We start from the raw sequence: 56,212 nt of genomic DNA, 5'->3' as shown, positions 1-56,212 counted from the left end.
GTCATCATTGCAGGGTCCAGCTATCCATACGCAGTTTGATACGCTGGTCACCTTCGGTCAGCTCCAGATTAGCGGGCAGAGAGGGCGTGACTTTCGTGTCGTAGTCGCCGATAGCGACGTGCCACTGCTGGCCGTTGCGGCTGTAGCTCAGGCTTTTCAGCTGGTAGCTATTATTGAGCTGATAATCGGTGGCATCGCCCGGCAGACCCATCATCCACTGCCGCAGGTTGGCCAGCGGAATATCCATGCCGGTGAGCTGCGAAATCATTTTCTCAGCATCGTTGCTGGTGTAGCGCTTGCCCTTGTTGTCAACAATCTGCACCACGGAGCCCTGCGCATCCAGCTGCAGTTCGGTGCTGCCCAGCGGGTTGGTCAGCAGCAGACGATAGCGGTCAGGGGCGGTCTGCTGCCAGTTGAAGCGGGCGTAGACCTTCTGTTTATCGGACAGATAAGCAAAGGCGCCGCGCGTCTGATAATGGCTGATACCGGCTACCTGCTGCTGGTGCTGTTGCCACTGCGGTGCGGTGGTAGCGGGCCCTGCGCCCTGCTGCGGTTTGTTGATGCTGCAGGCCGCCAGCAGAACGCTGGCAAGGGGTAAAAGGCGCAACAGTTTGCGCGTGGGCAATGGCATCACGTGGTCATCTCCTCAGACACGTTTTTAATTCGTAACCGATAACGCTAACTGCCCGCCTGAGAACCGTCAATGCCGGCCAGCGGAAAATTGCGCACGATCAGTTTAATCTTATCACTGTCATAGTCTTTGTATGGCTTTCCATGATCTGCCGCATCTTGTAGAATGCGCTTCACAAAACCAGACAATCAATGGGACTTCCCAGCCGCAATCACATGACGCTCCTGGCACTCGGAATCAATCACAAAACTGCTCCTGTCGCTCTGCGTGAACGCGTGTCGTTTACGCCGGACACGCTTGACCAGGCGCTGAACAGCCTGCTGTCGCAGCCAATGGTACAGAGCGGGGTGGTACTCTCGACCTGTAACCGCACCGAACTCTACCTCAGTGTAGAGCAGCAGGCGGATTTGCAGGAGAAGCTGGTGCGCTGGCTATGTGATTATCATAATTTGCCGGAAGCGGACGTACGCAACAGCCTTTACTGGCACCAGGATAACGCTGCGGTCAGCCATCTGATGCGCGTAGCCAGCGGCCTCGATTCGCTGGTACTGGGTGAGCCGCAAATCCTCGGTCAGGTGAAAAAGGCGCATGCCGACTCCTCACGCGACCGGGCGCTGACCAGCGAGCTGGAGCGTATGTTCCAGAAAACCTTCTCCGTGGCCAAGCGCGTGCGGACCGAAACCGAAATCGGCGCCAGCGCGGTCTCTGTTGCGTTTGCCGCCTGCTCGCTGGCGCGGCAGATATTTGAGTCGCTCAGCACCGTTAATGTGCTGCTGGTCGGGGCGGGCGAAACCATTGAGCTGGTCGCACGCCATTTGCGCGAGCACAGCGTAAAAAAACTGATGATCGCGAACCGCACCCGCGAACGTGCTCAGCTGCTGGCTGACGAGGTGGGTGCCGAGGTGATCAACCTCGCTGAGATTGAAACCCGTCTTTCTGAAGCTGATATCATTATCTCCTCTACCGCCAGCCAGCTGCCAATTATTGGTAAAGGCATGGTGGAGCGTGCGCTGAAAGCGCGACGTAATCAGCCGATGCTGCTGGTGGATATCGCCGTACCGCGCGACGTTGAGCCTGAAGTGGGCAAGCTGCCCAACGCCTACCTCTACAGCGTCGACGATCTGCAGGCGATCATTGAGCAGAATATGGCGCAGCGTAAAGCGGCAGCCCTGCAGGCGGAAAGCATTGTCGTGCAGGAGAGCGGAGAGTTTATGGCGTGGCTGCGCGCGCAAAGCGCCGGCGAATCGATCCGTGAATACCGCATGCAGGCAGAGCAGGTGCGCGCTGAACTGCAGGAGCGCGCGATGGCTGCGCTGCGGCAGGGAGCAGACGCAGAAAAAGTGCTGCAGGAGCTGGCACATAAACTCACCAACCGCCTGATCCATGCGCCAACCAAATCACTTCAGCAGGCCGCCCGCGATGGCGATGGCGAACGCCTGCAGATCTTACGCGACAGCCTCGGTTTAGAGTAATCTCCGCTGTCACGACCTATCACCGGGATACCTACAATTAGATGAAAAGCTCGATTATTGCCAAGCTGGAAGCGTTACAGGAACGCCATGAAGAAGTGGAAGCGTTACTGGGCGATGCCGGCGTGATTGGCAATCAGGAACGTTTCCGCGCGCTGTCACGCGAATATGCCCAGCTGAGCGATGTGACCCGCTGCTTCCGCAACTGGCAGCAGGTGCAGGATGATGTGGATACCGCTGAAATGCTGCTTGAGGACCCGGAAATGCGCGAAATGGCGCAGGACGAACTCAGAGTGGCGCGCGACAAACGCGAGGTGCTTGAGCAGCAGCTGCAGGTGCTGCTGCTGCCGAAAGATCCGGATGACGAACGCCCCTGCTTTATTGAAGTGCGTGCCGGAACCGGCGGCGACGAAGCGGCGATTTTTGCCGGCGATCTGTTCCGGATGTACAGCCGTTACGCTGAAGGGCGGCGCTGGCAGGTAGAGATCATGAGCGCCAATGAAGGCGAGCATGGCGGCTATAAAGAGGTGATCGCGCGGGTGACGGGCGAGGGCGCTTACGGGCGGATGAAGTTTGAGTCGGGTGGTCATCGCGTTCAGCGCGTGCCGGAAACTGAATCGCAGGGGCGTATCCACACCTCGGCCTGTACCGTGGCCGTTATGCCGGAGCTGCCGGAAGCGGAACTGCCGGACATTAATCCGTCCGATCTGAAAATCGATACCTTCCGCTCCTCAGGCGCGGGCGGACAGCACGTCAACACCACCGACTCGGCTATCCGCATCACCCACCTGCCTACCGGCATTGTGGTTGAGTGTCAGGATGAGCGTTCACAGCATAAAAACAAAGCCAAAGCGCTGGCGGTGCTGGGTGCGCGTATTCACGCGGCTGAGATGGCAAAACGCCATGCGGCTGAGGCATCAACCCGGCGCAACCTGCTTGGCAGCGGCGATCGCTCCGACCGTATCCGCACCTATAATTTCCCGCAGGGACGCGTGACCGATCACCGCATTAACCTCACGCTTTACCGGCTGGATGAAACCATGGAAGGCAAGCTGGATACGCTGATCGAGCCGATCGTTCAGGAGTATCAGGCCGATCAGCTCGCCGCGCTGGCCGGACAGGATTGATGGAGATCCGCCGCTGGCGTCAGCTGGCTATGACGGCGCTGAGCGGAGGCGAAAGTCCGAAGCGGGACGCCGAGATCCTGCTCAGCTTTGTGACCGGCAAAACGCGCAGCTGGCTGCTGGCCTTTGATGAGCACCCGCTGAGCGACGCACAGCTGGCACAGCTGGAGCAGCTGCTGGCGCGCCGTCAGCGGGGTGAACCGATCGCTCACCTGACGGGCGAGCGGGAGTTCTGGTCGCTGCCGCTGCGCGTCAGTGACGCCACGCTGATCCCGCGTCCGGATACTGAAGTGCTGGTGGAACAGGCGCTGCTGCGTCTGCCTGCGGGACCCTGTCACGTGCTTGATCTGGGCACCGGCACCGGTGCTATTGCGCTGGCGCTCGCCAGTGAACGACCTGACGCGCAGATCACCGGCTGCGATCGCATTCCCGCTGCCGTTGCGCTGGCGCAGGAGAATGCGGCACGGCTGGGTCTCACCAACGCCCGCTTTCAGCTCAGCCACTGGTTTGACAGCCTGCCTGCGACCCGTTATCACCTCATCGCCAGCAACCCACCTTATATCGACATGGACGATGCGCATCTGCTGCAGGGCGACGTGCGTTTTGAGCCGCGCAGCGCGCTGGTAGCCGATGACGCCGGACTGGCTGATATTCGTTTTATCATTCACAGCGCCCCGGCGTGGCTGCAGCCGCAGGGCTGGCTGCTGCTGGAACACGGCTGGCAGCAGGATGCCGCCGTGCGCACCCTGATGCTTGAGCAGGGCTATCAGCAGGTTACCACTCTCAACGACTACGGCGGCAATCCGCGCGTGACGCTTGGGCAATATGCATAAAGGGGCACTGGATGGCCAGCTGGTATCCGCAGATTAAGCAGTTTCATATTTTTATCGTGATAGTCAGCGTCAGCCTGTTTCTGCTGCGCTTTTACTGGCTGACGACCGCTTCAGGCTTGCTGCAGCAGCGCTGGGTGCGGATTGTGCCGCACCTGTGCGACACGTTTTTACTGCTGAGCGGCGCGCTGCTGGTGATAATTACTCACTTTTATCCTTTCACACCACAAGGAAGCTGGCTGACGGAGAAGCTGTTAGCGGTTATTATCTACGTCGCCTTGGGTTTTGTGGCACTGAGTCGTCGTCCGCGGAAGCTGAGCACGCGCTGGATCGCCTGCCTGCTTGCGCTGGTTGCTCTGCTGTTTGCAGGCAAACTGGCGATGACCAAAATGCCGATTTTGGGGATAGTATGACCTCATCAGTAGAATTTGATTTTAATGAATCACCGTTAAGTGAAGCGGTCATCGGCGCAACCTGCGCTATCCGCGACGATTTTTCCGCGCCTTCGGTTCAGCAGCAGCTGTCAAAACTGGTGGAAGAAGCGCGCGATTATATCAGCAGCGCCACAGATGCCGATCTGCGGCTGGAAAAGCTGCTGGAGCTGTTCTATCGCGAATGGGGCTTTGGCGGCGCCAGCGGTGTCTACAACCTGTCAGATGCACTCTGGATTGATAAAGTGCTGAAAAGCCGTCAGGGCACGGCGGTGTCGCTCGGCGTGATACTGCTGCATATCGCCGAGCAGCTGGAGCTGCCGCTGATGCCGGTGATTTTTCCGACTCAGCTGATTCTGCGCGCAGACTGGCTGGATGGCGAAATGTGGCTGATCAATCCGTTTAACGGTGAAACGCTCGATACCCATACGCTTGAGGTCTGGCTGAAGGGCAATATCAGCCCCACGGCCAAACTCTATACCGACGATCTGGATGAAGCCAAAACGCTCAGCGTAATGCGGAAAATGCTCGACACGCTGAAAGCGGCGCTGATGGAAGAGAAGCAGATGGAGCTGGCGCTGAATGTCAGTAAAGTACTGCTGGAGATCGATCCTGACGACCCCTATGAAATCCGCGATCGCGGTCTCATCTACGCCCAGCTGGAGTGCGAGCATATTGCGCTCACTGACTTAACCTATTTTGTTGAGCAGTGCCCGGAAGATCCGGTGAGTGAAATGATTAAAGTACAGATCCACGCAATCGAACAGAAACAGGTCACGCTACACTAAGCGTTGCCGGCATAAGGAAAGGTCATGACAGAGAAAGTAGTTAAAATTGGCGATATCGATGTCGCAAACGATCTGCCGTTTGTGCTGTTTGGCGGCATGAACGTACTGGAATCACGCGAGCTGGCGATGCGCATCTGTGAGCACTACGTGACGGTTACCGACAAGCTGGGTATCCCTTACGTTTTCAAAGCCTCTTTTGACAAGGCAAACCGCTCCTCGATTAAATCGTATCGCGGTCCGGGTCTGGACGAGGGGATGAAGATTTTTCAGGAGCTGAAGCAGACGTTTGGCGTGAAAATCATCACCGACGTCCATGAATCCTGGCAGGCGCAGCCGGTTGCCGATGTGGTTGATGTTATTCAGCTGCCAGCGTTTCTGGCACGCCAGACGGACCTGGTAGAGGCGATGGCAAAAACCGGCGCGGTAATTAACGTTAAAAAACCGCAGTTTGTCAGCCCGGGCCAGATGGGTAATATCGTGGATAAGTTTGCGGAAGGCGGTAACGATAAAGTTATCCTGTGCGATCGCGGCAGCAACTTCGGTTATGACAACCTGGTTGTGGATATGCTGGGCTTTAACGTGATGAAGAAAGTCACCAACAACAGCCCGGTCATTTTCGACGTGACGCATGCGCTGCAGACGCGCGATCCGTTTGGTGCCGCATCGGGCGGTCGCCGTGCTCAGGTTGCCGAGCTGGCGCGTGCCGGTATGGCCGTGGGTATTGCCGGCCTCTTCATCGAAGCGCATCCGGAGCCAAACAGTGCAAAATGCGACGGTCCTTCCGCGCTGCCGCTGGATAAGCTGGAGCCGTTCCTGGCTCAGATGAAAGCGATTGACGATCTGGTCAAGAGCTTCCCGGCGCTGGACACCAGCAGCTGACAGCCTCTGGCAAATAAAAAGGCACCCGTAAGGGTGCCTTTTTTGTTTTCGCGGTGTATCCGGTCAGAGCATTATTGTCAGCAGATAACCGGCGAACAGCGCCAGATGTGCCGCACCGTTAAGCACATTCGTTCGGCCGGTTGAAAACGAAATATGGCACAGGATCAGAACGGCGATGAGCATGACCATATGCGGTGGCTCCAGGCCAAAAATCAGCGTCTGACCCGTCAGCGTGGCGATGATACTGACCGCGGGCACGGTAAGTGAGATTGTCGCCAGCACGGAGCCGAAAAACAGGTTCATGGCGCGCTGCACCTGGTTGGTCAGTACCGCCCGGATGGCACCCAGCCCTTCCGGTGAAAGGATCAGCAGCGCGACGAGGAAGCCGGTAAACTGTTCCGGAGCGTTAAGCTCTGTGAGCAGCAGCTCAAGCGGGTTAGCGTTCATTTTAGTCACGCTGATAACCGCAATCAGATGGACGATCAGCCAGATTGTATGCCACAGCGAGCTGTGTGCTGAAGGCTTACCGTGATGCGGATCGTCCCCCTCATCCTCATGCTCATAGACAAACAGGCTCTGGTGCGTTTTGGTTTGAATCAGCAGGAAAACGCCATACATCGCCGCAGAGATAGCCGCGATAATCAGCGCCTGTGCGGTGGTGAAATTGCCGCCCGGCAGGGCGTTCGGGAATACCAGTACCAGAATGGCAAGCGGGAAGATGGCAATCATATACTGTTTGACGCCGGCCAGATTGACGTACTGAGTAGCGAATTTTCTGCCTCCCAGCAGCAGCGCGCAGCCTACCAGCCCGGATGTGACGATCATAATGATGGAATAGAGTGTGTCGCGCATCAGTGCCGGTGCGGCGTCGCCCGTTGCCATCAGCGCAGAGATCAGGCTTACCTCCAGAATCACCACGGAGAGGCTGAGGATCAGCGAGCCGTAAGGTTCGCCCAGCCGGTGAGCCAGCACGTCAGCATGGCGCACAACGCTGAAAGCGCTGCTCAGAATAGCCACCAGTGCCAGCAGGTTGATACCGATAACCGGCAGAAGCGCTGTCTGATCGCCAAAAAAGGTCAGCACCGTCAGCGCAGCAACGGGAAGAATCAGCGAAAACTCGCTGTGTCGTGTTTTCTCATGTCCAGGCATTCACCATCCCCATTAGCAAAATGTTTAAAAACCGGCGTCATTGCCTGTTAACTATACGCATTAATTACACTGGCGCAGTGTAGCTTTTCATCACTCGCTGAACAGTTTTTTTACGCGACTTTACTTTTTGCACTTTATTGCTCCTGGTGGCTTAAACAGGAAGTTATTTTCATATTTATATTTCAATTCAGCTAAATATAAACTGCGGTTAAGCAGACAGAGCACAGAAAATGTTGTTTAACGGCTGCAATGACAGGCTTTTTTTTGCCTTATGCAGGTCACTTCAGCTATGAGCGGCAAAAGACAGCATTTGCATTTTAGCTAAGCTGTTCCAGACTTTAAGTGATACCTGATACCGGAGGAGCTATGCCTTATTCATCAACCAGCGAACTGCCGGACAGCGTGCGTCATGTGCTGCCGGCTCATGCACAAACCATTTACCAGAACGCGTTTAACAGCGCCTGGGATCAGTACAAGGATAAAGAGGATCGGCGGGGCGACGCATCACGGGAAGAGGTCGCACACAAGGTCGCCTGGGCGGCAGTAAAGCATGACTACGTGAAAGGTGACGACGACAAGTGGCATCCGAAAAAGTAGTTGCTGCTGCGGGCCTGAAGAGCCCGCATCATCCCCGGTTTTAATCCTCTCATTATTTTTTCCCGCCCGCCGATACTCTGAAACAGTTCTTTATGTGAAAAGCGTCAGGACAATCTTGAAACCGCAGCAATGAATGCATTACTGTTTCTGACTGTGCCGACGCGCGTCGTTTTCGGGATACCGGTTCGGGATCCAGGCGTGCGGGATGCCAGGGCAGTAGAGGAGATCGCAGTGTTAACCCGGGAATTCTTACTTAAAGCCGATTGCAAAACATCCTTTGGTGATATCGATGAAGCACTGCTGTGGAGCTGTGAAAAGCGCGCCGCTTCGCTTTCTGCCACGCTCGCCTGTCGGCCCGATCAAAGTCCGGTGTGGATCTTTGGTTATGGTTCGCTGATGTGGAACCCGGTGTTTGACGCGGAGGAGGTGGCTTCGGGGCGCCTGGAAGGGTGGCATCGTGCGTTCTGCCTGCGGCTCACCGCCGGACGGGGCACCGAGGCCGCACCCGGACGCATGCTGGCGCTGAAAGAGGGCGGCAGCACCAGCGGCCTGGCCTTTCGTCTGCCGGAGGCGCGCCTGCATGAAGAACTGGAGCTGCTCTGGAAGCGCGAGATGATCACCGGCTGCTATCTGCCCACCTGGTGTGAGCTGCAGCTGGAGGATGGACGCTGCGTTACCGCGCTGGTGTTCATCATGGATCCGCGTCATCCGCTATATGAGGATGACTCCTGCCGCAGTACCATTGCACCCCTGATTGCGCAGGCGAGCGGGCCGCTCGGAACCAATGCGCAGTATCTTTTCTCGCTTGAGCAGGAGCTGGTCAGACGCGGCATGCAGGAAGCCGCGCTGACGCGTCTTGCCGCTGAGGTAAGAGCGCTGCAGCAGCGCAGCGCACCTCAGGCTTAATTACCGGGGTTAATGAGCCAGGTACCAGGCTGCTTAATCGTCAGGGCCTGGCTGCGCACCTGGTCGCCATGCCGCACCTCAAGACGATAGCTGCCGGCAGCGAGATTGAGTGACGCAAAACCGCTGCTGGCGGCTTTCACATCCTGCACTTCACCATTCAGCACGACGCTTTCGCCTGAATGCAGCTGCAGATAGATCGTGGCAATGGCAGGCGTACTGGCCGCCGCCGCCGGTACCTTCGTTGCTGCCGGCGCAGCGGCTTCCGGCGCGGCTGCGACCGGCGGCGTCTCACTGTGACGCACCGTCTGCCACACGACCAGACCCACAGCCAGCAGCGCCACAGCAGCCAGCGCCACTATACCCGGCGAGACGCGCCGGCCTGCTGCACTGCCAGCGATCGGCTCAGCGGCGGCGGCGGGATTCACCGCCACCAGCGGAGGTTCCGGTTCAGCGGCGGTCTCCGGCAGCCCGGCGGGCAGGGCAACAACCGGCAGCGGCGTGCTGAGCGCTTCGGCATCGCTCACCGGCAGATCGATAAGTTGCGCAAAGGCGTCGATGGTCTGCGGACGATCCTGAGGCTTCATCGCCAGCGCACAGTCGATGGCGTGCAGCAGCGGCAGGGAATAGCCTTCAGGCCGGGTGACGGCAAGCGGCTGGTAATTATCCTCAATGCAGCGCACTACGCTGACCGGCGGCGCATGGCCGGTAATCAGCGTGTGTAATACCGCCCCCAGCGCGTAGATATCGGTCCACGGACCCTGTTCAACCTCACCCTCTTCGCTATATTGCTCGATCGGCGCAAAGCCCGGCTTCAGCATGATTTCAGTTTCATCTGACAGATTGCCGATCTCTTTACGCGCTGAACCAAAATCGAGCAGTACCGGCAGCTGGTTATCCTGAATCTGAATATTATCCAGCGAGATGTCGCGATGCAGATAGCCGGCAGTATGAATGGTGTTGATGGCACCAAACAGCGGCGGAAGCAGGCGACGGATCCAGGCTTCATCAACGGCGTCAGACTGGCTCGCCTGCCACGCTTTCAGCGTCATACCGCTATAGAACAGCGTGCCCATATAGGCGGTGCCGTTCTCTTCCCAGAAGCGCAGCACGTGCAGCAGCCCCGGATGATTAAAGCGTGCCAGCAGGCGTGCTTCCTGAATAAAGCTGTTGCGGCCCGCGTTGAACAGTTTCTGAAAGCGCTCACCACGCAGTTCAAGCGACATGTCGGCAGCGCGCACGGCCAGCGACTGCGGCATATACTCCTTGATGGCGATAAACCGTTCCAGCTGGTGATCCCAGGCGCGGTAGACGATGCCAAAGCCGCCCCCGCCCACGACGTCCCTGATTTCAAACTCGTTAAACCGGTAGCCCGCAGGCAGGGCATTAGGGATATGATTTTCGTTTGCCGACATAGTGAGTTCTCTGAACACATCCTGTAGTGCCTGTTGCCGCGGGGCAGCAGGCAGCGATCGCTGATTAATTAATGTTACGCCAGGCACCGATAGCCGGATCGGCGAGATCCGCATGCAGGGTGTCAATCAGTAACACTGTCACTTTTTGCTGTGGCATAAACTGCGGCGACCAGATGCCGCGTAAACGATCGACCTGCGCTTTCACCGTGCTGCTGTCACTGCCAGCTTTTTTATCCATCTGAATCAGCAGGATACCGCCAAAGCGCCAGACATGCTCCCGCGCATCAAACGGCAACACCAGCCAGCTCCCGGCAGCGTCCGGCCGGGTCACAATCATTCGCTGTTTATTGACCGCGACAATCTCCAGCGGTTTGCTGCCGGTCGCGAGGCTGGCGACCGGATACCCCTGATAAAAGGTCACCGGCAGCGTTGCAGGTTCACCTTTACTCAGCAGCGTTATGCTGGCTGCGCCTTCCAGCCAGCCTTCCGTTGAGCAGCGCTGCGCCGGCGCATCAGGAATAAACAGCGAAGCACCTTTGTCGTCCCACCAGGTGCGGAAATGACAGCCGCCCGGCAGCGCAAAGTGCTGCAGCGGCGTGTTGTCCGCCGGACGGGAGAGATCCAGCGGTGCGGCGGTGGTGGCGCTGGCGCTGGCGGTTGCATCATTCAGGATAATCGGGCGCCAGTTCTGCAGTTTTGCTGCGCTGCCGTTAGCCAGCACGCTGCCTTCTTTGGTCATCATCTGCCACGGCAGCTCGTCAAGGCTGCCGCACTGGTTCGCCAGCAGCGTGCCTACCCGGGGCAGGAAGCTGGTGAGAATGCGCGTGTCGCTGCTTTTACCGGAGACAATACGTAACGGCAGCGTCTCTTTGCACCAGTCGTCGGGCGCTTTACTGGCAACGTTGTCGATCCAGACCTCGAGCGCCAGGCTGGGCGAATAGACCACCCGATAATCTTCTGCCTGTGCATTCTGGGCCAGCAGCAGGGCGGCAATGCCCGACAACCACACTTTCATAGGGATCCTTGCAAATCAATAGTGAGGCGGCACAAAGCGCGCCGCATCAGCCTGAGAATAGAGCAGCGTGGCATCCTGCGGTTCGCCAATCCAGATTGCCAGCGCGCTCAGGTTGTCCCGCTTGTCGCTGCGATTGACCGCCTGTTCCATCAGCGTCAGCCACTCTTCACAGGCGTTAACCATGCGTAACGCCTGTTCCATCTCCTGCGTGGTCAGGTTAAGCCAGAAGCCATCCGTGCAGACCAGAAACGCATCGCCGTCCTGGAGGTCAATCGCGCTGCTGAAGGTCACCGGGCGTACCGGCTCAGTGCCGAGGGCATTATAAAGTAAATTACTGTTAATGCCGGAATTTTCATAGCCTGCCTCTTGCAGATGTTGGGTCAGACTATGGTCCCGGGTTACCTCACATAGCGTACCATGACGAAAGTGATAAACCCGGCTATCACCGGCGTGCGCCCACCATGCACGCTGTTTTTCACGGTCAATAAACAGAGCCGCGAGCGTGGTGCTCATGCGGGAAAATTTCGGATTCTTCCCCTGCTCAGCCGCCAGCGTTTGCTGACAAAGAGTGATAGCCGCCTGGGTAGTGGCAGGCGTAAAGCTGCGGCTGTTTTGCACCGCGCTGAGGAGCGTATCGCGCACCAGCTGCGCTGCATAGTCGCCACCGGGTAATCCGGCTACGCCATCACACACCAGAAAGCAGGCGCGCTCGTCGTCGAGTTGCGCACCAGTGCGATCCTGATTTTCGTCACGCCGGCCCTGCTGACAGCGGCTGGCAAACATCATTTTCATGTCTCATCCGTCCGCGTCTGTGAATCTTTATACTGATTAACTTCCATGTCATACGCGTTGAGAAACGCTTCGCCAAACAGCGTATGGAAGTCATCTTCAATCTCGCCGGCAGTGCGCTGATAGTGTCGCGTAAAGGCGTCCCACAGGGCGGCCTTGCGCCCGCTGCTGAAGGCGATTTTAGGCAGAGCGCCATCCTCGCGCGCGCGATCTTCCAGCCGCTGCGGATTAAACGATTGCAACATGGCAGCAATGATCGCCCGGATACCGGCAATCATGCCCAGCTGATGCGCCTGCAAATCTACCAGCGCATCGCGCACTGCGGCTTCAGGCGGCATAAAACCCGGCATCTGGCTCTGATACATCTGCATCAGCACGGTTTTGCCGGAAGGCAGGATCTTAAACGGATTATTGGCTTCGTTCAGAATCATGGTCATATCCGCTTTCACGCCGCGCTTAAGAATTGAACGCGAGGAGAGCAGGGCAACGGTTCCCTGAGAAAACAGGCTGAGCATACGACCGGTAACGCGCATCTGCTCTTCACCGAGCGATGTCTGATGACCATTATTGAGTCCCATTCCCTCCAGCAGAGCGGCGATAAGCTTCTCCTCGCCGGCTTCTGCAGGCAGGCGGGTTTGCGGTGCGCTGTCTCGGGCGGGATCGATGGCCAGCCGCGGATCGGGCCGCCGCTCCTGACGTACCGGAGCAGGGGGTTCCGGCATCAGCTCAGCACTCAGGACGGCCTCCTGCTGCATGCCAAGTGGATCGCTGGCGTCCTCGCTAAAAAACGACAGCGGATCGTCCTGTAGCGCAGGCTGATGCGCAGGATCGGTAATTTCCAGCATATATTGACCAATCTGCAGCCGATCGCCATGCTGCAGCAGGGCCTGGGCACCCCGCTGCACCACCTGACCATTGAGCTCAATCGCCGTCACGCTGCCCTGTGCGGTCAGACGGCATTCCCCTTCGGCAGAGAGATGGACAAGCGCCTGCAGGCGTGAGATGGCGCGCGTCTCATCAGGCAGGATCAGATCGTTATCCTGACTGCGGCCAATGGTGCCGCCAGGCGGCATAAAGGTGACGCTTCTGGCGGGCACATCCGTATCGCACTGCACAAAGGTAAATTGCATGAGTCATCCCGTTAACAAGGCAAACGTGCCGGCTTATTCAAACATGGGTGGATAGAGGCCATTACGTCCCGGCTGCGCACCCGCCGCCGGGTTAAATAACAGTGAAAAAAGCTCTGCGGTCAGCGGGCCGCTGTGTTTATGGGTGGCGTGGGCAAAGCCGTCACTGCGATTGCTCCACCAGTAGCTGATATGCTGCTGCGGTTCAAACCGTTCTGCCACTTCCTGCCAGCTCAGGGTGCAGGGAAGATCCGCAAAACCGATGACATCCATAATATCGCTGCGCTGATTGCCGGGCACCAGCAGGGGTGAGAGCTGCTGCATCTCTGCTTCCAGGCTCTCCGGCAGGGTGCGAGCGCGCACCGCTGACCAGAGCAGCCCGCCCAGTTCGCGAAACCAGTCGCCGGAGATAGTCAGCTGCGCCGGGTGCCACTCATTCAGCGTAAAGGTGCGCAGGGCCAGCAGCGGCCAGGCGCGTCCTACGCGATCGCACGAGGGCAGCAGGCAGCCCATCTGCACCTGCTGACGCAGCGGCGACAGCGGCAGAACAAAGTTCCACACCGGCGCGCGCAAAAAGAGCTGCGTGCTGGCATGCTGCTGCTGATGCCAGTGGGTGAGTCCCTGCTGAAACCAGTGACTCCAGGGGGAGACCGTGGCCTCGCTCAGGCGCTGCCGCAAAAAATCGCCGGTAGCGGGGAGTTTGCCATACCAGCCCGGCACGCTGTGGTTCGCCATGTTTACCTCACCGTCACTCACTATAGCGGGTCAGCTGTCCGGCAGAGGCCTCTGGCGCGGTCGCCAGCACGCTGCTCTCCTGACCCGCCCGTTTCAGGTTTTCTGCAAGCTTGCGCATCATCAGCGCGTTATCACGTGCATAGGGTGAAGATTGTATCTGCTGATCGAGCAGCTGACTGAGATGCCAGTCGAGCTGCTGCAGATCGCGCACGCTGACATCGGCCGGCAGCGTGCGCTGCAGATTTTCGATCAGCCAGCTGCGCAGAAACGTGCCGTCGTAATTTCGCGGCTGATAAAGCATCTGATAGGCGCGCAGCGCGTTGCGGCTGTAAGCGTTATCGGTGCCAGGATCGTCGCGCAGCAAATGCGTGATCTGCTGCGCCACCCGCGGCAGCAGCAGAGACTTAAGCGCATTTTGATAAAGCACCCAGGCCGCGTCGCTGACCTGTGTGCCGCGATAGAGTCCGGCGCGCATAGTAAGCGGCGGATTATCCAGCGAAAAGCGCTCGGACAGCGGCAGCTTTACCAGGTTATTTAAGAAGGGTAGCAGATCAAAAATATTATCGACGGGCTGATGTGTGACCTGCTGACTCTGCTGCGTCAGGGGCGCAATACGGCTCGCCACCTGATCAAGATAGCGCTGGTTTTGCACATAGCTGGTAAGCCATAAGCCGCACAGCAGAAGCAGCGCACCCGCCAGCGCGCCATAGCCGATCCAGTGCAGCAGACGGTTGCGGTATTCCCAATGGCGGTTGCTGCCGGCAAGGCCGCTTTCGCGAAACACCAGTTCGCTGAGCAGATCGCGGATAAAGTAGCTCTGGCCTTTATTGCCCGGAATAGGATTACTGCGGTTAACGCTGTCCCAGGCTGCCAGGGTGTGGTCACCGCTCTGCGGCAGCTGCAGCTTGCGATTAAGGGCGCCCATAATGCGGTCAAACGGCAGGCCTTCCTGGGTCCCGCTGGTAAAAAACAGCCCGCGGGCAGACCAGGCAATATCCTCCTCATGACGGGAGAAGATCACGTCCAGATACTCATTAAGCAGCGGGCGCAGGGAACCAAACTCCTGCGGAAAGAGAAAGCTGTCAGCGCGCTGCATCAGATCGCGGTCGGCCGCCATGCGCTCCGCCAGCTGCTGCTTAAGCTGCTGCTCAAGCCGCTGAAAACGTGCCGTAAAACTGCTCTGCCACTCGTCTTTGTGAGGTTTGCCCGGCTCCCAGGGAAAGGTAAATCCCCAGATGGCATCCCGCTGCGGCTTGCTGAGGCCCGCATGAAAGCTCAGAAATCCCTTCAGCAGATCCGTTTTGGTTACCATGATATAGACCGGAAAATGGATACCGGTTTGCTGATGCAGCTCAGCCATACGGCAGCGCAGCGCCGTGGCCTGCGCATGCCGCGCCTCTGCGGTGTCGGTCAGCAGGTCGGCCACGCTGATGGTGAGGATCACGCCATTAATTGGCTGACGCGTGCGGTAGCGCTTGAGCAGGTTGATAAAGCTCTGCCACTCGGCGCTGTCGCGCGCGCGCTGGCTCTCCTGCAGCGCATAGCGCCCGGCGGTGTCGATCAGCACGGCGCTGTCGGTAAACCACCAGTCGCAGTGACGGGTGCCGCCTACGCCACGCACTGCGCTATTGCCGTGCGTATCCGTAAGGGGAAAAGAGAGGCCGGCGTTCAGCAGCGCGGTGGTTTTGCCCGCGCCCGGTGCGCCGACAATCAGATACCACGGAAGCTCATAAAGATAGTGACTCTGAAAACGCGCCAGCCAGCTTTTTTGATGATGGCGACCAAACTGCGTGCGTTTCAGACGCAGCGCGGCTTCGCTAAAGCGCTGTGCCAGCACCTGTTCGGTGGAGTGACGATCGGAGAGCTCTTCCTGACTCATGCTCTGGAGACGATTCAGCAGCTTGCTATTGAACCAGCCGCGCCATATTGCCGGAATAAGCTGAAACAGCGTCCAGCAAAAAAAGAGCAGGGCCACGGCCAGCTGCCGGGAGAAAACCGGCTCCAGCGGTCGGGTCTCACCCCATACCCAGAGCGGGCCAAGCATCCACACCAGGCAGCTGAGGGCGGTAACACCAATCAGACTCCAGAGCAGGCGATGAGTCAGCAGGTGACGAACAGATGTGCGCATCAGCGTTGGCCCTCCGGGGTAGCCGCTGCTTCCGGCGCAGCGAAGAGTGTGATCTCAACCCGGCGGTTGCGGGCGCGGTTTTCATTGCTGTCGTTAGGCAGCAGCGGATTACTGTCGCCGCGCCCCTCAGCTTTAACGCTCTGCCCCGACGCCAGCTGCGTCGTCAGCAGCTGCGTAATAGCGCGCGCGCGGGCCAGTGAAAATTCATAGCTGGAGGCGAAACGTCCATCGACGGCGCGGTTATCGGTATAGACCGAGACCAGAACGGTTCCTTTAACGCTTTTCATAGCGCTGGCGACGTGCGCCAGCAGCGCGCGGCCGACCGGGTTTACAACGGTGCCGTCCGGAACAAAAAGTTTATCGGCGGGAATAATGACTTTGCTGCCAAACGCGCCATCGCTGACCTCCAGCTGGCCGGCGGCAATCACATCATTCAGACGCTGGCGCAGATCGAGCAGCGCCTGCGGTGAAGCGGGGCGTCGTCCGGGCATGATCTGCGGCAGGGGAGTCTGATAGATATCGCGCAGCAGCGGTTCAGCCGCATTGCCGAGCCGCCAGTTCAGCATGCTGTAGACCATGCAGGCGATAAGCGCCGCCACGGTGGCACAGGCCCAGAGCGGGACCATCGGCCGCGTCAGGCTGTTCACTAACGGATGCACCTCGACCAGCGGCGTTGCGGTGTTACTCTCTGCAGCGCGCGCGTCGTGGATCAGCTGCGCCAGACGTTTGCGGATCCCTTCACACTGCGTGCGACCGCTTTCGCTGCCGCGGTAGCGACCTTCATATCCCAGCAGCAGACAGTAGTGGATGACTTCCAGCAGCCAGAGATGCTGCTGCGGACTTTGCGAAACGCGGGAGAGAAGCTGAAAGAATTTTTCACCCCCCCAGCTCTCATTGTGAAAACTCACCAGCATGCCGTTGCCTGACCAGACGCCGCGCGTCCCCCACGGCGTCTGTGCCGCCGCCTCATCCAGCACGCTGCAAAGACAGTAGCGTGCGCCGATGATCATCTCAAACGGCAGGCCAGCCTGCTTGCAGCGCTGTTCAAACAGCCGGATTTCATCAATCAGCAGCTGGCGCAACCCGGCCGGATCGTCATGCGTGGCAGCCTGCCGGATGCGGACAACAGCATTCAGCACCGGGGCGGCGGCGTTCAGCAAAAGGTTATCGTTGCCCGCGCTGATATCCTCGCGGGCAATGGGATCCTGCATCATTAACTCTCGTTTTTCCTGGCGATGACGGCGCTATTTTGCCATAAACTGCGGTATGACTGTCGCCAATATGCGCCAGATTGTTGACTCAATCCAGGATCCAGGTCGCGGTATCAGTGGTGCGGCACGCCTTACTGGCACCGCCTACTGCCACGCACACCTGTTTAGCGCGACGCGGTTTCGGGCGATCGCTGCGCAACGTGGCGTCATAGCGGCTGGTCTCAACGGCCGCTTTAGGGGGGATATAGCCTATCAGCTGGCCTTCAGGCTCTTCAGCAATCGCCAGCCAGTTATGCTCCACCCGGCCAAGCACTTCAAAGCGCTGGGCGTTATCAAGGTAGCGCACGACTTTACCGCCGTAGTCAGGGGTGGTCATAACGGAAGCGGCGTAGAGTGCGCGCCAGGATGCGTTGACGGGGGTGAACTCTGCCGGTGCGGCAACCGCATAACGATGCGTCAGGGTAACGCCGTTAACCGTACTGGTTACCAGCGTATCCTCTGTCACTGCCGGCGGCGGGGTTTTGCACCCGGCCAGCGTCAGGGTCGCCAGCAGCGTAAGCATAAGCGTTTTTTTCACCATCATCCTTATCATTCCATCAGATTAATTGCAGAGTAACAGTGGGCGTACCCGGCGAGTATGAACATAGTGTGTTGCGAAAAAACCACGAAAAACAGCCAGATCTCTTCAGGACAACGTGCGTCTCAGTCTACCTAAGACTTTTGAGAATTCAAACTATTGCATCGCGGTAAATTGCGTGTTAGCACCATAACATCACGCCTGAAGCCGCAGAGGAGGTCTGCAGAAGGCTGCAACAGTTAAGCGACTTTTACGGTTCACCCGGCATCGGGCAGGCCGGGTAGCGAAGAATCTTTTCAGGCAAACGTCTGTCCGGGATAAAACATTATAAAAGTTTATGTTTTACAGTGAAATTAATAATGTGATCTCTTTGCAGAAAATTCTCATTTTAAGATTTTCTGCGCCTGTTCAGATCCCCAAAACCCCGATCGCGTCACGTCTTTTGTGCGCTGTTTCTGCTGAGAAAACGGACAGGGCACGACAACGATTTTACTTATGACGCAATAAGCAGGTTATTTCGTCGTTTAATCCGCGCTTCACTCCCGGGTAAGTTTGTCATCCTGTACTCAGAATTTCTGCCAGCTGAGGTGTGCTGTGTCTGAAGAGAGTAGCAGCGAGGACAAAACAGAATCGCCCACCCCCCACCGACTTGAGAAAGCGCGGGAAGAGGGGCAGATCCCGCGATCGCGCGAGCTGACATCGGTGCTGATGCTGCTGACCGGGCTGATGATCCTCTGGCTTGGCGGTTCCCACATGGCCACGCAGCTTGCCCGTATGGTGGCAACCGGTTTTCGCTTCGATCACGGTATGGTGAACGATGACAAAATTATTGTGGCGCATATCGGCAATCTGGTCATGCAGGCAGTGGTGGCGCTGCTGCCGCTGATGGGCGGGCTGGTAATTGTTGCCATGGCGGCCCCGATGGCGCTGGGCGGCATTCATATCAGCGGTAAGTCGATCAAACTCGATTTTAAGAAGCTCAACCCGCTGCCAGGCATAAAACGCCTCTTTTCCGGCCAGAGCGCGGCTGAACTGGTGAAGGCGATCCTCAAGGCGGTGCTGGTAGGGGTGGTAGCGGGCTGGTATCTCTGGAGCCACTGGCAGGAGATGCTGCGGCTGATCGCGGAATCGCCGGTTAACGCGCTGCACCATGGCCTGAGTATGGTCGCCACCAGCTGCGGGCTGGTGATGCTGGGTCTGTTTCCGATGGTCGGTTTTGATGTGTTCTGGCAGCTCTACAGCTATTTCAAAAAGCTGCGCATGACGCGTCAGGAGATCCGCGACGAACATAAACAGAATGAGGGCGATCCGCACGTGAAGGGGCGGATCCGTCAGGCGATGCGCGCGGCAGCCCGCCGCCGCATGATGGCTGATGTACCGAAAGCTGACGTGATTGTGACGAACCCGACGCACTACTCGGTGGCGCTGCAGTATCAGGAAGGCAAGATGAATGCGCCAAAAGTGGTGGCGAAAGGCGCAGGTGACATCGCGCTGCGCATCCGTGAAGTGGCAAAAGAGCACCGTGTGCCGATCCTTGAAGCGCCGCCGCTGGCGCGAGCGCTCTATCGGCATACTGAAATTGGTCAGTTTATCCCCGGTGCGCTGTACGCTGCCGTAGCGGAAGTGCTGGCCTGGGTCTGGCAGCTGCGGCGCTGGAAGCGTGAAGGCGGCCTGATCCCGACCAAACCTAAGCATCTGCCGGTCCCGGCAGAGATGGACTTTGCAGGAGAGAACAGAGACGATGGCTAATCTGGCCGAAAAGCTGCGTTTACCGGGCAGTTTTAAAGAGACGCAATGGCAGGTGCTGGCAGGACCGGTGCTGATAATGTTGATCCTGTCGATGATGGTGCTGCCGCTGCCCGCCTTCATTCTCGATCTGCTGTTTACCTTTAATATCGCACTATCGATCATGGTGCTGCTGGTGGCGATGTTCACCCAGCGCACCCTGGAGTTTGCGGCATTCCCCACCATACTGCTGTTCTCAACGCTATTACGCCTGGCGCTGAACGTCGCCTCCACCCGTATCATTCTGCTGGAAGGGCATACCGGGGCCGACGCAGCGGGCCGCGTCGTGGAAGCGTTTGGCCACTTTCTGGTCGGTGGAAACTTTGCCATCGGTATCGTGGTGTTTATCATTCTGGTGATCATCAACTTCATGGTCATCACCAAAGGCGCTGGCCGTATTGCGGAAGTCGGCGCCCGCTTTGTACTGGACGGAATGCCCGGCAAGCAGATGGCGATCGATGCCGATCTTAACGCCGGTCTGATTGGCGAAGATGAGGCCAAGCGTCGCCGTTCCGAAGTGACGCAGGAGGCCGATTTCTACGGCTCAATGGATGGTGCCAGTAAGTTTGTGCGCGGGGATGCCGTCGCCGGTATTCTCATCATGGTGATCAACGTCATCGGCGGCCTGCTGGTGGGCGTTGTGCAGCATGGGATGGATGTTGGCCACGCCGGTGAGACCTATACGCTGCTGACTATCGGTGATGGCCTGGTGGCGCAGATCCCGGCGCTGGTGATCTCCACGGCAGCAGGCGTCATCGTCACCCGCGTCGCCACTGACCAGGATGTCGGTGAGCAGATGGTCGGGCAGCTGTTTAATAATCCACGCGTGCTGATGCTCAGCGCCGGGGTAATCGGCCTGCTTGGTCTGGTGCCCGGCATGCCTAACTTTGTCTTTCTGCTGTTTACCGGCGCGCTGCTCGGGCTTGCCTGGTGGCTGCGCGGCCGTGAGATGCAGCCGAAGAAGCAGCCTGAATCAGCCAGCCTGATGAAAACCCAGGAGACGCCCGCCACGGTTGAGGCCTCCTGGACCGACGTTCAGCTGGAGGATTCGCTGGGTATGGAAGTGGGCTATCGCCTCATTCCGATGGTTGATCATACCCAGAATGGCGAGCTGCTGGGCCGTATCCGCAGCATCCGTAAAAAAGTGGCGCAGGAGGTTGGTTTTCTGCCGCCGGTGGTACATATCCGCGACAACATGGAGCTGCCGCCCGCACGCTATCGTATTCTGATGAAAGGCGTGGAGATTGGCAGCGGTGACGCCTACCCTGGCCGCTGGATGGCCATTAATCCCGGCACCGCAGCCGGCAGCCTGCCAGGCGAGCCTACCGTTGATCCGGCGTTTGGCCTGGCGGCGATCTGGATCGACAGCGCCCTGAAAGAGCAGGCGCAGATTCAGGGTTATACCGTGGTTGAGGCAAGCACCGTGGTGGCAACGCACCTCAACCACCTGATTGGACAGTATGCCAGCGAGCTGTTTGGCCGGCAGGAGGCGCAGCAGCTGCTGGATCGCGTTACTCAGGAGATGCCGAAGCTGACGGAAGATCTGGTGCCGGGGGTAATCAGCCTGACCACGCTGCATAAAGTGCTGCAGAACCTGCTTACCGAGCGGGTATCAATCAGGGATATGCGCACCATCATCGAAACGCTGGCGGAGCACGCGCCGGTGCAGAGCGACCCACAGGAGCTGACCAGCGTAGTACGCGTGGCGCTGGGGCGGGCGATCACCCAGCAGTGGTTCCCGGGCAGCGGAGAGGTGCAGGTTATTGGCCTGGATGCCATGCTGGAGCGTCTGCTGCTGCAGGCGCTGCAGGGCGGCGGTGGCCTGGAGCCAGGGCTGGCCGATCGTCTGCTGATGCAGGCACAGGCGGCGCTGCAGCAGCAGGAGATGAGCGGTGCGCCGCCTGTCCTGCTGGTGAACCATCCGCTGCGTGCGCTGCTGGCGCGCTTCCTGCGGCGTAACCTGCCGCAGCTGGTGGTACTTTCCAATCTGGAGCTGAGTGACAATCGCCAGATCCGCATGACCGCCACGATTGGAGGCAAATAATGCGGCGCTGCTATCCGTTAATGTTGCTGCTGCTGTTCACACCGCTGGCGGGCATAGCCGCTACCGGTGCGTGGAGCGCCAGCGTCAGCGGTCCCGGACTTGGGGCACGCGGCAGCTGGCTGTTATCGCCAGCGCTCAGGGCGCCTTCTGCGGCACCCGGCAACATCGCCGTGGTGAACTGGCGCTATCAGCTCAGCCGTCCGGCACCGTCCGGGCTGGTGGTGCGCCTCTGCGCCAGCCAGCGCTGCGTGGAGCTGGATGGTGCCAGCGGATCCACGCGCGGTCTGGCGCTGATCCCGGCCGAAGAGCCGCTCTATCTGGCGTTTGGCTTTCAGGGGCAGGGAGCGCTGCCGCCGGGTCTGCGGGTGCTCAGCAGTGAAGTGACCGTAAACTATCGGTAATAACAAAAAACCCGCACAAGGCGGGTTTTTTATCAGCTGCCGTCATTACATCCGTTCGACGGTTTTAATCCCCAGCGTATCCAGCCCCTGTTTCAGGGTCTTCGCGGTGAGAGCCGCCAGCTGCAGGCGGCTGTTGCGTACAGACGCCTCTTCAGCCGCCAGAATCGGGCAGTGCTCATAGAAGCCGGAGAAGAGTCCGGCCAGGTCATACAGATAAGCACACATAACATGCGGCGTGCCATCACGCGCAACCTGCGTGATCACCTCTTCAAACTGCAGCAGGCGCGTGGCCAGCAGCGCTTCGCGCTCATCCGTCAGCGTAATCTCACCGCTCAGGGTCTCTGCATCCAGACCCGCTTTACGGAACACCGACAGGACGCGGGTATAGGCATACTGCATATAAGGCGCGGTATTGCCCTCAAATGCCAGCATGTTGTCCCAGTCGAAAATGTAATCTGTGGTACGGCTCTTGGAGAGATCGGCATATTTAACCGCGCCGATGCCAACAATTTCCGCCAGATCGGCCAGTTCCTGCGGCGACATCTCCGGATTTTTAGCGCTGACCAGCGTATGGGCACGTTCAACGGCTTCATCCAGCAGATCCGCCAGCTTGATGGTGCCGCCGCTGCGGGTTTTAAACGGACGGCCATCTTTGCCCAGCATCATGCCGAAGGCGTGGTGCTCAAGCGGCACGGAGGCTGGCACATAGCCCGCTTTACGTACGATGGTCCATGCCTGCTGCAGGTGCTGATGCTGGCGCGAGTCGATATAGTAGAGCACGCGATCGGCGTGCAGCGTTTCATAGCGATATTTCGCGCAGGCGATATCGGTAGTGGTATAGAGATAGCCGCCATCCTTTTTCTGGATGATAACGCCCATCGGCTCGCCTTCCTTGTTTTTATACTCATCAAGGAAAACCACCGTCGCGCCTTCGCTGGTGACCGCCAGACCCTTTTCACGCAGGTCAGCGACAATGCCTGGCAGCATATCGTTGTAGAGGCTCTCTCCCATGACATCATTACGCGTCAGGGTGACATTCAGACGGTCATAGACCAGCTGATTCTGACTCATGGTGATATCAACCAGCTTTTTCCACATGACGCGACAATACTCATCGCCGCCCTGCAGCTTGACGACATAGCTGCGCGCGCGCGCGGCGAACGCTTCATCTTCATCGTAAGTACGCTTTGCTTCGCGATAAAATGCTTCCAGATCGGCGAGAGCAATATCAGCATGATCTTCATTCTGCTGCTTTTCCAGATAGGCGATAAGCATGCCAAACTGCGTACCCCAGTCGCCGACGTGATTAGCCCGGATCACATTGTGACCCAGAAACTCCAGCGTCCGCACCGCCGCATCGCCGATGATGGTGGAGCGCACGTGGCCCACGTGCATCTCTTTCGCCACGTTAGGTGCCGAGTAGTCGATAACAATGGTTTGCGGTTCAGGTTTGCTGACGCCGAGATCGGGCTGCTGCAGCGCCTGCGCGGCCTGCTGTGCCAGCCACTGGCGCTCGAGGAAAATATTGATAAAGCCAGGCCCTGCAATCTCGGTATGACTGGCAATGCCGGTCAGATCCAGATGCTTCACCACCTGTTCAGCCAGCTGACGCGGTGCCTGGCCCAGCCGTTTTGCCGCGCCCATGATGCCGTTCGCCTGATAATCACCAAACTGGACTTTAGCTGACTGACGAACCAGCGGTTCGCAATCGTCGGGCGCACCCGCTGCACGCATCGCCTGACTGACTTTATCGGAAAGAAGAGCCTGAATATTCACCGCGTTACCTTCATATGCTGAAAAGGCCCGTCAGCAGAGGACGAGCCGATACCATCATCCCGCGCTTGTGTCGGGACGGAAAAAAAGAGAGGGGAAGTATACGTGAAATGTTAGGATGCGTCAGCAACAGCAGTCGGCCCGGACCGGTAAGCTGACGGCAAAACCGCGCGCCGATTAACGGCGGCGCGGGTGACGACGAGGGTTTTTGACGCTTTTGTCTTCACGCACTTTCCAGTGGCGGGAAATGGCGAATCCCGTTAAGGCAATGAGAGCCGCGACAACAATGAGCATAGACATAGAGCCGTTCCTTGTGAGGTAGAAACTCAAATTTATAAGAAAGGGGGGTTATCTGCAATTCATTGGCGGCCAAATAAGAGTTATCTCATTGTGTAAAGATTCGTCAATATAATCATAAGGTTATCTTGTTTTTATAAAGTTAAGCCTGGTCCTGATTGAAAGAATAATCTGAATGTAAGCCTGTTTTTATCTGGTTTTGACGGTTTTTATTGACTAAATCGGATGAATCCGAAGCTTTTGTCAGGCTGCAAAAGCTGGCATATTGATTTTAATGATTAATTTCACTGAACAGACGTTGAGGTTTCAGGCAATGAAGCTGGATTTTCCCCCGGAGTTAGACGATTTAACAGAAGATTTTTGCCGTTTTGAGCAGGCGCTGCAGGCTTTTGCTGCGCGACTCGGACTTTCACCGCAGGCACATGAGATTGATCATCTGGCCGTGCGCTGTCACCAGTTTGCTACCGCCGAACGCTGGAAGCGCGGCTTTTTGCAGATTGGTGAGCTCTTTTCAGAAGCGATGATTAACGGTCGACCGATCTGTCTGTTTAAACTCCGGCAGCCGGTTACGCTGGCAGGGCAGCAGGTTGATGTCATCGAGTTGCCCTGGCCGGGCGCGAAGCTTTACCGGCACGAGGGCTGGGAACATATTGAAATCGTCCTGCGCGGTGAGCCGGAAACGCTGGGCATGCGCGCTATGGCGCTGCTCTCTGATACGGCGTTGACGCAGCCCGGCATCTCTTTTAAAACCAGCGCGCCGCAGGGCGAAAATGAACGCCTGCCTAATCCTGTGCTGGCCGTCACCGATGGTGAAACCACGATCAAGTTTCACCCCTGGCGACTTGAGGAAATTGTCGCCAGCGAGCGCGATTAACGCCGGGCTTCCGCCGCCTGCTCCAGACGCGCTGCCGCTTCCTGCAGGGTGGCGCGCGTACAGCCAAAATTGAAGCGGACAAAGCGGTCATCGCCAAAATCGCCTCCGGGCGAGAAGCCGAGCCCGTACTGCTCAAAATAGCGCGCCGGGTTTTCACTCTGCAGGCCGCTGGCGTCAATCCAGCCGAGATAGGTCGCGTCCGGCACGACCATATCGAGGCCGGGCAGTGCATCAATGCGGCTCGCCAGCCAGTCGCGGTTTGCGCGCAGATAGGCAATTTGCGCCTGCAGCCACGCATCACCCTCGCGCCACGCCGCCTCGGCGGCAACCAGCGCCAGAATATCCACGCCCGGCACGATCCCCTCACGCACCTGCTTAAAGCGCCGGCGCAACGTATCATCGGGAATAATGGCCATAGAGGCGCCCAGCCCGGCGATATTGAAACTTTTAGAGGGAGAGATAAGCGTTATGCTGCGCTGTGCGGCATCCTCACTCAGCGCGGCAAACGGCGTGTGCTGCACGCCCGGCGTAAGCACCAGATCGGCATGGATCTCATCTGAACAGACGATAAGATCGTGACGCTGCGCAAATGCGAGCTGGCGGGAGAGTTCATCGCGCCGGTATACCGTGCCGCCGGGGTTTTGCGGGTTGCACAGCATCAGCAGTCGCTCGTTGCCCGTCATCTCCGCCCGATCTATGTCCATGACCCAGCGATCTTTTGTCCGCTGCAGCGGCAGACTGAGCTGCGCGCGATCGGCCAGCCGGGAAGCGCCGCGAAACGGCGGATAGATGGGCGCAGGCGCCACGGTACGTTCTCCGGCTGCGGTAAAAGCACGCACGGCAATGTTAAGTCCGCTTACCACACCCGGCAATATCACTATCCATTCCGGCCTGATAATCCAGTCATAACGCTCCGCCATGCGCTGCACGATAATCTCTGTCAGTCCGGCAGGCGTGACACCGTAACCAAATACGCCGTGTGCGACTCGTTTTTGAATGGCCTCAATAATACAGGGTGGCGAGCGAAAATCGGTATCTGCAATCCAGAGTGGCAGCACATCACGGTCACGATATTTGTGCCATTTAAGACTATCACTGTGACCGCGGTCTATCCGTTGATCAAAATCGAATACCATAGTGCGCTTTCCACGTAAAATGAGTGAGTAACAGACTAACCGAAGCTACCCCCTCTGAGCCAGCAGTCGTGATAAGGAGAAACCGATGACGAAACTGGAAATTTGTTGCTACGGCATTGATTGCGCAGTGACCGCCCAGCGCGCCGGTGCCGATCGCGTAGAGCTTTGCAGCGCCCCGCGCGAGGGCGGGCTGACGCCATCAGCGGGCATGCTGCAGGCCGCGCTGCGCGAGCTGACTATTCCGGTGCATCCCATCATCCGGCCGCGCGGCGGCGATTTTTGCTACTCCCGTCTGGAGTTTGACATCATGAAATCGGATATCGCGCAGATACGCGAATGGGGCTTTCCCGGCATCGTCGTGGGCGTTCTGGATGAAGATGCGCATATCGATGTGCCGCGTATGCAGCAGATTATGCAACTGTGCGATGGCCTGGCCGTGACGTTTCACCGGGCGTTTGATCTGTGCCACAGCCCCAGGCGGGCGCTGGAGGTGCTGACCGATCTGGGTGTCGCGCGCATTCTGACGTCAGGCCAGCAGCAGAGTGCAGAAACAGGAATTGCACTACTCAGGGAACTTAATCAATTAAGCACGGGTCCAATCATTATGGCCGGTGCTGGTGTACGCCTGAGCAATCTGCAGAAGTTTCTGGATTGCGGCTTGCAGGAGGTCCACAGCTCAGCCAGTCGCGCCATCGCTTCCCCTATGCGCTATCGCAAAGCGGGTGTTTCGATGTGCGCCGAAGCAGAAACCGATGAATTCAGCCGTTCCTGCGTTGATGGTGACGTAATAGAAGCCATGAAAAGTATGATGCAGATGAACGTTAACCGGGTCGCCTGATCCGCTATCGATTTTGCCGCACAGCACGCCACCAACCCTGACGTGATGTTTGCAAGTACCACGCCCCAGTCATTTGCTGGGGTTTTTTTTATGCCGTTAAAAACGCGCAGGTGAGCCGGCTGCCGGCAAACATAGCCTGTTCTGCGGTTGATTCAGCCCCTTGTATATTCGCTATACCCGGCATAATTTTCTTCTCCGCCCGCCATCTGCATAGCGATTTGCCCGAAAAGGTGCTTTGCTTAACAGATGGCTCCATGCGGATAACCCTATGAAATGCCACCTTTGTGCAACGCTGTTGCTGACATATTTAGCTGCCTGCCCGACGCAGGCGGCCACCGCTCCCTGTCCGCCGCTCAGCCATAACATCAGCAGCAGCAATCTCTGGATCCTGCTGGGCGGCGCGGCAAAAGGCGCGGTGCGGCAGGTTATTGCCGGGGAGTTTGGTAAAGACGTTGACTCCCAGAAACGCGTGCTGGGCCAGTTTGACCGCTGCGGCGACCTGATGGTGGCTGATATCAGCTACGATAAGCGCGAAGGGAATATTGTGCTGAGCATGGAGCAGCATATTGCCCGCGTACAGCGCGGCTGGGTAGCGGAGTACGCCTGGCGGGTTACCGCGATTAAGTCGGGGCGTGAAGAAGTGGTGGATCAGCGACAGGGTACGCTGAGCTGGCGCAAAGGGCCGCAGGGAAACATCATCAGCGCCACCGATAAATTCGTGAATATGGGCAGTGAGGGTTCTGCAGCGATCGCCTATCATTACGACCCGCGATTACGGGTGCAGAAGAGCGTCACGCGCGGCAGCGATAAACAGAATAACGGTGAAAACCGCTGGCGCTGGAATGCGCAGGATCGGGTGGTTGAGACGCAAAGCGCGCGCAGCCGGGAGATCTGGCGTTATGATAAGCAGTGGCGCGAGCTGGGATTAAGCGGGCTGGCGACCACGCCGGTCAGCACGCTGCACTCTACGGACACCTGTCAGCTCTGGGATGAAGCCGGCAACTGTACGCTGAGTTTTCTGCACGAAAAAGAGGTGTTTGCCAAAGGCACTATCGAGCGTCATCTTACTTCCGCCTATAAATATCAGTACTGGGATCGGTCAGCAGATGAGCAGTAGCAGGATAATACCTGACGCGCCGCGATGCCGTCGCGGCGCGTATTTTCAGGGCTTGCGGGCAACCAGTACGGCGCGCAGCGGCGCGGGGTAACCCTCAACAGTTTTGCTGCTATCGGCCGGATCGAGAAACTCTGCCAGCGACTCGCTGGTCATCCAGCTGGTGCGACGCTGCTCTTCCACGGACGTGACCGCATAGTCGGCAATGCGTACATCAACAAAACCGCACTTCTCCAGCCAGCCTTTCAGCGCTGCCGCTGACGGAATAAAGTAGACGTTGCGCATCTGCGCATAGCGCTCACCCGGTACCAGGACGGCATGTTCATCGCCCTCAATCACCAGCGTTTCCAGCACCAGCTCACCCTCGCTCACCAGCTGATTTTTCAGCTGCAGCAGATGATCGAGCGGTGAACGGCGGTGGTAGAGCACGCCCATTGAGAATACGGTATCAAACGCCTGCAGCGCGGGCAGCTGTTCAATGCCGAGCGGCAGCAGATGCGCGCGGCGATCGTCACCCAGCAGCTTACGTACCGCTTCGAACTGGCAGAGAAACAGCTGCATCGGGTCGATGCCCACCACCATCTGCGCGCCAGCGCCCAGCATACGCCACATGTGATAGCCGCTGCCGCAGCCAACGTCCAGAATCGTCCGCCCGGCGAGCGGAGAGATATGGGGTAACACCCGATCCCATTTCCAGTCAGAGCGCCATTCCGTGTCGATCTCCGTACCGTAAAGCGCATAGGGGCCTTTACGCCACGGCATCAGATTACGCAGCAGCTTTTCAATACCGGCGCGCTGGCGATCGGTCAGATCGTCACGCTGCGCGCTGACGCTGTGCACCAGATCCAGCGTTTGCGGCGTCAGCAGCGGCAGATACTCCACCGCTTTTTCCCAGTTGCGAAAATGTCCGTGCAGATTGTCACGCTGCCAGGCCGCGATTTGCGCCGGCAGAACTTCCAGCCAGCTCGCCAGCGGGCCGGTGGCGATTTGCTGATAAAAACGGCCAAAGTCGATCATTTCAGCGCCACCAGTGAACCAAAGTTGAAGCACTGGAACCAGAGTTCTGCATGAGCAAAGCCCGCCGCTTTAAGGCGGGCTTTGTGCGTTTCCACGCTGTCGGTCAGCATGACATTCTCCAGCATGCTGCGCTTCTGGCTAATCTCCAGTTCGCTGTAGCCGTTGGCACGCTTGAAATCGTGATGCATGTTAAACAGCAGTTCGCCCACCTCAGCATCTTCAAAGCTGAACTTTTCTGACAGCACCAGGGCGCCGCCGGGATTCAGGCCGCGGGCAATTTTTTCCAGCAGCGCAATGCGGGCGTCAGGCGCCAGAAACTGCAGCGTAAAGTTGAGCACCACCAGCGAAGCGTTCTCAATTTCGATATCGCGGATATCGGCCTCCAGCACTTGTACCGGCGTATCGGCACGAAAGGCGTCGATATGGCGGCGGCAGCGCTCAACCATCGCCGGCGAATTATCCACGGCAATAATCTGGCAGCCGGGTACGCGGATGTTACGGCGCACCGAAAGAGTGGCGGCCCCCAGTGAACACCCGAGGTCATACACCTGGCTGTCGGGCTGTACAAAGCGTTCTGCCAGCATACCAATCATTGAAATGATGTTGGAGTAGCCGGGCACCGAGCGCTGAATCATATCGGGGAAGACTTCAGCCACGCGCTCGTCAAAGGTCCAGTCACCCAGCTTATCGATAGGTGCGGAAAATAGCGTATCGCGGTCAGACATAATGGAAAATCCGAAGAGAAAAACGGAAAGGGCGCTATTCTGGCAGAAAGTCGCCTCTGCTGCACCCGTTTCCCTGCTCAGAACAGCGCGCTCTGCTGCGGCCACGCTGGCAGGTCGCGCAGGCCGGGTTCCAGCGCCTGCAGCTGTGGCCAGAGCGCCTGCACCAGCGGAAACACCTCTCCCATATCCGGCGTATGAATAAACAGCAGCGGATCGCTCTCTATCTGCCACGCTGCCAGCTTGCTGCGCCACGGCGGAAAGAGAGCTTCGCTCTCTGCCACGCTATCGCTGCCGATAAACCGGACCATCGGCTGAGTGCCGGTGCGCACCGCATGTGGCGGCACGCGCGGTTTTTTCGCCCGCGCGTCGATAGCGGCAGCCGATTGTGAGGCAGAAGCGTGCACCGGCCGGCTGTCGAGTACCACCCGGTTAACGCCGCGCGCGTGCAGGCCACGGTTTAGCTGGCGCTCCGCCTCGCCACGGGCAAAAAATGCCTGATGACGCACTTCAACGCCATAGCTGAAGCTGCGCGGCAGGCTATCCAGAAAGCGCCACAGATCGTCAAGCTGTGCCGGTGAAAAACTGGCGGGCAGCTGCAGCCAGTATTGCCCCAGGCGCGTGCTGAGCGGATCCAGCAGGCGAAAAAAATCGCTGACTAAATCATCACAATTACGCAGAGCAGCCTGATGAGAGATGGTTGCGGGAAATTTAAAGCAGAAGCGGAAATCGTCATGCGTCATGTCGCGCCAGCGCTGCACCACCTCAGGTTTTGGCAGCGCATACAGCGTTGTATTCCCTTCTACGCAGCTAAACAGACGCGCATAATCCTCCAGCGTGTGCAGACCAAACTGTTTCCACTGCGGGTGATGCCATTGTGGTAGACCAATACGAAGCGTCAAAACGGACTCCGGATGCCGGTTGTAAGAGAAAGCGGGCAGAAGATAACGCATAAATGCCGATGAATTAGCTGCTTTGCAGCAGCTCTACTTATCCTGCCTGGCTTTTTCCATTATAATAGCTGCCTTTTTTGCGGCAGCATCTTCAGAGGTTACGCGCCCTGATGCTGCCTGGCAGCAGCGGCGAAGTTAAAAGGATACGTTATGCGTACAGAATATTGCGGACAGCTCAACCTGTCTCATGTGGGTCAGCAAGTTACTCTCTGCGGCTGGGTTAATCGCCGTCGCGATCTCGGCAGCCTGATTTTTATCGATATGCGTGACCGCGAAGGGATCGCTCAGGTGTTTTTTGATGCCGATTATCAGGAGGCTTTCCAGCTGGCGTCTGAGCTGCGCAACGAATTCTGCATCCAGATCACCGGTACGGTGCGCGCGCGTGAAGAGAAAAACCGCAACAGCGATATGGCGACCGGCGATATCGAAGTGTTTGCCCACGCGCTGACCATCATTAATCGCGCGGAGCCGCTGCCGCTGGACTCCAACCAGGTCAATAGCGAAGAAGCGCGTCTGACCTATCGTTACCTCGATCTGCGTCGCCCGGAGATGGCACAGCGCCTGAAAACGCGCGCCAGAATTACCAGCTTTGTTCGCCGCTTTATGGACAGTGAAGGTTTCCTGGATATTGAAACGCCGATGCTGACCAAAGCAACGCCGGAAGGCGCGCGCGACTATCTGGTGCCAAGCCGCGTGCATAAAGGCAAGTTCTATGCGCTGCCGCAGTCGCCACAGCTGTTTAAGCAGCTGCTGATGATGTCCGGCTTCGATCGCTACTATCAGATTGTAAAATGCTTCCGCGATGAAGATCTGCGGGCCGATCGCCAGCCTGAATTTACGCAAATCGACGTTGAAACCTCCTTTATGAGCGCGGAAGAGGTGCGGGAGAAGATGGAGCGCCTGATCCGCGAGCTCTGGCTTGAGATCAAAGGCGTTGATCTGGGTGATTTCCCGCTGATGACGTTTGCAGAAGCGATGAACCGCTACGGCTCTGATAAACCCGATCTGCGTAATCCGATGGAACTGGTGGACGTTGCCGATCTGCTGAAAGACGTAGAGTTTAAGGTGTTCTCTGGTCCGGCGAACGACGCCAAAGGACGGGTTGCTGCGCTGCGCGTGCCGGGCGGTGCGACGCTGACGCGTAAGCAGATTGATGAATATACGAAGTTTGTTGAGATTTATGGTGCACGTGGCCTGGCATGGATGAAAATCAACGCCCGCGCCAGTGGCGCTGAAGGCGTGCAGAGTCCGGTGGCTAAATTCCTGACGCCTGAGATCGTGGAAGCGATTCTGGATCGCACCGGCGCGCAGGATGGCGATCTGATCTTCTTTGGCGCCGATCGCGCTAAAGTTGTGGCGGATGCGCTGGGTGCACTGCGCCTGAAAGCTGGCCGCGACCTGAAGATCACCGACGAGAAAGCCTGGGCACCGCTCTGGGTCATCGACTTTCCGATGTTTGAAGAGGATGACGAAGGCGGTCTGGCAGCGATGCACCATCCGTTTACCTCACCTAAGTCGCTTACGGCGGAGCAGCTGGCAGCCGAGCCGACGCAGGCAGTGGCTAATGCCTACGATATGGTGATCAACGGCTACGAAGTGGGCGGCGGCTCTGTGCGTATCCACAACGGGACGATGCAGCAGACCGTGTTCAGCATTCTCGGCATTACGGCTGAAGAACAGCAGGAGAAGTTTGGCTTCCTGCTGAACGCGCTCAAATATGGTACGCCGCCGCACGCCGGTCTGGCGTTTGGCCTTGATCGTCTGACTATGCTGCTCACCGGCACCGATAATATTCGTGACGTGATCGCTTTCCCGAAAACCACGGCGGCAGCCTGTATGATGACGGAAGCACCAAGCCTGGCAAATCCAGCTGCGCTGAGCGATCTGGGCATTCAGATTGTCGCGAAGAAAGAAAAGCCAGAGCAGCAGTAATGGGCTTTAAACATCCGGTATCGGTGCTGGTGGTGATCTTTGCGCGAGATACCGGCCGGGTGTTGATGCTGCAGCGGCGCGATGATCACGGCTTCTGGCAGTCGGTCACCGGCAGTCTGGAGCCGGGTGAAACGCCGGCTCAGGCTGCAGCACGCGAAGTGGCGGAAGAGCTGGCGATCGATATCTGTGGCGAAGGGCTGCAGCTTGAAGATTGCCAGCGGCAGATTGAATTTGAGATCTTCCCTCATTTTCGTCACCGCTATGCGCCAGGCATAACGCACAATCGCGAGCACTGGTTCCGGCTGGCGCTGCCGGCTGAACGGATGCCGCTGCTGAGTGAGCACCTGGCTGCCCGCTGGCTGATCGCTGAAGAGGCTGCGGCGTTAACCAAATCCTGGAGCAATCGCCAGGCGATTGAAGAGTTTATCTGAGCGAGCGCCGCCGCGTGTTTTCCGGTGGCAACCAGGGTAAATTCCACACATTCGACGAAGCGTATTCCCTTCGTCCAACTATCGTGTGCTGTTTTATCAAACCGCACCGCTAACATTGAGCAGTCAGGCGTTATCGGCGCAGCGCAATTGTTCATCGTCAGCGCCACCACCGCCGCGCAGATCTCTGCGTGCGGATGGCGTGGATGCTGCCGGGGATAAGAGCGCAGGCAAGATAGCCTGCACCCTGTAAAAGATCGGAGAAAATGTAAGATGGCTGGTCACAGTAAATGGGCGAACACAAAACATCGTAAGGCGGCGCAGGACGCCAAGCGCGGCAAGATCTTTACTAAAATCATTCGCGAGCTGGTCACTGCCGCGAAGCTGGGCGGCGGCGATGCAGGTTCTAACCCGCGTCTGCGCGCAGCGATGGATAAAGCGCTCTCAAATAACATGACGCGCGACACCATGAACCGCGCCATTGCACGCGGCGTCGGCGGCGAAGATGATTCCAATATGGAAACCATTATTTATGAAGGCTACGGTCCGGGCGGCTCTGCGGTAATGATCGAATGCCTGAGTGACAACCGTAACCGTACCGTCGGAGAAGTGCGCCACGCCTTCACCAAAACCGGCGGTAATCTGGGCACTGACGGCTCTGTCTCCTATCTCTTCAGCAAAAAAGGAGTGATCTCCTTTGCTCCGGGTCAGGATGAAGATGCGGTGATGGAAGCAGCACTGGAAGCGGGTGCGGAAGATGTGGTGAGCTATGATGACGGTGCCATCGATGTCTTCACAGCGTGGGAAGAGCTGGGCAACGTGCGTGATACGCTGGAAGCGGGCGGTCTGAAAGCTGACAGCGCTGAAGTCTCCATGATCCCGTCAACCAAAGCAGAACTGGATGCAGAAACGGCACCAAAACTGCTGCGGCTGATCGATATGCTGGAAGATTGCGACGACGTGCAAGAGGTTTATCACAACGGTGAGATCTCTGACGAGGTGGCGGAAACGCTGTAATGGCGTGGTTATTTTTCCGGCAACCGGAGGCGTGCTGTGGCGATTATTCTCGGGATTGACCCCGGCTCGCGCATTACCGGCTACGGCGTTATCCGTCAGACCGGCCGTCAGCTGAGCTACCTGGGCAGCGGCTGTATCCGCACCAACGTGACCGATTTACCGGGACGCCTGAAGCTGATTTATGCCGGCGTCTGCGAAATCATCACGCAGTTTTCGCCTGACTACTTTGCGATTGAGCAGGTGTTTATGGCGAAAAATGCGGATTCGGCACTGAAACTTGGCCAGGCTCGCGGCGCAGCGATTGTGGCCGCGGTCAATGCCGATTTGCCGGTGTTTGAATATGCGGCGCGGCAGGTCAAACAGACGGTTACCGGAACCGGCGGGGCGGAGAAGAGCCAGGTGCAGCATATGGTCCGCACGCTGCTGAAACTGCCGGCCAACCCGCAGGCGGATGCGGCAGATGCGCTGGCTATCGCCATCACCCACTGCCACGTTAGCCAGAATGCGGCGCGCATGAGCGACAGCAAACTGGTGATGACGCGCGGGCGGCTGCGCTCGGGTTAAGCTGCCATCAGACGCGCTAACAGGCTGGATATGCATCCAGCCTTTTTTATGTTATACATAGCCGCTATCACACCGCCAGCGGCTGCGCTGGTCACAGGGAATACCCTGCACCGCTTACTCACAGATTAAGGAATTGCTCAGGTGATTGGTCGTTTACGAGGCAACATTCTGGAAAAACAGCCGCCGCTGGTGCTGCTTGAAGCGCACGGCGTCGGTTATGAAGTGCATATGCCAATGACCTGCTTCTACGAGCTGCCGGAGATCGCCCAGGAGGCGGTCATTTTCACCCATTTCGTGGTGCGTGAAGATGCCCAGCTGCTGTTTGGTTTCAACAGCAAACAGGAGCGCGCGCTCTTTCGCGAGCTGATCAAAGTCAACGGCGTTGGCCCCAAGCTGGCGCTGGCGATCCTATCGGGCATGTCAGCGCAGCAGTTTGTGACCGCTGTTGAGCGTGAAGAGGTCGCCTCGCTGGTGAAGCTGCCGGGTGTCGGCAAAAAAACCGCTGAGCGCCTGGTGGTTGAGATGAAAGATCGCTTTAAAGGCATGCATGGCGACCTCTTTGGCGGCGACTCAGCCTTCACGCTGACGACCCCAGCGGTCGCGCCGGAGAGCAACGACGCTGAAGCAGAAGCGGCGGCTGCACTGGTGGCACTGGGATATAAACCGCAGGAAGCCAGCCGCATGATCAGCAAAGTGGGCAAACCTGACGCAGACTGCGAAACCCTGATCCGCGAAGCGCTGCGTGCAGCTATCTGAGGTAACACATGATTGAAGCCGATCGCCTGGTCTCGGGCAGTTCATATAATGAAGAAGAGAGCCTGGATCGTGCTATTCGCCCGAAGCTGCTCGCGGAGTATGTCGGTCAGCCGCAGGTGCGCGAACAGATGGAGATTTTTATCCAGGCGGCGAAGCTGCGCGGCGATGCACTTGACCATTTGCTGATTTTCGGCCCGCCGGGGCTGGGAAAAACCACGCTGGCGAATATCGTGGCGAATGAGATGGGCGTTAATCTGCGCACGACGTCAGGGCCGGTGCTGGAGAAAGCGGGCGATCTGGCGGCGATGCTCACCAATCTCGAACCGCACGACGTCCTGTTTATTGATGAGATCCACCGTCTCTCCCCGGTAGTGGAAGAGATGCTCTATCCGGCAATGGAAGATTATCAGCTGGATATCATGATCGGTGAGGGGCCGGCCGCCCGCTCAATCAAGCTCGATCTGCCGCCGTTTACCCTGATTGGCGCGACGACGCGCGCCGGGTCGCTGACCTCCCCGCTGCGCGATCGTTTCGGCATTGTCCAGCGGCTTGAGTTCTATAACGTGCCGGATCTGCAGCACATTGTCAGCCGCAGCGCGGCCTGTCTCGGCCTGACGCTGAGTGAAGAGGGCGCGCTGGAAGTGGCCCGTCGCGCACGTGGTACCCCGCGTATCGCCAATCGTCTGCTGCGCCGCGTGCGTGATTTTGCCGATGTCCGTGCCGCAGGCAACATGAGCGGTGACGTGGCGGCCAGCGCGCTGGATATGCTGAATGTCGATACGCAGGGTTTTGATTACATGGACCGCAAGCTGCTACTGGCGATTATCGATAAGTTTATGGGTGGCCCGGTAGGGCTGGATAACCTGGCGGCAGCAATAGGCGAAGAGCGCGAAACGATCGAGGATGTCATAGAGCCTTTCCTGATCCAGCAGGGATTTATTCAGCGTACGCCGCGCGGCCGTATGGCAACGCAGCACGCTTACCGGCACTTTGATATCGTGCGCGAAGAGTAGGGTGCAGCACGCAGGCAGACAAAAAACGGGCACCTCAGGTGCCCGTTTTGCATCGCGAAAACGGAGGGCTCAGACAGCCGGTTTTTTTATCATGCTGAGTATAAACAGCACGGCGGCGCAGAGCACGACAGAGGGGCCGGCAGGGGTATCATAGGTGGCGGAGAACGTCAGGCCACCGGTCACGGCGATCAGTCCGGCGAGCGTTGCACAGCCCGCCATCTGTTCCGGAGAGCGCGAAAAGCGGCGCGCCGTTGCGGCAGGGATAATCAGCAGTGAGGTAATAATCAGCGCGCCGACAAACTTCATTGCGACGCCGATCGTCAGGGCGGTCACCAGCATCAGCATCAGCCGGGTACGCTGAATATTCACGCCGTCAACCTGCGCCAGCTCCGGACTGATGGTCATAGAGAGCAGGGCGCGCCACTGCCACGCCATTACCACCAGTACAATGGCAACGCCGCCGCCCATCAGCCAGAGATCGTCTGGCGTAATCGCCAGCAGGTCACCAAACAGGTAGGCCATAAGATCAACGCGGACTCCCTGCATCAGGCTGACCACCACCAGACCAAGTGAAAGCGCGCTGTGCGCCATAATCCCTAACAGCGTATCAATGGCCAGATGCGGGCGACGTTCCAGCCATACCAGGCCGAGCGCCAGACAGATTGTCACCAGGATAACCGCGTAGTAAGGGTTAACGTTCAGCAGCAGGCCAAAAGCCACCCCCAGCAGCGAGGCGTGCGCCAGGGTATCGCCAAAGTAGGACATACGGCGCCAGACCACAAATGAGCCGAGCGGTCCGGCCGCCAGCGCCAGCAGCGCGCCGCCGAGCCAGCCGGGAAGTAATAATTCAATCATGACGGGCTGTTTCCTTTGCGTAAAACGATACGTCCCTGTAGGTCGTGACGATGGTTATGCTGATGCCGGTAAATGGCCAGCTGCTGTGCGCCGCGCGGACCAAACATGGCGATAAACTCAGGATGCTGCGACACCGCTTCCGGCGTACCGGAACAGCAAATATGGTGGTTAAGGCACAGCACTTCGTCGGTTTTCGCCATCACCAGATGCAGATCGTGTGAGACCATCAGCACGCCGCAGTTAAGTTCGCGTCGCAGCTGATCGATTAAATCGTAAAGCGCCACCTGACCGTTTACATCAACGCCTTGGGTCGGTTCATCCAGCACCAGCAGCTGCGGCTGGTTCAGCAGGGCGCGCGCCAGCAATACGCGCTGCGTTTCACCACCGGAGAGTTTCTGCAGCGGCGCCTGCAGCAGATGCCCGGCCTGTACGCGCTTCAGCGCCGGCAGGATATCGGCACGCCTGCTGCCGCCTGTCAGACGCATAAAGCGTTCTACGGTAACCGGCAGCGTGGGATCGATATGCAATTTTTGTGGCACGTAGCCAATACGCAGACCCGGCGCGCGCTGTACACTGCCGCGGTCCGGCGTCAGCAGACCTAAAACCGTTCGCACCAGCGTTGACTTGCCGGCGCCGTTAGGGCCCAGCAGGGTCAGAATTTTACCAGGCTGAAGCGTCAGCGAGATACCTGCCAGCACACGGCGCTGGGCAAAGGTCACTGAAATATCGTCAAGTGTAACAAGTGAAGACATATAATTTACGGGTTGCATTGAAATTAGAATGTTATAATATCACATTCCATCACCCAGTCACGATGGAATGACGCATTATGTTACACAATAAGCAGCGCCTGTTTTTTAACCTTTCTGCCACTGCCATTTTAGCCGCGCTTGCGCTTCCGGCCCACTCAGCGGTCGTCACGTCAATCAAACCGTTAGGATTTATCGCAGCTGCGATCTCAGAAGGCATTACGCCGGTTGAAGTATTGCTGCCGGATGGCGCCTCGGAACACGATTACGCACTCCGTCCTTCTGATGTAAAACGCATTAAAAACGCGGACTTAGTCATCTGGGTCGGGCCTGAAATGGAGGCTTTCCTGACCAAACCTGCCGCCGCTCTGCCCGCCAGCAGGAACCTGGAAATCGCCGCGCTGCCGGCGGTGAAATCTCAGCTGATTCGGGGCGGAGAAGATGAGGATGGGCACGAAGAAGGGCACGCCTCAGATAAGTCCGAAGATCAGGACTCATCTCATACTCACCATCATCATGGTGAATATAACATGCACCTGTGGATGTCACCGAAGATTGCACAAGAATCCGCTGTTGCAATCCACGGAAAATTATTGGAACTTATGCCCGAAAGCAAAGCCAAACTTGACGCCAATCTGCAGCAGTTTGAAGCAGCACTGGCCGAGACGGACAAACACATTGGCGCGCAGCTTGCGCCGGTGCGGAACAAGGGTTATTTCGTTTTTCACGACGCGTATAGCTATTTTGAGAAACACTACGGTTTGTCCCCCGCGGGGCATTTTACCGTCAATCCTGAAATCCAGCCTGGCGCTCAGCGTTTACATCAAATACGAACACAGTTGGTTGAGCAAAAAGCCGTATGCGTTTTTGCTGAGCCACAATTCAGGCCGGCGGTCATCGATGCCGTGTCACGTGGCACCAGCGTACGCAAAGGCACGCTGGATCCATTAGGCATGGGGATCAGCTTAACCAAAGACAGTTATGTGAAATTCCTCTCACAGCTGTCGAGCCAGTATGCGAGCTGCCTGAATGGAGCATAGAGGAAAAGATAAAAGTGCAGCAGATAGCCCGCTCTGTCGCCCTCGCATTTAATAATTTGCCGCGCCCCCACCGCGTTATGCTGGGGTCATTAACCGTTGTCACACTGGCCGTCGCTGTCTGGCGGCCGTATGTCTATCATCCCCATGACGTTGCGCCGATTGTCAAAGAGATTGCGCTGGATAAAAACGCATTGCGCACTCTGCTGCCGGAAGCCAGCGAGCCTATCGATCAAACCACGGCCGAACCTGAAGAGGATTTGCCGGCGGACGATATCGACAAAGATGTGCCTGACAATCCCGATCAGCATGACTACACCATTTCATCTGGCGATACATTAAGCAGCGCGCTGAATCAGTATGGCATCGATCTCAGCGACATCAATGCGCTGGTCGCCAGTGATAAAGCGCTGCGCAATCTGCAGGTGGGCCAGCAGCTGAGCTGGACGCTGGATGCAGAAGGGCAGCTGCAGGCGTTTAGCTGGGAAATCAACCGCCGTGAAACCCGTACCTATGCGCGTCAGCCAAATGGCAGCTTCAGCATGCAGCAGGAGATGCAAAAAGGCGAATGGCAAAACAGCGTGCTGAAAGGGGAAGTGCGCGGCAGCTTTGCTGCCAGTGCGCAGCGTGCCGGTCTGAGCAGCGCTGAAACCAGCAACGTCATTAAAGCGATGCAGTGGCAGATGGATTTTCGCAAACTGCGTTCGGGCGATGAGTTCAGCGTGCTGATGTCGCGCGAGATGCTGGATGGCAAAAGTGCCCAGAGCCAGCTGCTGGGCGTGCGCGTGCACAGCGGCGGCAAAGATTACTACGCCTTCCGCGCGGAAGATGGCAAGTTCTACGATCGCAGCGGTTCGGGTCTGGCGCGGGGCTTTATGCGCTTTCCAACGGTTAAGCAGTATCGCGTCTCTTCAAACTTTAACCCGCGCCGCCTCAACCCGGTAACCGGGCGCATCTCACCGCATAAAGGCGTCGACTTTGCGCTGCCGGTGGGGACGCCGGTGCTGGCCGTCGGTGATGGCGAAGTGGTGGTGGCTAAAAATGGCGGAGCTGCGGGCAACTACGTGGCGATTCGTCACGGCCGTCAGTATATGACGCGCTATATGCACCTGAGCCGTGCGCTGGTAAAGCCGGGGCAGAAAGTTAAACGCGGCGATCGCATCGCGCTCTCGGGTAATACCGGGCGCTCAACCGGTCCTCACCTGCATTACGAGGTGTGGATTAATAATCAGGCTGTTAACCCGCTGACGGCGAAAATGCCGCGTATGGAAGGGCTGACCGGGAAAGATCGCAGTACCTACCTTGCACAGGTTAAAACCTGGCTGCCGCAGCTGGCGCTGTAAAAGTCCGGCGGCGAATAAACGTAAAACCGACGATTAATTCGTCGGTTTTTTGCTTTCAGGCGCGTGAAGATTGCAAAAATAGCTGCCGTCACTATTATTGAGCCGTCATTGTCAGAGGCGAGTGCATGGAAACCCGAAAAAAAAATAACAGCGAGTTTATTCCCGTTTTTCAACGTTCTTTTTTAAAACCTAAATACTGGGGAAGCTGGCTGGCGGTTGGTGCGCTGGCGGGCATGGCAATGCTGCCGCCACGCCTGCGCGATCCGGTCCTTGGTAGCTTAGGCACCTTTGCCGGTAAGCTGGCAAAAAGTGCGCGGCGTCGTGCGCTGATCAATCTCTATTACTGCTTGCCGGAACTGAGTGAAGCGCAGCGCGAAGAGATTGCTGACCGCATGTTTGCTACCGCGCCGCAGGCGATGGCGATGATGGCAGAACTCGGCATGCGCAACCCGGAGCGGGTGCGCCAGCGGGTAGAGTGGCACGGCCGTGAAATTATTACTGACTTACAGAATAACAATGAGAATGTGATCTTCCTGGTGCCGCACGGCTGGGGCGTGGATATCCCCGCCATGCTGCTGGCGTCGGAAGGGCAGAAGATGGCAGCGATGTTTCACAATCAGAGCGATCCGCTAATGGATTATCTGTGGAACACCGTACGCCGCCGGTTTGGTGGCCGTATGCATGCGCGCAACGACGGGATTAAGCCCTTTATCGCCTCAGTGCGTCAGGGCTACTACGGCTACTATCTGCCGGATCAGGATCACGGTGCTGAGCACAGCGAGTTTGTCGATTTCTTTGCAACCTACAAGGCTACGCTGCCGGCAGTGGGACGACTGATGAAAGTCTGCCGGGCGCGGGTAGTGCCGCTGTTTCCGGTATACAACAGTAAAACGCACCGCCTGGAGATCTACGTGCGGCCGCCGATGGACGATCTGGTGGATGCGGATGACACCAGGCTGGCACGCCGTATGAATGAAGAAGTGGAGATTTTTGTGCGGCCGCATCCGGAGCAATACACCTGGATCCTGAAGCTGCTGAAAACGCGTAAAGAGGGGGATATCGAGCCTTACCGGCGTAAAGATCTCTATCCGCGTAAGTGATTCTGTATGCTGCCGCTACCCGCAGTGCGTAGCGGCAGCGCACGGTTATACGACCTCTTCGACCCTGCTCAGTCGTCTGCGCTCACGCAGAAACAGCGTAACCAGCACAAACCACAGCAGACCCGCAGCAAAATTCAGCGTACTGAACCACGGCGTACCGCCGTGAAAATAGCCCGCTTTAGCCAGCTCAATGCCCGCTGCCAGCGTCAGGATGCTGATCATTCCCAGCATGGCGGCAATACTGCCTTTGCCTTCACTGCTGGCGTAAAGCGTCAGGCGATAGAGACCGGCATTCACCATGCCAGTCCCGAACGCGTAGAGACTGAGTCCGGCGGTTAACAGCAGGTAGGTGTGGCTGTTCATCAGGTTGGCAATCAGCGCTATGCCGAGTCCGATTAAGATGGGCCAGGCGGCCAGTTTTACCGGCTGTTCAATCGGTACGCGGCCTGCCAGTTTGCCCAGCGTCAGATTGCCGGCAATCATAGCCAGAAACACCGGCAGCTGGAGCAGGGCATAATGCATGCGCGACAGGCCCTCATCGTGCATGAGGATCACCGGAGACAGCGCCACCCACGTCAGAATGGGAATAAACACCAGGCCGATAGCAAAGGAACCGTACATCACCTGTTTATCGCGCGCCAGCCGGCCATAGCCGCGCGCCAGCACCGGCAGCGCTACGGAGCGACTGCGATCGCCTGCCGTTTCCGGCATGATGCGCCACAGTAAAATAAACGCTATCACGCTGCAGATCGCAAACAGCCAGAACATACTGCGCCAGCTGCCTGCGGTAAGCCATGCCGCCCCGGCCAGCGGACCGGCCAGCGGCGCCAGCAGCGCCACATTCGCCATCAGAGCCATTACCCGCACCGCGAGCGCCTCTTCAAACGCTTCCTGCACCGCCGCATAGCTGACGGCGCCAATAAAGCAGAGGCTGATGCCCTGAACAAAGCGCAGCGTGACAAACTGCTCAATTGTGCTGACCCAGGTGGTAAGGATGCAGGCCAGCACAAAAAACAGGATGCCGGAAAGCAATACCGGACGCCGGCCATACTTATCTGATAGCGGGCCCAGCAGCCACTGCAGCACCACGCCGCCCATCAGATAGGCAGTCAGAGAGGTGGAGACCCACTGCGGGCCGACGGCAAACTCCTGCGTGACCAGCAGCATGCCGGGCTGGATCATGTCATGAGCGATATAAGTCGCGAACTCAAACAGGACCAGCGCCAGTGGAAACAGCAGCGTACGTCCGGTTAAGCGGGCAATAGGTTGGTAGCGGGCCATCAAGCCTCCCTGAAAATGCAAAATAAAACGCGACCGCCAGAGCAGTCGCGTTTGTCCATTTTTACAGCCGCTACGCGTAACGCGTCGGCGTTAGTCGACGCGCAGCACGCGGCTGGTGTTGGTGGTACCGGTTGCGCCCATCACATCACCCTGGGTGACAATCACCAGGTCGCCGGAGACGAGGAAACCTTTATCGCGCAGCAGATTTACCGCGTCGTGGGCGGCAGCCACACCGTCGTTGTTGCTGTCAAAATAGACCGGCGTCACGCCGCGATAGAGAGCGGTCAGGTTCAGCGTACGCTCATGGCGCGACATCGCAAAAATCGGCAAACCTGACGTGATACGTGACGTCATCAGCGCGGTACGGCCTGATTCGGTCATGGTAATAATGGCAGAAACACCCTGCAGATGGTTTGCCGCATACATAGCTGACATCGCGATCGCTTCTTCGACGTTGTCAAACTGCACGTCCAGGCGATGTTTGGAGACGTTTACGCTTGGGATCTTTTCAGCGCCGAGGCAGACTTTCGCCATCGCAGAAACGGTTTCCGCCGGATATTGCCCGGCTGCGGTTTCCGCTGACAGCATCACGGCGTCAGTACCATCCAGCACGGCGTTGGCCACATCCATCACTTCCGCACGGGTTGGCATGGGATTGGTGATCATCGATTCCATCATCTGCGTGGCGGTAATGATGGTGCGGTTCAGCTGACGGGCGCGACGGATCAGCGCTTTCTGAATACCAACCAGTTCCGGATCGCCGATTTCAACGCCCAGATCGCCGCGCGCTACCATGACGACGTCAGACGCGAGGATAATATCATCCATTGCTTCCTGTGTCGCAACCGCTTCTGCGCGCTCCACTTTGGCCACCAGCTTTGCATCACAGCCGGCGTCGCGAGCCAGACGACGGGCGTAATTCATATCTTCGCCATTGCGCGGGAATGACACCGCCAGATAATCAACGCCGATTTTTGCCGCCGTGACGATATCCAGCTTATCTTTTTCAGTCAGCGCTTCGGCAGAGAGGCCGCCGCCCAGCTTGTTGATACCTTTGTTATTAGAGAGCGGACCACCGACGGTAACTTCAGTGAAGACTTTCACATCCTGCACCTCCAGCACCTTCAGCTGTACGCGGCCATCATCGAGCAGCAGAATATCGCCCGGCACGACATCTTCCGGCAATCCTTTGTAATCGATGCCGACTTTTTCTTTGTCGCCTTCACCTTTGCTCAGGTTCGCATCAAGCAGAAAACGATCGCCGACGCTGAGAAATACTTTCCCTTCTTTAAACGTAGAGACGCGGATTTTTGGCCCCTGCAGGTCGCCGAGAATCGCCACGTGACGCCCCAGCTTGGCGGCTATCTGACGTACGCGATCGGCGCGCTGCTGGTGATCTTCGGGCGTGCCGTGGGAGAAATTAAGGCGTACTACGTTAGCGCCTGCCGCGATGATTTTTTCAAGGTTATTGTCGCGGTCGGTTGCCGGGCCGAGGGTAGTAACAATCTTGGTTCTTCTGAGACGACGTGACGGGGATTTTGAGATGAAAGCTGTAGGGCTGGTCATTCGGTGATCCTTTTATTCTATCTGATTGATTGGCATTAAATTTACAATGCGCGTGTCTCTGTTTGGCTATTGATACTGCTTCCAGGGTGTTGACGCAAAAGGGCTTGAAGTATTAACGCCAGGTAAACGCTTACACCTAAGGTACACCAAATGTCTGACCCTGTTAAGATGGGTCTGCTTTGTCAAAGTGCGGAGCGATCTATCACGCTAAAACGCGGCACAGGATAACCCCGGTTTTGCTTGCGCATTTTTAGCATCGGTATAACACGGCTGCATAGCAGAGCTAAAATGCGCCCGAACGGCACCGCACAGACATGAAAGCGCTTACATCACCATGATTTAGTAAAATTTGCTCTGTGAAGCACGCCTTCGCGCAGCGGCAGATAAATGCGAAGCTGAATTCTTTGTCATACTTCTGCAGGCCCCGTCTGTAATGACTGACGTAAACCCTGGTCAGGGACGCCGGCCTGTTGGTTACGCGACGTCGCGATGAACAGCGGGACGCTCGCTTGTCCTGGCGCGGCGAAAAAAGTACATTGTGCCGTAAGAACATGACAATAAAGGTCCGGGATGGTGAGGATGCACATCCGGGAGATCCTGCAACGAGGAGAGGAAAATGGCGGTAACACAAACAGCCCAGGCATGCGATCTGGTGATTTTCGGTGCCAAAGGCGATCTTGCACGCCGTAAACTGTTGCCTTCGCTGTATCAGCTGGAGAAAGCTGGTCAGATCCACGAAACCACCCGTATTATCGGAGTAGGACGTGCGGAGTGGGATAAAGCGGCTTATACCAAAGTGGTACGCGAGGCGCTGGAAACCTTCATGAAAGAGAAGATTGATGAAGCGCTGTGGGATAAGCTTAGCGGCCGTCTCGACTTCTGTAACCTCGATGTGAACGATACAACGCATTTCACCAAACTGGGTAAAATGCTCGATCAAAAAGAGCGCGTAACCATTAACTACTTTGCTATGCCACCGAGCACGTTCGGTGCCATTTGTGAAGGGCTTGGCGCAGCGAAGCTGAACGCAAAACCTGCCCGCGTGGTAATGGAAAAGCCGCTGGGTACCTCGCTGGAAACCTCGCGTGGAATCAACGACAGCGTGGGTAAATTCTTTGACGAGAGCCAGGTGTTCCGTATTGACCACTATCTGGGCAAAGAGACGGTGCTGAATCTGCTGGCGCTGCGCTTTGCTAACTCAATCTTTGTGAATAACTGGGACAACCGCACCATCGACCACGTGCAGATCACCGTGGCAGAGGAGGTGGGGATTGAAGGCCGCTGGGGTTATTTTGATAAAGCGGGCCAGATGCGCGACATGATTCAGAACCACCTGCTGCAGGTACTGACCATGATTGCTATGTCACCGCCCTCCGATCTCAGTGCAGATGCAATCCGCGATGAGAAAGTAAAAGTACTGCGTTCACTGCGCCGGATCGATCAAACCAACGTGCGTGAAAAAACCGTACGCGGTCAGTACACGGCAGGATTTGTACAGGGTAAAAAAGTACCGGGCTATCTGGAAGAGGAGGGCGCTAACAAGCAGAGCGCAACCGAGACTTTCGTGGCTATTCGCGTTGATATTGATAACTGGCGCTGGGCGGGTGTACCTTTCTACCTGCGCACCGGCAAACGTCTGCCTTCCAAATGCTCTGAGGTCGTCGTCTATTTCAAGAACCCGGAGATGAACCTGTTCAAAGACTCCTATTCTGAACTGCCGCAGAACAAACTCACTATTCGTCTGCAGCCGGATGAAGGTGTGGATATCGAGATCCTTAACAAAGTACCAGGGCTGGATCACAAGCATAAGCTGCAGACCACTAAGCTGGATCTGAGCTATTCAGAAACCTTTAATCAGTCACATCTGGCGGATGCCTATGAGCGTCTGCTGCTGGAATCGATGCGCGGCATTCAGGCGCTGTTTGTCCGTCGCGATGAGGTAGAAGCAGCATGGGGCTGGGTGGATTCGATTATCGAGGCCTGGAATGCGGATGGCGATGCCTCTAAACCGTATCAGGCAGGCACCTGGGGCCCGGTGGCTTCCGTTGCGATGATCACCCGCGACGGCCGTTCATGGAACGAATTTAGCGAGTAATCGCCCGTCGTACGGATGCGCTATTCAGACTCAACCAATACCTCTGCCATGCAGGGGTATTTTTTTGCGCAGCGCGTGCCAACGCCCATAGCAGAGAGAGTCTACAGCAGCATCACCACGTGGTGTTGCATAGACGCAAAGCCGTTTTATCTTGTATGGTAAAGTGCTAATGATGAGAACGCAGCCGTCGGGGCTGCGGTGACCAGGGAAACCTCATGAAGAACTGGAAGATAAGTGCAGAGCAGGTGCTGAGCACCGGACCGGTCGTGCCGGTCATTGTGGTGAAGCAGCCTGAGCACGCTGTGCCGATGGCAAAAGCGCTGGTCGCAGGCGGTATCCGGGTGCTGGAGGTGACGCTGCGTACGCCGGTTGCGATGGATGCGCTGCGCGCCATTATTCGTGAGGTGCCGGAAGCGATTGTGGGCGCCGGTACGGTTATCAATACGCAGCAGCTGAAAGAGGTCACGGATGCAGGCGCGCAGTTTGTGATAAGCCCGGGACTGACCGAGTCGCTGCTGCGGGCCGCAACAGAGGGGCCGGTACCGCTGATCCCGGGGATCAGCACCGTGTCAGAGCTGATGATGGGTATGGATCATGGCCTGCGCGAATTCAAGTTCTTCCCGGCTGAAGCCAGCGGCGGCGTAAAGGCGCTTTCAGCACTTGCCGGACCTTTTCCGCAGGTACGGTTTTGCCCGACCGGCGGCATTACACCGGCAAACTATCGTGACTATCTGGCGCTGAAAAGCGTGCTGTGTATCGGCGGCTCGTGGCTGGTGCCGGATGAGGCGCTGCAGCAGGGTGACTGGGAGCGGATCACGCAACTGGCGCGTGAGGCGATAGCGGGCGCGCGGTAGCTCAGGAAGCAGATATCTGGCAGCAGGCGCGTTGACCTGCTGCCAGCGCTGTCAGCCTTCGGCAGTTATCGCGGCCGCGCTGGCGACGGCGCGCGCCACCGCTTCTTCCGTGTTCTCTCCGGTTGCCAGCGCCACGCCCAGGCGCCGCTGTCCGCTGATCTCCGGTTTACCAAACAGACGCAGCTGCAGACCCGCGCCCAGCGCGGCATCAACGTGCGCAAAGCGCACATCCTGACTCTCCAGCTGCGGCAGGATCACGGCTGACGCCGCCGGTCCATACTGGCGAATACTGCCGATCGGCAGCCCGAGAAACGCCCGCACGTGCAGAGCGAACTCAGAGAGATCCTGAGAAATCAGCGTCACCATGCCGGTATCATGCGGGCGGGGCGACACTTCGCTGAACACCACCTCATCACCACAAACGAACAGCTCAACGCCAAACAGGCCATATCCACCCAGCGCGTTTACCACGCTGGCCGCAATCTCCTGCGCCCGTGCGAGGGCAGCGGCGCTCATCTGCTGCGGCTGCCAGGATTCGCGGTAATCTCCCTCCTCCTGGCGATGGCCGAGCGGGGCGCAGAAGTGGATGCCGTCAACGGCGCTGACCGTCAGCAGCGTAATTTCGAAATCGAATCTGACCACGCCTTCAACAATCACCCGGCCGGCACCGGCACGGCCACCCTGCTGGGCATAATCCCACGCCTGCTGCAGCGCGTCCGCGCTGCGAATAAAGCTCTGACCTTTGCCGGATGAACTCATCACCGGCTTCACGATGCAGGGAAACCCTATCGCTTCCGCTGCGGTAAAAAAGTGCGCCTGGCTGTCGGCAAACTGATAGCGTGAGGTGGGCAGGTTCAGTTCTTCAGCGGCCAGACGACGGATCCCCTCCCGGTTCATGGTCAGGCGTGCGGCGCGTGCGGTCGGCACCACTTTCTGCCCCCGGGCTTCAAGCTCAACCAGCGTATCGGTGGCAATCGCCTCAATTTCCGGCACCACAAAGTGCGGCTGTTCACGGGCAATCAGTGCAGCCAGCGCCTCGCCATCCAGCATATTGATTACGTGGCTGCGATGCGCAACCTGCATCGCCGGCGCATCGGCATAGCGATCGACGGCGATCACTTCCACACCTAAACGCTGGCACTCCAGCGCGACCTCTTTACCCAGCTCGCCTGAGCCCAGCAGCATAACGCGCGTGGCACCGGGTCGCAGTGCCGTTCCGAGAGTTGTCATACCTGTCACCTTAGCAGTCAAAAAAGCGCCAGCAGTATATACGAAAACGTTTGCGCGCTCACGTTTTACGCCGGTAAAGATTTTCCGTACTTTGCCCGCTCTGACATTTTCTGACGCAGGTTGCGCCAGGATAAAGCGGGCTAACTTAAACGGGAGTTAAACAATGAATCAGTGGCTGCAGCAGCTTCAGACGGTTCTGGCAAAGAAAAAGGGCGGGACTTCCGGGTTGGGTGACCTCCTGGGGCCCGGGGCACTGGGTGGGCTGGCAGGCGTGCTGGCGGGCAGCAAATCGTCACGTAAGCTGCTGACAAAATTTGGCGGCAAGGCGCTACTGCTGGGCGGCGGTGCGGCAGCCGGTGCGCTGTTATGGAATAAATATAAAGATCGTATCCGCACAGCGTATCCGTCCGCATCCGGCACTGACGGGCAGCAAACGCCGCCTGACCAGCGCGCAGAACGGCTGATCGCTGCGCTGGTATTTGCTGCCAAAAGTGATGGTCATATCGATGAGGCTGAACAGGCTGCAATTGAGAAACAGATTCAGCAGGCGGGCTATGGCGCGCAGGCGGAAAGCCTGATTAAGCAGGCGATGGCGCGTCCGCTCGATCCGCAGTGGCTGGCGGCCGGGGTAAAAAACGAAGAGGAGGCGCTGGAGCTCTACGTGCTCAGCTGTGCAGCTGTCGATATCGACCACTTTATGGAGCGCAGTTATCTCACCGCGCTGGGCGATGCGCTGAAAATTCCGCAGGATGTGCGTGACGGGATCCAGCGAGATATCGCCGCAGAATCTGCTGGCTGAGAGGTCTGAAACAGCTGCGCCTGCGGCAGTTCTGGCATTCCCGCCTGATTGGTGCCACGCTTGCATAAAACGATTTCTCCGGGAGAAACCGCGTTATGAAACAGCCGCAGGCAAAAAAAATTCCGCATGTCATGACGTTGCATGGCGATACGCGCACTGATGATTACTTCTGGCTGCGCGATGACGATCGTGAAGACCCCAGCGTGCTTGCCTATCTGCAGGAGGAGAACCGCTACGGCAGGGCGATGATGGCGTCGCAGAATGCACTGCAGAAGAAGGTGCTGAAAGAGATTGTCGATCGTATTCCGGGTCAGGACTATTCTGTGCCCTATACGAAAAACGGCTTTCGCTATCAGCGCCGCTATGAGGCTGGCAACGAATATGCAGCGTTTTATCGGCAGCCGGTTGAGGGCGGAGCGGACGCACCCTGGCAGCTGCTGCTTGACGGCAACCGGCGCGCTGCGCACAGCGACTTCTACACCATGGGAGCGCTGGATATCAGCCCGGACAATCAGGTTATGGCACTGGCGGAAGATTTTTTATCGCGCCGTCAGTATGGTATCCGCTTTCGTAACCTGCAGAGCGGCAGCTGGTATCCTGAAGTATTACATAACGCCTCATCCAGCGTAGCCTGGGCAAACGACTCGCGTACGCTTTACTATGTGCGCAAACATCCGAAAACGCTGCTGGCGTATCAGATATGGCGCCATGAGCTGGGCCATCCGCAGAGTGATGACCAGCTGGTATATGAAGAGAAGGATGAGAGCTTTCATCTTAGCGTGCATAAAACCACGTCAGAGCACTTTATTCTGATTGCGCTCTTCAGCACCACCACCAGTGAGATCCTGCTGCTGGACGCGGAGTATCCTGACGCGCAGCCGCAGGTATTCTGCCCGCGCCGGCGCGATCACGAATACAGCATCGACCACTATAACCACAATTTTTATATCCGCTCGAACCGCGACGGCAAGAACTTCGGTCTCTACCGCAGCGCCTGGCTGGCGGAGCAGCGCTGGGAGACGCTGATACCGGCGCGCGAGCACGTCGTTCTGGAGGATTTCCAGCTGTTTCGCAGCTGGCTGGTAGTAGAAGAGCGCCAGCGCGGCGTCAGTACTTTGCGGCAGATTAACCGCGCCAGCGGCGAGAGCTATGGTATCGCGTTTGACGATCCCGCCTATGTGACCTGGCTGGCGTTTAACCCCACGCCGGAGAGCGATACGCTGCGCTACGGCTACTCCTCGATGACCACGCCCGATACGCTGTTTGAACTGAATATGGAGACCGGGGAGCGGCGCATCCTCAAACAGACGCCGATACCAGGCTTTGATCCGGATGAGTACAGAAGTGAGCACCAGTGGATCAAAACGCGCGACGGTACCGAAGTGCCGGTATCGCTGGTTTATCATCGGAAATATTTTCAGCGCGGTAAAAATCCGCTGCTGGTCTATGGCTATGGTGCCTACGGCAGCACAATGGAGGCGAACTTTAGCGCCAGCCGCGTCAGCCTGCTGCAGCGCGGTTTTATCTATGCCATTGTGCATGTCCGCGGCGGGGGCGAGCTGGGCCAGCAGTGGTATGACAGCGGCCGTCTGATGCATAAGATGAACAGCTTCACCGATTTTATCGACGTGACGCAGGGGCTGGTGGCCAAAGGCTATGGCGATCCGCAGCGTCTCTACGCCATGGGCGGTAGCGCGGGCGGGCTGCTGATGGGCGCGGTTGTCAATATGGCACCGACCCTGTTCCACGGCGTGGTAGCGCAGGTGCCGTTTGTGGATGTGGTGACAACCATGCTCGATCCCACTATCCCGTTAACCACCGGCGAGTATGATGAGTGGGGCAATCCGGAACAGCCCGACGCCTATCACTACATCAGCCGTTACAGCCCCTATGATAATGTGACCGCGCAGGCGTATCCGCATCTGCTGATCACCACGGGGTTGCACGATTCACAGGTGCAGTACTGGGAGCCCGCTAAGTGGGTGGCAAAGCTGCGCGAATATAAAACCAGTGACGCGCTGCTGCTGCTCTGTACCGACATGGATTCCGGCCACGGCGGTAAGTCGGGACGCTTCAAATCCTATGAGGGCGTTGCGCAGGAATTTACGTTCCTGATTGCGCTGGCGCAGGGCAGCCTGCCGGATCGGGTGGATTACTGATCGTCTTTGACATATTTACGCAGCGCCTGCCGCAGCGGCGGGCGCAGATCGCGGACATTGTCCAGTACCCAGCGCAGATAACCCGGATCGCGGCGCGCAATAGCGCTGATACTCTGTCCGCGATATTTGCCAAATGGAAAGATATCGCCGGAGAGCGCAGCCGGTTCAGTCCGGCTTACCATCTCCGCCGGATTCCAGCCGGAGATCTCCATAATACGGATCAGCAGCGCGGCGGTAACGTAGCAGTCATAAAGCGCGCGGTGTGCATGCAGGTCTGCAGGCGGCGTCACCTCAAGTTTCAGGCTGTGCCGCAGCGCCTGATTACCATATTTAATGCCGGGCCACAGTTTGCGCGCCAGCGTCATGGTACAGATCCATTCACCCGGCATGGCGGGCAGCATGCGGCGGTCAAAGCTGGCGTTATGAGCCACATAGTGCGGACTGCCGTGATAGCGGCTGATGATCGCTTCTATCGGAGGTTTATCCGCCACCATCGCTTCTGTGATGCGATGCACCATCATTGCCTGACGACTGATAGGGCGATCCGGGCAGACCAGATCGCTCATCGGATTGACAATCTGCCCGTCAATGACATCCACCGAGGCGATCTCTACCACGCCGCCCTGCAGGCCGCAGGTTTCTGTATCTATCACGCGTAACATAGACTATTTCTGCTTAGGTTCGTAGGGCAGGCGGGAGAGGCTGAGCGAAGCCTGGCGATAGTGCATCAGGCGCTGACGGAACCAGTCGCGCAGCGCTTCCGGCTGCTCGCGTTCAACCATCTCCGCCACGACCGGCATATTGTAGCGCTCTTTAAACGCGACGCCTGCCGCCGCCAGCTCAACGTTGACTTTGTCTTTCTCTTCCTGCGACAGCTGTGCAAGATTATAACGCATGCTTTTCTCCTGATAATCAGCGGCAAAAATAATGGTTTCATGCAGCAGGATCAAGGGCAACCGGATCGCACTGCAGGTCTCGACACGCTGAATCGGGCGGCGTATCCTGCTGCCACATCAGCGGCAGCGCCGGAAAACCCGCCGGGTAATCTGTCTGCCTGCCGTGTCAGTGAAGATGAAATGAGGTCAATATTTTGCTGAAAAAAGTGATTCCTGCCTGCCTGCTGCTGGCGCTCTGCAGCCAGGCGCTGGCGGGCGAAATTATTACGGTCAGTCGTTTTGAAATCGGTAAGGCAAAGTGGCCCTTCACGCGTGAAGAGGTGATGCTGACCTGTGAAAAGGATGGCGCACTGTTTGCCATTAACCCCAGCACGCTACTGCAGTACCCGCTGAATGAAAAAGCGCTGGCGCGTGCCGATGCGGGGCAGGGCACGCTGCAGTCGATTAATACTATCCTGGCAGATGATAAGGCGCATCCCGGCAGTAAAATGTCGCTGCAGCCGATTATCGATCGCGCGCAGCAGCTGTGCGTTAAGTAAAAGCCGGCAGACGCCGCCGTCAAAAAGCGTTGCAGGCGTCTGGTAGTGCCAGCGCGATCACAGAGTTGGCAGCTTTCCGGCTCGCCTCAGGCTGCTTGCTGGACAATGTTCGCCGTTGGACTACCTTTAAAAGGCAAGGCACCTCGCCTTCAAAAATGCCAACTTTTAGCGCACGGCTCACTACGAGCCATTTCCCTGGACCCGATACAGGAATCGTATTGGGTCTTTTTTTAACTGGTTGTTATTGAAAGATAAATCAGGGGTTTCCCAGCATTTACCCGACATCTCACTCCGGACGGCACTCGCACTGGTTCTGAACAGGTAAATCCAGGCGTTAGCGGATAGTCAGTCAGCTACCTGACAGAACAGAAGCGTTATCCCTTTCCCTGATCCACTATTTTATAAAACAGTGGAACGATCGCTCGCCGGAAACGGTGTTTTAACCTGGCTTTTAACGGTCGTGATGACATAAGTTGATTCCAGATAACCTTTTTTTGCCGGGCAATCTCACTCATATCATTATTACTGTTTATTGTAGACTGGCTGGCCTCTTCGGAGAGCTGAACCGGATGCGGGACCACTGAAAAAACGCTTACAAACGCGTGCTCTGCAAAAAGTGTCCATTTATCTGCAGTGATCCAGACAGGATGCAGGTTTTTTAAGAGAGATTGCGCGGCTTTGTGGTTAATTACGTATGAGTGAGTGGTGGTGGCCTGCAGCGTTTTATGCAGAGCATGTTTATGGGTTAAATGAGAGACAGGCGATAATAAATAACTGTTTGCACGGCTAAAAAGGATCACTTCTGGTCTGTGGCTGGCGGGCTTTATTTTTTCCAGTACGTCCCTGGCTTCGCGAGTGAAAATAATGTCATCTTCCAGAATCATTGCCGCTTCAATATTGCTGTCGACGATTTTCTGGTAAATTTTTTGATGACTTAATGCGCACCCAATCTCTCCGGGTAAAAATGCGTAATTAATCGGTGCACTTGCGGCAGCTCTTTCATCGGCTGTCATGAGTGTGCCATCGACCGCTTCGACAAATTCGTAATCAAGATTAAGTGCATCAAGCTGGGATGCAATTTTATTCCGTCTTTCGACCGATCTTTTTAAGTTTACAATAAAAATTTTCATTATCTGCCGTGCGCGATGTGCGGTTCCTTTACATTCCTGACCTGAATAATGCAGATATTATCACATAAACAATCTTGCTGAGTATAAGGCCTCAGCCGGTAACTGGCTCCGTTCTGTAGTTTATAAACCGGACAAAACAAGTTAAAAGTTTGCCTTATTGCTGAAACAGGCTACGCTTAAAGGGTGACAACTCAATGCGCCGTATCTAACGACGGACTGTTTGCTAATCAATGATGATCAACAGGCGCACCAATTCAGGGCTCTGCTTCGGCAGGGCCTTTCCTTTGCCCGCTGCTGCCCGCTGCTGCCCGCAAAGCGCGCGCAGCAGCGGGTAAAGCGCTCACTCCAGCAGATAAATACCTGCAACGAGTGTGCCTACAGAAATAATGTGCAGTAGCTCAGTCATGGTTCGCCCTCCCGGATATGTACAGACAAAGTCAAGGACGGATATCACACTTCGTCAAATTTAATCATGGCGGGTGATTATTCTGAAATAGCATTATCGCCCTGCGTTTTGTCTGAATTCAGCGTGACGGCGGTGACGCTGACAGACCGCTAACTGATTAAGTTCAGAGAATAAAGTGGTTTACCTGCCGCACTAACTTCAGGTTGCGCTGTCTCAGTTACAGATGTTTTAGTCCGTATCGATCTTAAAAACACAGCAAAACTCTTTTTTTGTACTATATTGTTATAGCAAAGGGTGAGTTTTGTAAAAAAGAGTCATGCTGTACCCTTAACAATAAACAGACAGGCCGCGAAAGGCCGTTTTAAACCAAAGGATATAAAAATTATTTCAGTTTCAATTTCTATGCGTTGCCCTCACTGTCTGGGCTCGCAGTATCGCAAATCCGCATTTGACGTTTCTGAGAAGAATCCGGCGGGTGCTAAGTGCATATTCTGTAAAACAGCGATGGTTGCTCTTAACCCTGCGGCGATGAATACGTTAGCTAAGCTTAAAATGAATAACGATATGCTTCACAGATAACCGATCTCTGCCACGCAAAAGGCCACCTCAGGGTGGCCTTTTTACTTTTTGCTGACGACAGCATCTATCCCGATGGCTACAGAATAATCCAGCGCCTGGCAGGCGCTCAGGCTTCAGGCTGGCCTGCCGGGCCTTTACTCATCGGCCCGCCGGGCACCGGATGCTCCATCGGCGGAGCAGGGCGGCCATCCGGACCCAGCGGGCGTTCCGGCTGCTGACAACCGGCCAGCATCAGCAGGCTGGCAGAGATAATTAATCCACTAAAAAACAGCTTCATCAGAGACTCCTTGATTAACAGGCAACCCGGCGTTGCACATTAACCCTAGCTGATAAATCTGTGCGCTGACGGCAGCGGCTGGCTTAATTTTATCGTCCTGATTAAAACAGCTGTAAGGCCAGATTTTTATCTCAGACGTCGCCATTCATGGCGTCATTGCTTCTGTTGCCTATACTTAGGTTCTTGATGACAGGAGGCGAACATGTTCAAACATAACAGTAATGAAGAGCGTAAACATGAGGGCGATGTAGCCAAAGGATTGCCTGAAGCGGCCCCCTCTGCCGGAAATGCGTATGAAGAGGATGACCATCCGGTTCAGGACGCGCCGGATGAGCATGGCGAAATTCCCCGTACGCGTGACAGCAGTGAAGATGAAAAGAAAGATCCCTGGGAAGATAAAGGGAAATAACGCGTAGACGCTAAATAAGAGTGGTGTGACATTTATCTTTTTTTCTGCGGCTGGCGCACATATCCCTCAGGCTGCCGCAGAGCGTCAGACAGCAGTGCCTATACTGAAAATACCCAACCCAGGGTCAGGAGGTAAATATGTCAGAACGTCCAGAAGATATTCAGCCTATCCCCGATGATGGACAGGCACCCGGTGCAGATGAAGATTTGCCCATGGATGACGGTGCTGTGCCCAAAGATGACGCGCTTCCTGTGGATGACACGCGCAGAATCTGATCGGGATGTATTTACCACTCAGTTAACCCGTATGGCCTGACGCTATACGGGTTTTTTAATGAGCGCTTCTCTGGCTGTACCTGAGATCGGCAAAGAGTAAAGCAGCGTTATACTGCCTGAAATGGTATAAAATGCCCTGGTTTCGTATATTTCAGGACAGATCATTAATGG

The 56,212-nt window shown here is 57.1% G+C and carries 58 protein-coding genes (2 of these 58 cut by a window edge); 32 read left to right on the top strand and 26 right to left on the bottom strand.

The features are described 5' to 3' along the window. Both ispE and lolB read right to left on the bottom strand, forming a co-directional pair. Nucleotides 1-8, bottom strand: the beginning of a protein-coding gene (gene ispE / locus LAC65_RS08885; protein WP_039384952.1) for a 4-(cytidine 5'-diphospho)-2-C-methyl-D-erythritol kinase. 850 nt of this gene lie to the left of the window's left edge; 8 of the gene's 858 nt are visible here — the first part of the coding sequence; the start codon lies at nt 6-8; the stop codon falls past the left edge of the window. Beyond that, on the bottom strand, nt 5-631 hold the full coding sequence (gene lolB, locus LAC65_RS08880; protein WP_039384950.1) for a lipoprotein insertase outer membrane protein LolB: 627 nt from the start codon (nt 629-631) through the stop codon (nt 5-7). The genes ispE and lolB overlap by 4 nt, the downstream gene beginning before the upstream one ends. A gap of 215 nt (nt 632-846) precedes the next feature. Between lolB and hemA the strand changes: the two genes are divergently transcribed. From hemA to kdsA, 6 genes are read left to right on the top strand one after another with little or no spacing between them, the layout of a single operon-like run. Next, nucleotides 847-2,103 (top strand): glutamyl-tRNA reductase, encoded by a 1,257-nt coding sequence (gene hemA, locus LAC65_RS08875; protein ID WP_039384948.1) that lies wholly within the window; start codon nt 847-849, stop codon nt 2,101-2,103. A 41-nt stretch (nt 2,104-2,144) separates the two neighbouring features. Further along, a complete protein-coding gene (gene prfA, locus LAC65_RS08870; protein WP_039384946.1) occupies nt 2,145-3,227 on the top strand; it encodes a peptide chain release factor 1 in 1,083 nt (360 codons plus the stop codon). Further along, complete coding sequence (prmC, locus tag LAC65_RS08865; protein WP_039384944.1) at nt 3,227-4,057, top strand: peptide chain release factor N(5)-glutamine methyltransferase; 831 nt, start codon at nt 3,227-3,229, stop codon at nt 4,055-4,057. The genes prfA and prmC overlap by 1 nt, the downstream gene beginning before the upstream one ends. Before the next feature lie 11 nt (nt 4,058-4,068). Then, nucleotides 4,069-4,467 (top strand): SirB2 family protein, encoded by a 399-nt coding sequence (locus LAC65_RS08860; protein WP_039384943.1) that lies wholly within the window; start codon nt 4,069-4,071, stop codon nt 4,465-4,467. Beyond that, a complete protein-coding gene (sirB1, locus tag LAC65_RS08855) occupies nt 4,464-5,273 on the top strand; it encodes an invasion regulator SirB1 (protein ID WP_039384942.1) in 810 nt (269 codons plus the stop codon). Before LAC65_RS08860 ends, sirB1 begins: the two co-directional genes overlap by 4 nt. A gap of 24 nt (nt 5,274-5,297) precedes the next feature. Continuing rightward, on the top strand, nt 5,298-6,152 hold the full coding sequence (kdsA, locus tag LAC65_RS08850) for a 3-deoxy-8-phosphooctulonate synthase (protein ID WP_039384940.1): 855 nt from the start codon (nt 5,298-5,300) through the stop codon (nt 6,150-6,152). Between the two features lie 63 nt (nt 6,153-6,215). Here kdsA and chaA read toward each other — a convergent pair whose 3' ends face one another. Then, on the bottom strand, nt 6,216-7,301 hold the full coding sequence (chaA, locus tag LAC65_RS08845; protein WP_039384935.1) for a sodium-potassium/proton antiporter ChaA: 1,086 nt from the start codon (nt 7,299-7,301) through the stop codon (nt 6,216-6,218). A gap of 366 nt (nt 7,302-7,667) precedes the next feature. On the opposite strand from chaA, the gene chaB reads away from it, so the two are divergent. Continuing rightward, nucleotides 7,668-7,898, top strand: coding sequence for a putative cation transport regulator ChaB (chaB, locus tag LAC65_RS08840; RefSeq protein ID WP_039384929.1), 231 nt, complete (start codon nt 7,668-7,670; stop codon nt 7,896-7,898). Nucleotides 7,899-8,129: 231 nt separating this feature from the next. Next, the gene (locus LAC65_RS08835) at nt 8,130-8,804 is read left to right on the top strand and encodes a gamma-glutamylcyclotransferase (RefSeq protein ID WP_166713929.1); all 675 of its coding nucleotides are present in this window, start codon (nt 8,130-8,132) and stop codon (nt 8,802-8,804) included. On the opposite strand, the gene LAC65_RS08830 is transcribed toward LAC65_RS08835, so the two are convergent. The 8 genes from LAC65_RS08830 to LAC65_RS08795 form a co-directional block, all read right to left on the bottom strand. Next, entirely contained in the window at nt 8,801-10,216 is a 1,416-nt protein-coding gene (locus LAC65_RS08830) for a serine/threonine protein kinase (protein WP_039384927.1), read from the bottom strand. The genes LAC65_RS08835 and LAC65_RS08830 overlap by 4 nt on opposite strands. A gap of 64 nt (nt 10,217-10,280) precedes the next feature. Continuing rightward, on the bottom strand, nt 10,281-11,231 hold the full coding sequence (locus LAC65_RS08825; protein ID WP_039384926.1) for a hypothetical protein: 951 nt from the start codon (nt 11,229-11,231) through the stop codon (nt 10,281-10,283). 15 nt (nt 11,232-11,246) lie between these two features. Continuing rightward, entirely contained in the window at nt 11,247-12,023 is a 777-nt protein-coding gene (locus tag LAC65_RS08820) for a PP2C family protein-serine/threonine phosphatase (protein ID WP_039384925.1), read from the bottom strand. Continuing rightward, nucleotides 12,020-13,150: a type VI secretion system-associated FHA domain protein TagH gene (gene tagH, locus LAC65_RS08815; RefSeq protein WP_039384924.1), complete on the bottom strand. Its 1,131-nt coding sequence runs from the start codon at nt 13,148-13,150 to the stop codon at nt 12,020-12,022. Before tagH ends, LAC65_RS08820 begins: the two co-directional genes overlap by 4 nt. Before the next feature lie 33 nt (nt 13,151-13,183). Beyond that, on the bottom strand, nt 13,184-13,882 hold the full coding sequence (tagF, locus tag LAC65_RS08810) for a type VI secretion system-associated protein TagF (protein ID WP_039384923.1): 699 nt from the start codon (nt 13,880-13,882) through the stop codon (nt 13,184-13,186). A gap of 13 nt (nt 13,883-13,895) precedes the next feature. Then, nucleotides 13,896-16,010, bottom strand: coding sequence for a type VI secretion system membrane subunit TssM (tssM, locus tag LAC65_RS08805; protein ID WP_039384917.1), 2,115 nt, complete (start codon nt 16,008-16,010; stop codon nt 13,896-13,898). After that, nucleotides 16,010-17,224 carry a type IVB secretion system protein IcmH/DotU gene (icmH, locus tag LAC65_RS08800; RefSeq protein ID WP_039384916.1) on the bottom strand — a complete coding sequence of 405 codons (1,215 nt, stop codon included), beginning with the start codon at nt 17,222-17,224 and terminating at the stop codon, nt 16,010-16,012. The genes tssM and icmH overlap by 1 nt, the downstream gene beginning before the upstream one ends. Nucleotides 17,225-17,309: 85 nt before the next feature. After that, entirely contained in the window at nt 17,310-17,798 is a 489-nt protein-coding gene (locus LAC65_RS08795) for a hypothetical protein (RefSeq protein WP_039385979.1), read from the bottom strand. Between the two features lie 594 nt (nt 17,799-18,392). On the opposite strand from LAC65_RS08795, the gene flhB reads away from it, so the two are divergent. The 3 genes from flhB to flhE are packed head-to-tail and all read left to right on the top strand — an operon-like array spanning nt 18,393 to nt 22,028. Beyond that, nucleotides 18,393-19,547, top strand: coding sequence for a flagellar biosynthesis protein FlhB (gene flhB / locus LAC65_RS08790; protein ID WP_039384913.1), 1,155 nt, complete (start codon nt 18,393-18,395; stop codon nt 19,545-19,547). Beyond that, nucleotides 19,540-21,627 carry a flagellar biosynthesis protein FlhA gene (flhA, locus tag LAC65_RS08785; RefSeq protein WP_039384912.1) on the top strand — a complete coding sequence of 696 codons (2,088 nt, stop codon included), beginning with the start codon at nt 19,540-19,542 and terminating at the stop codon, nt 21,625-21,627. The genes flhB and flhA overlap by 8 nt, the downstream gene beginning before the upstream one ends. Next, nucleotides 21,627-22,028, top strand: coding sequence for a flagellar protein FlhE (gene flhE / locus LAC65_RS08780; protein ID WP_071668897.1), 402 nt, complete (start codon nt 21,627-21,629; stop codon nt 22,026-22,028). The genes flhA and flhE overlap by 1 nt, the downstream gene beginning before the upstream one ends. A gap of 45 nt (nt 22,029-22,073) precedes the next feature. Here the strand turns inward: flhE and argS are convergent, their stop codons facing one another. Both argS and LAC65_RS18210 read right to left on the bottom strand, forming a co-directional pair. After that, a complete protein-coding gene (gene argS, locus LAC65_RS08775) occupies nt 22,074-23,804 on the bottom strand; it encodes an arginine--tRNA ligase (RefSeq protein ID WP_039384909.1) in 1,731 nt (576 codons plus the stop codon). Between the two features lie 174 nt (nt 23,805-23,978). Beyond that, nucleotides 23,979-24,101: a hypothetical protein gene (locus tag LAC65_RS18210; RefSeq protein ID WP_256390561.1), complete on the bottom strand. Its 123-nt coding sequence runs from the start codon at nt 24,099-24,101 to the stop codon at nt 23,979-23,981. A 310-nt stretch (nt 24,102-24,411) separates the two neighbouring features. Here LAC65_RS18210 and LAC65_RS08770 point away from each other — a divergent pair, with 310 nt between their 5' ends. After that, the gene (locus LAC65_RS08770; protein WP_039384907.1) at nt 24,412-24,972 is read left to right on the top strand and encodes a VOC family protein; all 561 of its coding nucleotides are present in this window, start codon (nt 24,412-24,414) and stop codon (nt 24,970-24,972) included. On the opposite strand, the gene LAC65_RS08765 is transcribed toward LAC65_RS08770, so the two are convergent. After that, nucleotides 24,969-26,108, bottom strand: a complete 1,140-nt coding sequence (locus LAC65_RS08765) for a MalY/PatB family protein (RefSeq protein WP_039384905.1) — start codon at nt 26,106-26,108, stop codon at nt 24,969-24,971. The two genes, LAC65_RS08770 and LAC65_RS08765, sit on opposite strands and share 4 nt — an antisense overlap. A gap of 85 nt (nt 26,109-26,193) precedes the next feature. Between LAC65_RS08765 and cutC the strand changes: the two genes are divergently transcribed. Next, complete coding sequence (cutC, locus tag LAC65_RS08760) at nt 26,194-26,946, top strand: copper homeostasis protein CutC (protein WP_039384902.1); 753 nt, start codon at nt 26,194-26,196, stop codon at nt 26,944-26,946. Between the two features lie 268 nt (nt 26,947-27,214). Beyond that, entirely contained in the window at nt 27,215-28,063 is an 849-nt protein-coding gene (locus tag LAC65_RS08755) for a hypothetical protein (protein ID WP_039384901.1), read from the top strand. A 45-nt stretch (nt 28,064-28,108) separates the two neighbouring features. Here LAC65_RS08755 and cmoB read toward each other — a convergent pair whose 3' ends face one another. The 3 genes from cmoB to LAC65_RS08740 all read right to left on the bottom strand — a co-directional run bounded on the left by cmoB (nt 28,109) and on the right by LAC65_RS08740 (nt 30,701). Beyond that, entirely contained in the window at nt 28,109-29,077 is a 969-nt protein-coding gene (gene cmoB, locus LAC65_RS08750) for a tRNA 5-methoxyuridine(34)/uridine 5-oxyacetic acid(34) synthase CmoB (RefSeq protein WP_039384896.1), read from the bottom strand. Then, nucleotides 29,074-29,802 (bottom strand): carboxy-S-adenosyl-L-methionine synthase CmoA, encoded by a 729-nt coding sequence (gene cmoA, locus LAC65_RS08745; RefSeq protein WP_039385978.1) that lies wholly within the window; start codon nt 29,800-29,802, stop codon nt 29,074-29,076. Before cmoA ends, cmoB begins: the two co-directional genes overlap by 4 nt. A 77-nt stretch (nt 29,803-29,879) precedes the next feature. Next, entirely contained in the window at nt 29,880-30,701 is an 822-nt protein-coding gene (locus LAC65_RS08740) for a DUF72 domain-containing protein (RefSeq protein WP_039384895.1), read from the bottom strand. Between the two features lie 201 nt (nt 30,702-30,902). On the opposite strand from LAC65_RS08740, the gene aspS reads away from it, so the two are divergent. From aspS to ruvB, 6 genes are all read left to right on the top strand, one after another. Next, complete coding sequence (gene aspS / locus LAC65_RS08735; protein WP_039384894.1) at nt 30,903-32,684, top strand: aspartate--tRNA ligase; 1,782 nt, start codon at nt 30,903-30,905, stop codon at nt 32,682-32,684. Then, nucleotides 32,684-33,115, top strand: coding sequence for a dihydroneopterin triphosphate diphosphatase (gene nudB, locus LAC65_RS08730; protein WP_039384893.1), 432 nt, complete (start codon nt 32,684-32,686; stop codon nt 33,113-33,115). Before aspS ends, nudB begins: the two co-directional genes overlap by 1 nt. A 270-nt stretch (nt 33,116-33,385) precedes the next feature. Next, nucleotides 33,386-34,129: a YebC/PmpR family DNA-binding transcriptional regulator gene (locus tag LAC65_RS08725; RefSeq protein WP_039384891.1), complete on the top strand. Its 744-nt coding sequence runs from the start codon at nt 33,386-33,388 to the stop codon at nt 34,127-34,129. A gap of 36 nt (nt 34,130-34,165) precedes the next feature. Next, nucleotides 34,166-34,693, top strand: a complete 528-nt coding sequence (ruvC, locus tag LAC65_RS08720; RefSeq protein WP_039384890.1) for a crossover junction endodeoxyribonuclease RuvC — start codon at nt 34,166-34,168, stop codon at nt 34,691-34,693. A 141-nt stretch (nt 34,694-34,834) separates the two neighbouring features. Next, entirely contained in the window at nt 34,835-35,449 is a 615-nt protein-coding gene (gene ruvA, locus LAC65_RS08715) for a Holliday junction branch migration protein RuvA (RefSeq protein WP_039384888.1), read from the top strand. Nucleotides 35,450-35,457: 8 nt separating this feature from the next. Next, nucleotides 35,458-36,462 carry a Holliday junction branch migration DNA helicase RuvB gene (gene ruvB / locus LAC65_RS08710; RefSeq protein ID WP_039384885.1) on the top strand — a complete coding sequence of 335 codons (1,005 nt, stop codon included), beginning with the start codon at nt 35,458-35,460 and terminating at the stop codon, nt 36,460-36,462. Between the two features lie 69 nt (nt 36,463-36,531). On the opposite strand, the gene znuB is transcribed toward ruvB, so the two are convergent. Beyond that, the gene (znuB, locus tag LAC65_RS08705) at nt 36,532-37,317 is read right to left on the bottom strand and encodes a zinc ABC transporter permease subunit ZnuB (protein WP_039384882.1); all 786 of its coding nucleotides are present in this window, start codon (nt 37,315-37,317) and stop codon (nt 36,532-36,534) included. Beyond that, a complete protein-coding gene (znuC, locus tag LAC65_RS08700) occupies nt 37,314-38,069 on the bottom strand; it encodes a zinc ABC transporter ATP-binding protein ZnuC (RefSeq protein WP_039385977.1) in 756 nt (251 codons plus the stop codon). The genes znuB and znuC overlap by 4 nt, the downstream gene beginning before the upstream one ends. A 77-nt stretch (nt 38,070-38,146) precedes the next feature. On the opposite strand from znuC, the gene znuA reads away from it, so the two are divergent. The 3 genes from znuA to lpxM all read left to right on the top strand — a co-directional run bounded on the left by znuA (nt 38,147) and on the right by lpxM (nt 41,546). Next, nucleotides 38,147-39,106: a zinc ABC transporter substrate-binding protein ZnuA gene (znuA, locus tag LAC65_RS08695; RefSeq protein WP_071668886.1), complete on the top strand. Its 960-nt coding sequence runs from the start codon at nt 38,147-38,149 to the stop codon at nt 39,104-39,106. 14 nt (nt 39,107-39,120) lie between these two features. Continuing rightward, nucleotides 39,121-40,446 carry a murein DD-endopeptidase MepM gene (gene mepM, locus LAC65_RS08690; RefSeq protein ID WP_039384878.1) on the top strand — a complete coding sequence of 442 codons (1,326 nt, stop codon included), beginning with the start codon at nt 39,121-39,123 and terminating at the stop codon, nt 40,444-40,446. A 125-nt stretch (nt 40,447-40,571) separates the two neighbouring features. Then, the gene (lpxM, locus tag LAC65_RS08685) at nt 40,572-41,546 is read left to right on the top strand and encodes a lauroyl-Kdo(2)-lipid IV(A) myristoyltransferase (RefSeq protein WP_039384875.1); all 975 of its coding nucleotides are present in this window, start codon (nt 40,572-40,574) and stop codon (nt 41,544-41,546) included. Nucleotides 41,547-41,591: 45 nt separating this feature from the next. Here the strand turns inward: lpxM and LAC65_RS08680 are convergent, their stop codons facing one another. Then, nucleotides 41,592-42,827 (bottom strand): MFS transporter, encoded by a 1,236-nt coding sequence (locus LAC65_RS08680; protein ID WP_224144703.1) that lies wholly within the window; start codon nt 42,825-42,827, stop codon nt 41,592-41,594. 90 nt (nt 42,828-42,917) lie between these two features. Then, the gene (pyk, locus tag LAC65_RS08675; protein WP_052246499.1) at nt 42,918-44,393 is read right to left on the bottom strand and encodes a pyruvate kinase; all 1,476 of its coding nucleotides are present in this window, start codon (nt 44,391-44,393) and stop codon (nt 42,918-42,920) included. Nucleotides 44,394-45,009: 616 nt separating this feature from the next. Between pyk and zwf the strand changes: the two genes are divergently transcribed. Beyond that, nucleotides 45,010-46,488 (top strand): glucose-6-phosphate dehydrogenase, encoded by a 1,479-nt coding sequence (gene zwf, locus LAC65_RS08670; RefSeq protein ID WP_039384870.1) that lies wholly within the window; start codon nt 45,010-45,012, stop codon nt 46,486-46,488. Between the two features lie 215 nt (nt 46,489-46,703). After that, on the top strand, nt 46,704-47,342 hold the full coding sequence (locus tag LAC65_RS08665; RefSeq protein WP_039384868.1) for a bifunctional 4-hydroxy-2-oxoglutarate aldolase/2-dehydro-3-deoxy-phosphogluconate aldolase: 639 nt from the start codon (nt 46,704-46,706) through the stop codon (nt 47,340-47,342). Between the two features lie 51 nt (nt 47,343-47,393). Here LAC65_RS08665 and purT read toward each other — a convergent pair whose 3' ends face one another. Then, complete coding sequence (purT, locus tag LAC65_RS08660; protein WP_039384867.1) at nt 47,394-48,572, bottom strand: formate-dependent phosphoribosylglycinamide formyltransferase; 1,179 nt, start codon at nt 48,570-48,572, stop codon at nt 47,394-47,396. Nucleotides 48,573-48,735: 163 nt separating this feature from the next. Between purT and LAC65_RS08655 the strand changes: the two genes are divergently transcribed. Then, a complete protein-coding gene (locus LAC65_RS08655; protein WP_039384864.1) occupies nt 48,736-49,371 on the top strand; it encodes a tellurite resistance TerB family protein in 636 nt (211 codons plus the stop codon). A 95-nt stretch (nt 49,372-49,466) separates the two neighbouring features. Next, nucleotides 49,467-51,530, top strand: a complete 2,064-nt coding sequence (locus LAC65_RS08650) for a prolyl oligopeptidase family serine peptidase (RefSeq protein WP_039384862.1) — start codon at nt 49,467-49,469, stop codon at nt 51,528-51,530. Here LAC65_RS08650 and exoX read toward each other — a convergent pair. Both exoX and LAC65_RS08640 read right to left on the bottom strand, forming a co-directional pair. After that, nucleotides 51,524-52,192, bottom strand: a complete 669-nt coding sequence (exoX, locus tag LAC65_RS08645) for an exodeoxyribonuclease X (protein ID WP_039384860.1) — start codon at nt 52,190-52,192, stop codon at nt 51,524-51,526. The genes LAC65_RS08650 and exoX overlap by 7 nt on opposite strands. 3 nt (nt 52,193-52,195) lie before the next feature. Then, nucleotides 52,196-52,426, bottom strand: a complete 231-nt coding sequence (locus tag LAC65_RS08640) for a DNA polymerase III subunit theta (RefSeq protein ID WP_039385974.1) — start codon at nt 52,424-52,426, stop codon at nt 52,196-52,198. Nucleotides 52,427-52,617: 191 nt separating this feature from the next. Between LAC65_RS08640 and LAC65_RS08635 the strand changes: the two genes are divergently transcribed. Continuing rightward, nucleotides 52,618-52,965, top strand: coding sequence for a YebY family protein (locus LAC65_RS08635; protein WP_039384858.1), 348 nt, complete (start codon nt 52,618-52,620; stop codon nt 52,963-52,965). A gap of 374 nt (nt 52,966-53,339) precedes the next feature. Here LAC65_RS08635 and LAC65_RS08630 read toward each other — a convergent pair whose 3' ends face one another. Beyond that, entirely contained in the window at nt 53,340-54,095 is a 756-nt protein-coding gene (locus LAC65_RS08630; RefSeq protein WP_039384857.1) for a glycosyltransferase family 25 protein, read from the bottom strand. An 808-nt stretch (nt 54,096-54,903) separates the two neighbouring features. Between LAC65_RS08630 and ymcF the strand changes: the two genes are divergently transcribed. Beyond that, entirely contained in the window at nt 54,904-55,080 is a 177-nt protein-coding gene (gene ymcF, locus LAC65_RS18285; RefSeq protein WP_419721727.1) for a cold shock small protein YmcF, read from the top strand. A 106-nt stretch (nt 55,081-55,186) separates the two neighbouring features. Here the strand turns inward: ymcF and LAC65_RS08625 are convergent, their stop codons facing one another. Continuing rightward, a complete protein-coding gene (locus LAC65_RS08625; protein ID WP_039384855.1) occupies nt 55,187-55,357 on the bottom strand; it encodes a hypothetical protein in 171 nt (56 codons plus the stop codon). Between the two features lie 202 nt (nt 55,358-55,559). Between LAC65_RS08625 and LAC65_RS08620 the strand changes: the two genes are divergently transcribed. From LAC65_RS08620 to LAC65_RS08610, 3 genes are all read left to right on the top strand, one after another. Next, on the top strand, nt 55,560-55,766 hold the full coding sequence (locus tag LAC65_RS08620) for a hypothetical protein (protein ID WP_039384852.1): 207 nt from the start codon (nt 55,560-55,562) through the stop codon (nt 55,764-55,766). A 137-nt stretch (nt 55,767-55,903) separates the two neighbouring features. Continuing rightward, nucleotides 55,904-56,041, top strand: coding sequence for a hypothetical protein (locus LAC65_RS08615; RefSeq protein ID WP_158448520.1), 138 nt, complete (start codon nt 55,904-55,906; stop codon nt 56,039-56,041). Nucleotides 56,042-56,208: 167 nt separating this feature from the next. Beyond that, nucleotides 56,209-56,212, top strand: the 5' portion of a protein-coding gene (locus tag LAC65_RS08610) for a hypothetical protein (protein WP_166713891.1). It continues 164 nt past the right edge of the window; 4 of the gene's 168 nt are visible here — the first part of the coding sequence; the start codon lies at nt 56,209-56,211; the stop codon falls past the right edge of the window.

The organism is Pantoea eucrina (assembly GCF_020079945.1).
Lineage (GTDB): Bacteria > Pseudomonadota > Gammaproteobacteria > Enterobacterales > Enterobacteriaceae > Pantoea > Pantoea eucrina.
Note: the sequence above shows the minus strand (reverse complement) of the source record. Positions and strands in the feature narration are given on the sequence as shown.

Excerpts from the sequence above, each read along its gene's own strand:
- lolB (WP_039384950.1), bottom strand. The coding sequence starts at position 631 with ATGCCATTGCCCACGCGCAAACTGTTGCGCCTTTTACCCCTTGCCAGC.
- hemA (WP_039384948.1), top strand. The coding sequence starts at position 847 with ATGACGCTCCTGGCACTCGGAATCAATCACAAAACTGCTCCTGTCGCT.
- prfA (WP_039384946.1), top strand. The coding sequence starts at position 2,145 with ATGAAAAGCTCGATTATTGCCAAGCTGGAAGCGTTACAGGAACGCCAT.
- prmC (WP_039384944.1), top strand. The coding sequence starts at position 3,227 with ATGGAGATCCGCCGCTGGCGTCAGCTGGCTATGACGGCGCTGAGCGGA.
- LAC65_RS08860 (WP_039384943.1), top strand. The coding sequence starts at position 4,069 with ATGGCCAGCTGGTATCCGCAGATTAAGCAGTTTCATATTTTTATCGTG.
- sirB1 (WP_039384942.1), top strand. The coding sequence starts at position 4,464 with ATGACCTCATCAGTAGAATTTGATTTTAATGAATCACCGTTAAGTGAA.
- kdsA (WP_039384940.1), top strand. The coding sequence starts at position 5,298 with ATGACAGAGAAAGTAGTTAAAATTGGCGATATCGATGTCGCAAACGAT.
- chaA (WP_039384935.1), bottom strand. The coding sequence starts at position 7,301 with ATGCCTGGACATGAGAAAACACGACACAGCGAGTTTTCGCTGATTCTT.
- chaB (WP_039384929.1), top strand. The coding sequence starts at position 7,668 with ATGCCTTATTCATCAACCAGCGAACTGCCGGACAGCGTGCGTCATGTG.
- LAC65_RS08830 (WP_039384927.1), bottom strand. The coding sequence starts at position 10,216 with ATGTCGGCAAACGAAAATCATATCCCTAATGCCCTGCCTGCGGGCTAC.
- LAC65_RS08825 (WP_039384926.1), bottom strand. The coding sequence starts at position 11,231 with ATGAAAGTGTGGTTGTCGGGCATTGCCGCCCTGCTGCTGGCCCAGAAT.
- LAC65_RS08820 (WP_039384925.1), bottom strand. The coding sequence starts at position 12,023 with ATGAAAATGATGTTTGCCAGCCGCTGTCAGCAGGGCCGGCGTGACGAA.
- tagH (WP_039384924.1), bottom strand. The coding sequence starts at position 13,150 with ATGCAATTTACCTTTGTGCAGTGCGATACGGATGTGCCCGCCAGAAGC.
- tagF (WP_039384923.1), bottom strand. The coding sequence starts at position 13,882 with ATGGCGAACCACAGCGTGCCGGGCTGGTATGGCAAACTCCCCGCTACC.
- tssM (WP_039384917.1), bottom strand. The coding sequence starts at position 16,010 with ATGCGCACATCTGTTCGTCACCTGCTGACTCATCGCCTGCTCTGGAGT.
- icmH (WP_039384916.1), bottom strand. The coding sequence starts at position 17,224 with ATGATGCAGGATCCCATTGCCCGCGAGGATATCAGCGCGGGCAACGAT.
- flhA (WP_039384912.1), top strand. The coding sequence starts at position 19,540 with ATGGCTAATCTGGCCGAAAAGCTGCGTTTACCGGGCAGTTTTAAAGAG.
- flhE (WP_071668897.1), top strand. The coding sequence starts at position 21,627 with ATGCGGCGCTGCTATCCGTTAATGTTGCTGCTGCTGTTCACACCGCTG.
- LAC65_RS18210 (WP_256390561.1), bottom strand. The coding sequence starts at position 24,101 with ATGTCTATGCTCATTGTTGTCGCGGCTCTCATTGCCTTAACGGGATTC.
- LAC65_RS08770 (WP_039384907.1), top strand. The coding sequence starts at position 24,412 with ATGAAGCTGGATTTTCCCCCGGAGTTAGACGATTTAACAGAAGATTTT.
- LAC65_RS08765 (WP_039384905.1), bottom strand. The coding sequence starts at position 26,108 with ATGGTATTCGATTTTGATCAACGGATAGACCGCGGTCACAGTGATAGT.
- cutC (WP_039384902.1), top strand. The coding sequence starts at position 26,194 with ATGACGAAACTGGAAATTTGTTGCTACGGCATTGATTGCGCAGTGACC.
- LAC65_RS08755 (WP_039384901.1), top strand. The coding sequence starts at position 27,215 with ATGAAATGCCACCTTTGTGCAACGCTGTTGCTGACATATTTAGCTGCC.
- cmoB (WP_039384896.1), bottom strand. The coding sequence starts at position 29,077 with ATGATCGACTTTGGCCGTTTTTATCAGCAAATCGCCACCGGCCCGCTG.
- cmoA (WP_039385978.1), bottom strand. The coding sequence starts at position 29,802 with ATGTCTGACCGCGATACGCTATTTTCCGCACCTATCGATAAGCTGGGT.
- aspS (WP_039384894.1), top strand. The coding sequence starts at position 30,903 with ATGCGTACAGAATATTGCGGACAGCTCAACCTGTCTCATGTGGGTCAG.
- nudB (WP_039384893.1), top strand. The coding sequence starts at position 32,684 with ATGGGCTTTAAACATCCGGTATCGGTGCTGGTGGTGATCTTTGCGCGA.
- LAC65_RS08725 (WP_039384891.1), top strand. The coding sequence starts at position 33,386 with ATGGCTGGTCACAGTAAATGGGCGAACACAAAACATCGTAAGGCGGCG.
- ruvB (WP_039384885.1), top strand. The coding sequence starts at position 35,458 with ATGATTGAAGCCGATCGCCTGGTCTCGGGCAGTTCATATAATGAAGAA.
- znuB (WP_039384882.1), bottom strand. The coding sequence starts at position 37,317 with ATGATTGAATTATTACTTCCCGGCTGGCTCGGCGGCGCGCTGCTGGCG.
- znuC (WP_039385977.1), bottom strand. The coding sequence starts at position 38,069 with ATGTCTTCACTTGTTACACTTGACGATATTTCAGTGACCTTTGCCCAG.
- znuA (WP_071668886.1), top strand. The coding sequence starts at position 38,147 with ATGTTACACAATAAGCAGCGCCTGTTTTTTAACCTTTCTGCCACTGCC.
- lpxM (WP_039384875.1), top strand. The coding sequence starts at position 40,572 with ATGGAAACCCGAAAAAAAAATAACAGCGAGTTTATTCCCGTTTTTCAA.
- LAC65_RS08680 (WP_224144703.1), bottom strand. The coding sequence starts at position 42,827 with ATGGCCCGCTACCAACCTATTGCCCGCTTAACCGGACGTACGCTGCTG.
- pyk (WP_052246499.1), bottom strand. The coding sequence starts at position 44,393 with ATGACCAGCCCTACAGCTTTCATCTCAAAATCCCCGTCACGTCGTCTC.
- zwf (WP_039384870.1), top strand. The coding sequence starts at position 45,010 with ATGGCGGTAACACAAACAGCCCAGGCATGCGATCTGGTGATTTTCGGT.
- LAC65_RS08665 (WP_039384868.1), top strand. The coding sequence starts at position 46,704 with ATGAAGAACTGGAAGATAAGTGCAGAGCAGGTGCTGAGCACCGGACCG.
- purT (WP_039384867.1), bottom strand. The coding sequence starts at position 48,572 with ATGACAACTCTCGGAACGGCACTGCGACCCGGTGCCACGCGCGTTATG.
- LAC65_RS08655 (WP_039384864.1), top strand. The coding sequence starts at position 48,736 with ATGAATCAGTGGCTGCAGCAGCTTCAGACGGTTCTGGCAAAGAAAAAG.
- LAC65_RS08650 (WP_039384862.1), top strand. The coding sequence starts at position 49,467 with ATGAAACAGCCGCAGGCAAAAAAAATTCCGCATGTCATGACGTTGCAT.
- exoX (WP_039384860.1), bottom strand. The coding sequence starts at position 52,192 with ATGTTACGCGTGATAGATACAGAAACCTGCGGCCTGCAGGGCGGCGTG.
- LAC65_RS08640 (WP_039385974.1), bottom strand. The coding sequence starts at position 52,426 with ATGCGTTATAATCTTGCACAGCTGTCGCAGGAAGAGAAAGACAAAGTC.
- LAC65_RS08630 (WP_039384857.1), bottom strand. The coding sequence starts at position 54,095 with ATGAAAATTTTTATTGTAAACTTAAAAAGATCGGTCGAAAGACGGAAT.
- ymcF (WP_419721727.1), top strand. The coding sequence starts at position 54,904 with ATGCGTTGCCCTCACTGTCTGGGCTCGCAGTATCGCAAATCCGCATTT.
- LAC65_RS08625 (WP_039384855.1), bottom strand. The coding sequence starts at position 55,357 with ATGAAGCTGTTTTTTAGTGGATTAATTATCTCTGCCAGCCTGCTGATG.
- LAC65_RS08620 (WP_039384852.1), top strand. The coding sequence starts at position 55,560 with ATGTTCAAACATAACAGTAATGAAGAGCGTAAACATGAGGGCGATGTA.
- LAC65_RS08615 (WP_158448520.1), top strand. The coding sequence starts at position 55,904 with ATGTCAGAACGTCCAGAAGATATTCAGCCTATCCCCGATGATGGACAG.